This is a genomic window from Paenibacillus sp. J22R232, from assembly GCF_056269165.1.
On the sequence record NZ_JBWDNK010000001.1, the window covers coordinates 1150383 to 1208053 of the forward strand.

Here is a 57671-nt window from a genome sequence, read left to right on the forward strand (position 1 = left end):
TGCGCCAGTTTGACCAGTGATTCCAGTTGCTCCTGTTATTCCAGTTGCCCCCGTTACACCAATTGCACCAGTTTCACCTGTTGCTCCAGCTACGCCAGTTATTCCAACTGCTCCGGTTGCTCCGGTTGCGCCAGTTTCGCCAGTAACTCCAGTAACTCCAGTTACCCCTGTTGCGCCAGTTTCGCCAGTGGCTCCTGTTGTCCCTGTTGGTCCGGTTGTTCCAGTTATTCCTGTCACTCCAGTTGCCCCTGTTGCCCCTGTTGCCCCTGTTGCTCCTGTTGCTCCGGCTGTTCCAGTTATTCCAGTTTGACCAGTGACTCCAGTTGCCCCCGTTGCTCCAGTTGCTCCGGTTATTCCTGTTGCTCCGGTTGCTCCGGTTGCTCCTGTTGTTCCTGTAGGCCCGGTTACGCCTGTTGCTCCGCTTGCTCCAGTCTCGCCAGTGACTCCAGTTACTCCTGTTGTTCCCGTTGTTCCCGTTGTTCCTGTTATTCCTGTTACTCCAGTTGCTCCGATTGTCCCTGTTACACCAATTGCACCAGTTGGTCCTGTTGCGCCAGTTTCGCCAGTTACCCCGGTTTCTCCGATTGCGCCAGTTTGACCAGTGATTCCAGTTGCTCCTGTTATTCCAGTTGCCCCTGTTACACCAGTTGCTCCTGTTACTCCTGTTGTTCCGTTTGCTCCTGTTAATCCTGTCGGTCCGATTATTCCGTTTGCTCCTGTTATTCCAGTTACACCATTTGCTCCTGTTGCTCCTGTCGCTCCTGTCGCTCCTGTTGCTCCTGTTGTCCCCGTTACACCAATTGCGCCAGTTTCGCCTGTTGTTCCAGTTGTACCAGCTTCTCCAGTTGCTCCAGTTGCTCCTGTTGCTCCTGTTGCTCCGGTTGTTCCAGTTATTCCTGTCGTTCCGGTTATTCCGTTTGTTCCTGTTGCTCCTGTTATCCCAGTTACTCCAATTGCGCCAGTTTCACCTGTTGCTCCTGTTGTTCCAGTTTCGCCAGTTGCTCCTGTTGTACCCGTTACACCAATTGCGCCAGTTACGCCTGTTGTTCCTGTTGTACCAGCTGCTCCTGTTGTTCCTGTTGTTCCTGTTGTTCCTGTTGTACCTGTTGTACCTGTTGCTCCGGTTGTTCCTGTTGTTCCTGTTGTTCCTGTTGTTCCTGTTGTTCCTGTTGTTCCTGTTGTTCCTGTTGTTCCTGTTGCTCCTGTTGCTCCGGTTGTTCCTGTTACACCAATTGCACCAGTTGGTCCTGTTGCGCCAGTTGCGCCAGTTACCCCGGTTTCTCCGATTGCGCCAGTTTGACCAGTGATTCCAGTTGCTCCTGTTATTCCAGTTGTCCCCGTTACACCAGTTGCTCCTGTTAATCCTGTCGGTCCGATTATTCCGTTTGCTCCTGTTGCTCCTGTTATTCCAGTTACACCATTTGCTCCTGTTGTTCCAGTTTCGCCTGTTGTTCCAGTTGTACCAGCTGGTCCTGTTGCTCCTGTTGCTCCTGTTGTCCCCGTTACACCAATTACGCCAGTTTCACCTGTTACTCCGGTTGTTCCAGTTATTCCTGTTACTCCAGTTTCGCCTGTTGTTCCTGTTGCACCCGTTACACCAATTGCGCCAGTATCACCTGTTGCTCCTGTTGCTCCGGTTACTCCAGTTTCGCCTGTTGCTCCTGTTGCTCCTGTTGTCCCCGTTACACCAATTGCGCCAGTTTCGCCTGTTACGCCTGTTGTCCCTATTGCTCCTGTTGCTCCTGTTGCTCCTGTTGCTCCGGTTGTACCTGTTGTTCCAGTTTCGCCAGTTGCTCCGGTTGTCCCCGTTACACCAATTGCGCCAGTTTCGCCTGTTGTTCCAGTTGTACCAGCTTCTCCAGTTGCTCCTGTTGCTCCTGTTGCTCCGGTTGTTCCTGTTGTTCCAGTTATTCCTGTCGTTCCGGTTATTCCGGTTATTCCGGTTATTCCGTTTGTTCCTGTTGCTCCTGTTGTTCCAGTTTCGCCAGTTGCTCCTGTTGTACCCGTTACACCAATTGCGCCAGTTACGCCTGTTGTTCCTGTTGTTCCTGTTGTACCAGCTGCTCCAGTTGCTCCTGTTGTTCCTGTTGTTCCTGTTGTTCCTGTTGTACCTGTTGCTCCGGTTGTTCCTGTTGTTCCTGTTGTTCCTGTTGCTCCTGTTGTTCCTGTTGTCCCTGTTGTCCCTGTTGTCCCTGTTGTCCCTGTTGTCCCTGTTGTCCCTGTTGTTCCTGTTGTTCCTGTTGTTCCTGTTGTCCCTGTAGTTCCTGTTGTTCCGGTTACGCCAGTTTCGCCAGTTGCTCCGGTTGCTCCGATTACCCCTGTTGCTCCAGTTTCGCCAGTGGCACCTGTTGTCCCCGTTACACCAATTGCACCTGTTACGCCTGTTACGCCTGTTACGCCTGTTGCTCCTGTTGCTCCTGTTGCTCCTGTTGCTCCGGTTGTTCCTGTTGTTCCTGTAACCCCTGTTTCTCCTGTTACTCCTGTTGCTCCAGTGACTCCAGTTGCCCCCGTTAAACCAATTGCGCCAGTTTCACCTGTTGTCCCTGTTGTCCCTGTTGTTCCTGTTACGCCAGTTTCGCCAGTTTCGCCAGTTACTCCAGTTGCCCCCGTTACACCAATTGCGCCAGTTTCACCTGATGTCCCTGTTGTTCCTGTTGTTCCTGTTGCTCCTGTTGCGCCAGTTTCGCCAGTTACCCCGGTTTCTCCGATTGCTCCCGTTTGACCAGTGACTCCAGTTGCTCCAGTTGCCCCCGTTACACCAATTGCGCCAGTTTCACCTGATGTCCCTGTTGTTCCTGTTGCTCCTGTTGCGCCAGTTTCGCCAGTTACCCCGGTTTCTCCGATTGCTCCCGTTTGACCAGTGACTCCAGTTGCTCCAGTTTCTCCAGTTGCTCCAGTTGCTCCAGTTGCTCCAGTTGCTCCAGTTGCTCCGATTGTCCCTGTTACACCAATTGCACCAGTTGCGCCAGTGACTCCATTTACCCCGGTTTCTCCATTTGCTCCCGTTTGACCAGTGACTCCAGTTGTTCCGGTTGCTCCAGTTACACCAGTTATTCCTGTTACACCAATTGTGCCAGTTTCGCCAGTGGCTCCTGTTGTACCTGTTGCTCCTGTTGCTCCTGTTATTCCAGTTGCCCCCGTTACACCAATTGCACCAGTTGCTCCGATTACCCCTGTTGCTCCAGTCTCGCCAGTGACTCCAGTGACTCCAGTGACTCCAGTTACTCCTGTTATTCCTGTTACTCCAGTTGCTCCGATTGTCCCTGTTACACCAATTGCACCAGTTGCTCCTGTTGCTCCTGTTGTTCCTGTTGTTCCTGTTGTTCCTGTTGTTCCTGTTGTTCCTGTTATTCCGGTTACGCCAGTTTCGCCAGTTACCCCGGTTTCTCCGGTTGCTCCAGTTGCTCCAGTTGCTCCTGTTATTCCAGTTGCTCCGGTTGCTCCTGTTATTCCAGTTGCCCCCGTTACACCAATTGCACCAGTTTCTCCTGTTGCCCCTGTTGCTCCGGCTGTTCCAGTTATTCCAGTTTGACCAGTGACTCCAGTTCCCCCCGTTGCTCCCGTTGCTCCTGCTGCTCCTGTTGTCCCCGTTATACCAATTGCGCCAGTTTCACCTGTTACTCCTGTTACGCCAGTATTTCCAGTGGCTCCCGTTACACCAGTTGCTCCGATTACCCCTGTTGCTCCAGTTTCGCCAGTGGCTCCTGCTGCACCTGTTGTCCCTGTCGGTCCGGTTACGCCTGTTGCTCCGCTTGCACCTGTCGGTCCAGTTATTCCTGTTGCCCCGGTTGTTCCAGTTATTCCTGTTACTCCAGTTGCCCCCGTTACACCATTTGCACCATTTGCACCAGTTGCTCCTGTTACTCCTGTTGAACCTGTTTCTCCTGTTACGCCAGTAATTCCAGTTGCTCCCGTTACACCAATTGCGCCAGTTGCGCCAGTTTCACCTGTTACTCCTGTTGTTCCTGTTGTTCCTGTTGTTCCAGTTGCACCAGTTACTCCGTTCGCGCCTGTCTCACCTGTTACTCCTGTTACCCCAGTAGCTCCCGTAATACCACTCTTACGAGAAATGCCATCGCAGCTTAAAGAACCTGACCCCTTACATGCGGTGCATGAACACTCTAAGCCGTATTTGTTCGATCTAGAGCTTCTGCCATCCAGCAATGGTCCCTCTCCTCTACACATTGACTTTGACGATCAACTCATCTATTTGAAACGTAATCCGCTATATTCTTTAATTCATTTGCAATCTAAAAACTGCTTCATACTATTAAATGAATGTTTAGATGAAATTGATTGTACTAAAGCCTCTCAGATAAATATTGCAAACAGCAAAAAAACCCTTGCTGCATGAGCAAGGGGTTACGGAAGTAGTCACATTATTTCATTGTAAAAACATGTAAAATGCTTTCAATTCATGACAATGGCCTTCTAGTCAAATCCATCTTCCTTGGCATTTAAAATACTCATCTAACTTGCTCAATATTAATCCAAATTCAGTAGTTTTATTTATCATTTCAAATTCAATTCAACCTCATTCCACATTTCAGACCAAGGCCTCCCCCATTTAGACCAAGAGGCTGGAATATGACGATTATCTTTCGTATAAACCGCGACCAAGTGCTTTGAAATCGAAGAAGCCTGGTTTTCTACCAAAACCTCTTTGATCTCTGAAGGTTTAACTGGAACAAGTGGGCTCCTATTTCTTTTAAAAAGCTGCAATGGCAAAAACATGTTCGGACTTTTCCTATATAAACATTTTTGTGGATATCTCGGCGAGCTTCCCGAATCGTATTTCGTAATTTTTATATCCGAATAATGTTCCTGTAGAAATGCATGAGCATCAAATTCAAGTACGGCAAAATCCTCGTTTTTTTCTCTTTTTGCGTACGTTTCAACCATCTTTCGGCAATCTCTAATTGTCGGCCAAAAAAACACATGAGCATTCAAACAAGCGCGAAACTGCTCCTGTGTGAAAGATGTATCAATCATCTGGTCTGGAATTCGGAGATGAGCGTTCACAATCACGCTTTGATTCCGAAAACCCACCTCTATCGGTGTTATTCGTCGTTCCGCATTTGACTGTGGATATAACAATTGGCTTGAGTACAACGAATCAAGTTGTGAAATCACGCTTAAGTTTTTTACTCTTGTGAAATGGTATAACCTTTTTCTCCCCTTGGTTCTAGTCACATCCGCAATGATCTCATCCTTCGACATCCTGCACCTGCTTAATCTGTTTTCTTATCAGGATACCATTGATTGGATTAAGTTCAAACTCCGCGAATGTCACGGTTCTTTTGCCACCGGAACAAACACCCAATCATATAAGAAACGAATGGCATACATTACTGAGTACTCAACATGCAAGGAGGTGCTGTATACTATGTCCGGTCTTGTAGGTGGTGCTTTCAATAACACTGGAACGATCCTTGTGCTTTTCATCCTATTGGTGATTATCGCTTGTAGCTGTGGTGTATTTGGCGGAGGCTACTAATAGCAAAAACTTGGCCCTCATAATCTGAGGGCCATTTTCATGCTTGTATGCCGATATCAAACACTCTCCATTCGCGCAGCTTTTTAAATTGTTAAATTTTTCTCACTGATGTTTCAACCTGATAAAAATTGGGTAAATACTGTTTTGGCTAATTGAAATCCTATTTGGAGGAACGGAGAATGGTTGAAGAGGAGAATTTTTATTGCATGATTTGCGAAGAGGTTCATGTACGTGCCGAAGTTAGTTTCCTATATAAAACGGCCTTTAAAACAACCAGATCCAATCATTTGTCTGTTGGGATTTGCATGAAGTACGGTAAATGCTTAGAATCAAGTCAACAGGGTCTCAATTGCGAGAAATACGGGTTAAGTAAAACCCTGGACTAGAATATGAGGACAAGCCATTACATAAAAAACGTGAAGGAGTCTTGAACATGTCACTTGAGATTTATTTGAATTTTAATGGAAATTGCCGTGAAGCTACATCGTTTTATGCCGAAGTATTCGGATCAGAAGTCACGCACCTCGCAACATTTGGTGATATGCCGTCAAACCCTGAATATACGCTGCCTGACGAAGCAAAGTCATTAATCATGCACGCAAGAGTCAACATAATGGGAAAGATCGTCATGTTCTCAGATGTGTTTCCGGGCTCGCCCTTTAAAGTAGGGAATCATATCAATTTAACCATTGTTAGCCAAGATGAGCAGCAAACGAGAAGTCTTTTCGAAAAGCTTTCAGATGGCGGGAAAGTTACAATGGAGCTTCAACCGACTTTCTGGAGCACATGTTATGGTCAACTCACCGATAAATTTGGAATTTATTGGCAAGTAAGCGTGGATAGCGAAACAGTTGAAGTTTAGTTTATTGCTTTTGTTTTAGTGGAGAGGCATTCTCTATCGTTTCAGTTAGTGCCTCTCTCTCTCTTCAATTTTGACGTTCCCTCCGTTTATATATGTTAGTAACAATCATCTCCCACCTTTTGATTCGAATGGCCATCGCCAATTTCCGTCAAACAATCCTAAATTCCGCTCCTATCGTTTGACATACTTTTTCAGTAAAATCAGATATTCTTGTGTTGTTCTTATGCAAGTCCATAACTAAATATGCCAACCATATTTATACAGAAAGAGGAGATTGCTCATGCTGATTAAAAAGAAAACAGACATTCATTTTATTTTAGACCATTTTCAAGAACTAGCACAATGGGACAACGAAGGCCAAAAATTTTATCTCGTATTTGATGACCGTAAGCGCGGCGGCCAATGGACATTGATGAGTTATGGTGAGGAACGCTTCAGCGTGCATGGGCTTGGACAAGACTATTTGGATAACCAAGAATACTTTTTTGAAGAGCAAGCTGAAATCTTATCCTTCCTATGGCAGAACCGGGCTGCTTTCAATGCAGCGTTGAAACCAACGACAATGTGCAGCTAAAAAGACTGGATGGCAACCTTTCATGATTGGTATACTCATTTATAAATAACAAAAAACACACCCACTATTGCGTGTGTTTTTTGAATGTTTCATCTTTAAAAAAAGGTTTCCAACTATGTCCTACTATTCAATCTTTGCTGCAGCATAGATGCAAGATCCGCCGTATTCTCCCACATCAACGGACGAATCGGATGCGAGCGAACAGAAAGCTCTGCATGCTCGCTGCTTCTCATCGTCCAAATGACGGGTATATTTTTTCCGAGCCCATATCCGGCAGCAAAATACACCTCCGGTGAGTGCTCTGTTATATCGGCGATCATAAGCTTGCTTTCTGAGTATTCAAGTAATGACTTTGTCTCGATTTGTTCCGGGTCCGCTTGCTGAAGCAGCCTTGGCAGAAATCCGCATTGCTCTATTTTCGGAAAAATGTCTACCAGCCACGTACTGCGCGTATCCTCATCTTCCGGCAGCAATACACAGCATGATTTGAGCTTTCTTCCCCCAGCGCTTGCCGCTGCCGCGTTCCAGCCTTTTTCCGTCAGCTTGAAGCTCAGACCTTCCCTGATCAGCAGCTGTGCTTCTTTGAGCTTCTCGATAATGTAAACCAGCTCTTGCAAATTCGGAGAGTACGTCAAATTGAAATGATTGCTTAACGGTTGTATGAGGATAGAATCCTCAGGACCTTCCGCGTTGCGATAAATATACTGAAGCAGCCGGTTCTCCTTATCCTCGATTGTTACCGGAATTGTCGCTACATCCTCGATTGTTTCTATTTCTTCCATGCCAAGCCATACTTTTTCTCCGCAGTCTGTCTTCTCCCTTATATATCCCGAAATGAGTGAAAACCGTTTATTCTTAACCGTATATGGCAACGAGTGAATCGTTAGATAATCGTCGCTTATCAAGCCATAGAAGCTATTCGGCGCACAGTGGCATCCAATAAAATGGACATGCTCTCCCTTTTGCTCTACAGGTACAAACTCCGAACAAAATAAGCATCTTTTTTTCTCCATGCAAATCATCCCCTTTATTCCTAAGCTTTCGCACATCTTAGCTGATATGAGGGGGATTATGGGATTAATATTTTTTAATATGCCAATTTCATCCTTCAAAATAAGGGATATATAAATTGATTGACTAATCAATCAATAATCATAAAAAAAAGAAAAGCGGCTAATCATCGATCTTGTTGCACGCGATAATCATACGATAAAGCTCTTCTGTTTCACCGTTTTGATCGATCATTTCGCGGTATATATCACTTAATGGAGGTGGCGGTGCATATTCCCTCGTCATGCTCATACTGCGTTCATCATAATCGTCATCCTTCTGGATATATCTACCATAATCATGTCTTCTTGACTCAAGCGAACGTTGACTCAGATTAAGCCTGAGCACTAGAAAAAGAACGGATGCTGTCAGGAGCATCATTGCTCCTGATTTCATATCCTCCGTCAGACCGATCACAAGAATGGATAAGAGTATCGCCGGAATCGCAAACAAGAATACAGCTATATATATCAGCAGCTTCGCAACAACGTTTCCTAAATGGCTCATGGCATACTCATCTCCTAGCACCACGCTTTGTATAACGTATGTAGCAATAGGTTATCCCTATTACCATTCAACACCCCAAGCTGATTCATATCCTTTATTAGCGGATTGTCCAGATAACGCAGGCATATATGCATGCTTAATGGCAGAGTCCGTACCCATATAGTTAGCAAAATGCTTGCTTTCCTGCCTGCGAATGCGGCGCGCCTCCTTCCGCTCAGGTGCTGTATCGAATAGCAGTCTTTCTTCATCAGATATTGCGTTTACACCTGGTACTTCTACCGGTTTGCCATCATCGCCTAGCGCGACAAACGTTAAGAATGAGGTAGCGCACACTTTGCGTTTTCCGGACAGCAAATCCTCCGTCACGACACGAACGAACACCTCCATAGAGGTTTTATGCGACCAAGCGACGAACGCCGACAAGCTTACTGCATCTCCTTTTTTTACAGGATAGAGAAAATCCACGGAATCCGTAGACGCTGTCACAACGGGACGGCGTGAATGCTTAGTTGCAGCAATCGTAGCCACATCGTCAATGTAGGCCATCAGCTTGCCGCCAAATATCGTGCCATGATGATTCGTATCCGGCGGAAGTACGATCGACTCTTTTATGGTAAGCGACTCTGAAGCGGGACGGGATGCATGGGGTATGGCAACTTTGCTTAATAGGTTCATGGTAACACCTTTTCCTTCAATAATTTTGTTAGGGCTAAGTTTACACCCCACAAACATATAGGTAAAATATATATATTGAATAGTTATCATTCCTTTTAACTATAGTAGAATATATATTTTACGCAAAGGAGGAACCTTTATGGACCTTAAGCAATTGACTTATTTTGTTGCGGTCGCTGAAGCGGGAAGCTTCACGCAAGCAGCCCGAATGCTGCATCTCAGCCAACCCTCACTCTCCAAAATGATAAGGCTCCTTGAAGAGGAGCTAGGCGTACAACTGATTGATCGGTCTGCCAAGAAAATCATTTTAACAGACGCAGGCATGTCCATCTTGCGATCGGCTAAACCTATTATTCAATCGTTCGAGGATTTGTCGAGTGAGCTGGAGGAGGTTGTTTCCCTAAAGAAAGGGACGCTTCGCCTAGGCATACCGCCTATGGTCGGCAGCTATTTTTTGCCTTCTGTCATTGAGAAATTTCTAACCCATTATCCGCAAATCAAGCTGCAGATCATTGAACAAGGCGGTAAAAGTCTTGAGCATGATATTCTTCAAGGCGAATTGGATTTCAGCATGGTCATCCTCCCGATTAGAGATATGGAAAGATACCATGTATTGCCGTGCATTAACGAAAACCTAAGATTGGTTGTCCACCTTGAGCACCCGTTAGCACTTATGAACAACGTTCAGCTCTCGCAGCTGGAGCGGGAATCCTTCATCATGTTCCGCAGCGATTTCACGATCCAGCAGGTCATTAAGGAGCATTGTGAAGCAGCCGGCTTCGAGCCGAGAATTGTGTTCGAGAGCTCTCAGTGGGATTTCATGACGGAGATGGTCGCCGCCAAGTATGGCATTACCCTGCTGCCTGAAGGGATTTGCCTTCAATTGGACAGCAATCGGTTTCACACGGTATTCGTCGAGAAGCCGGCCATTCCTTGGCAATTGTCTATGATCTGGCGGAAAGACAAATATTTATCCTTCGCATCGAAGGAATGGATTCGGTTTGTTGAAGCTGAGCTCGGTGAACATAGCCCAAAGCAATAAAAGAGCTATACGCTTTTTCAAGTGGCGGATAGCTCTTTGCTCAAAGTGTTCCCCGTACAATGGAAAATAATAAACGAGCCAGTTCCTCAACCATAGAGGAACTGGCTCTTATTCAACTTGGCCTAGAGTACCTTTGCCTTGATTCTCACCGAATAATACGTTTCTCTTTCGCAGCCTTCAGCCAGCTCGGAAATTCATTCAGCAATTGATCGTACAGCACCTCGTCAGTAACTGCCGCGATATCGTCCAGATGAAAGAAGTTCGCATTATCGACGACGCGTCCCTCCATCGTATCCAGCTGCCTGAGCACTTCAAAATCGGAATGGCCAATGCCTACGAACTGCCAGAAGATCGGATGTACGGATGCAGCAGTAATCACCTTCTTGATTGGCTTGACGACTCCGCCGTCGTTAATGAAAATAATAAATACAGGCGTTCCGTCATCTTCCTCGTCCGTATATTTCTTGATTACGTCCTCCATGACAGGAGGCTCGTTGTTACGTCCGAATTTATGAATGGCATTGTTATTCAAAATGTTATTTTGAACATAATGTCCGAAATCTTGTTCCGTCACAGACGGCAATCGGCTGAAATGCGTATCATACACCCATACATCCATAGTGCCGTTGTCATCGAATTTGCTTGCGACTGCCAATATGCGCTCAACGACCTCCTGCACGGTGCCGTTTTTGTACAAGGTTTGCATGGAGCCGGTAATATCGAGCACGATTCCCACTCTTGCAACCACATGTGTGAGCTGTTTTTTCTCCAATGTTATTTGAACCAGCTTCTTACGCAAATCAATTGGCGAACGTACAAGCTCCTCTACCGCAGCCGCAGCCTCTGTAGACCCGCTTTCGATTTCGAGACCAAAGTTGGTGCACAACGCTTCAAGACCGCCATAGAAACCTCCGCCTATCGCATTGAACTTCCACTCGCCTTGATGTCTATACAACTCGCCAACGACTACTGCCGTTTCCTTCGTGAACTCATCCCCGTACTCAAAGCGGAAGAGCTCCTCGTTACTGCTTTCATCGATGATTCGCAAATATAAGCCAGATACGTCCTGCATGTAATGGCCTTGCTTTTCTCCCTCATGGATCGTAACGGTCAAAGCGATTTTTGCTGTTTGCTCATCCATTCGCTGCAGATTAATCGTAATTGATTCTTGATCGTTCGCATTGGACAGCACGGTATGGGCAGTTGATCCGTTTCGAGCAGCGGGATTTCCGTAAAATATAAAATCCTCATCTCGTTCGCAGCGACTTCGTTCCGATAATAGAAACGCGGCTGCATCAATGCTAATGGCGCTGTCCTTTGTTTTCCATCCAAACAATAGCTTTATCGAAACAAGCTTTCTTCCCTTTGTGACATCTATTTTTTGACCTTTTGACAACAGCATGTTTTCATCTCCGTTTCGTAAGCTTATCATCTGGGTGCAGCACAGAACCCGCTATGGTCTTGAGTATAATGACGTGCTATTACCAGTATAACTATATTTAAGCTTACATGTTATGGGAAATTAAACGCTGCCATCGATTCCTATGATCCCTATGATCCGACTATACGATAAGCTGACCTTTTTTTGCCGAGATACCGATTGTTGCCTCAACTCCTGAATGAAAGGCTAGAAAATCGCTTTCGAAGCCATCGCTGAAAATGATGCCGTCTTCAGGCATTTGCGATGTAATGCGCAGCGGCTGGCGCTCATGAATCTGTCCGAAGACAAGCTCTGCAGCCGTTGTTTTACTCGGGAAGGGCTCTCTGACCGTAAAATACAAATACTTCGAATCCCATGAAAACCGATTTTCTTCGGAGCCCCATTCTCCTTCATCCAGCCTCACTTTTTGTTTCGATGCTCCGCTAACGATGCCTGCAGCACCAGCAAGGACGCTTTTAAACCAGCCCGTTGCTCCAAGCCCTGTTGAAATGATAATCCCGCTGGAGGATTGCTGCTCAATCTGATTGCCATGCTCGAGTTGATAGCGTGCCGATACATGCGTCCTTCGTCCGATAAACAAGTCGTTGACGCCGTACAGCATTTGCCCATCATTCAATTGTGCCTGAGCTAACGTTACTTCCTTGGTCTGTCGCCTTTTTTGAAGAACATCAGGCACAATCACTCTTAAATCCTTTACGGTGAAGGGAAGCAGGAGACCATCCCAGCGCATAGGATCCGGATTAACGCCAAGCAAAGGCTGCCCGTTCAAATATTTCATGGTATTGGCGATAAGCCCATCCTGGCCGACGGCAACTACAATATCATGCTTGCCGAATATAAACTGCGATACATGCTCCCTGTCGATAACCTGTACCCTACCGTACGATTTCAACTCCGTCTCCGTGTGGACAACGGATTTCCGGTAAAGTGAATCCTCTTTCAAATAATCACTGAAATCAGCACCTAGTCTCTCTATATAGAACTGTGCCTGCTGAATCGTATTATAGCGAACGATTAATTCCTCGAGACGAGTCTTTCTTTTGATTAAAATAAACTTTTGACTGAGGGCATCCTCGCTCATCTTGTTTGACCTCCTTTGTTGGCTGCTGAAGTGGCGTTTGGACTGGACATCATGCTCTGCAAGAGATCAGGCGTAATCGTAAGCTGGCCTATTTTCTCTGCTTTTTCCGCAATATCTTGGAACGCAATGGCGATAAGCTTGTTCGGATCCATTCCCATATTCGTCATTGCCTGCAGAACGTAAGGCTCGATTCCACTCATTGCCTTCATGACAGCTGCAAGCTCATACGCTTTAGCATCCGCTTGCGCGTTTTTATTCGTTATCGCAAGCTCAATCAAGCTGCTCTTCTTTTCTTCCAAGGCTGTATCGAAGTATAATTGCTCTTCCTTCATTTCGTTCTGCTTCTGTTTCACGAGACGCTCTGCATCCAGCTGCGTTTCTCTAATTTGTTTTTTCTTCGTTTCAACTGCAATTTCAGTACTGAGCTCGTTTTCCTTCACTTTTCTTTCTTGGTCAATCGAAGCGTTTCTTCGTTCATAAAGCGCATCATCCGCATTCCGAAGAATTTCCTCCCGAGCTTTGGCTTCGAGTGCTCGCATCGTTTCCTTGTTCGGCAGAATAGCCAAGACTGACAGCCCCATGAGTTCTATGCCCAGATTGTCGATTTCTTCACTCCCTTTCACCTCGCTAACGATGCGCTGAACAAGCTGCTCACTGGATTGTATCGCTTCTTTAAGCGGAAGCTGCGCCAGCTGCTTCTTAACCTGTACTTTCACAATATGAATGACTCTTTGTGCCAATTTGCTCGGATCATCCGAAATATACGTTTTTTTCTTCAGATTGTACGTGTAATTCAGAAGCTGTATCGTTTTCTTGTAATCGATAATACGGTATGTCAATTGGCCCTGCACAGTCACCGTCTGATAATCATGGGTGATTTCCTCAAACATGAACGGCACGTCGATCGAAGAGATGGGAACGACTACGACGGACGTTGTAGGTTCATAGTAATGGAAGGACAAACCTATGCCTTCCTGTATAACCTTGCCGTTCTTCACCTTAATGACATAATCGCTTGGTTGAAACTTGACGAATCGGAATCCAAACATAACGAAAACCTCGCTTTCGCTTTTTATAATTTCACAATGACATTATCAAAACGATACCAAAACATTTCGATATTGTCAATTTGATTTTATCAAAAAGCTAATATGTCTCCATGACCTTGGACCTCCTCCAAACTATCCATTATTTTGCAAAAAGCTCGTTTACAAATTAGTCTTTTTAATATAGAATTCTTTATAACGAACATTATGTTCGCAATTGATGCTTTGGCGGGGGAGGTGGTACTGTCATGTCCAAACTCAAAAAAATCATTAGTCTTACGCTGCTTCTAAGTCTTTGTATATTCCCCGCGACTGCGTTCGCTTCATCAGGCAAAGCTACTTCCGATAATAAAAAAGGGTTCTTGTCCAGCATTTTTTCGGTATTTTCGGTTACGAAAAGCAATAACAACAATAACGGCAATAACAATCATTCGAATTCCAACTCTTCCAATAATCACAATTCGGATAAGGATTGGGACAAAAAAGGCTGGTTCGATTGGTTGGACGATGATGATTGGTGGGATGAAATTTGCTGGTGGGACAAGAATAAGGACGATTCCTTTAAAATTTGGGAACGTTATTATTGCTATTAGTTCTACAAACAAAGAGAACCGTAGGGCAAATAGCCCAACGGTTCTCTTTTCTATCTATTAGCCTGGTCACATTTTCGCACATGCTTGGTTCTAAACATTATTATTCGTTTTGGATGAATCAAAAAAATACAAGCGGATTAAAACCTTTACACGGTTTGTTCTTTCCCGAACGTTCCCGTTTTTATTTTCTTAACATCGTACATGGAGACAGATGAGCCAATAATAAATGAAGGCTTCTCCTCGTCTTTCCTATTTCGGTGACCTGCAAGATGAACAGGATCCTTTTCCCAATTTTTCCATGCATCCTCCGATTCCCAACGCACCATAATCACAACTTCTTCGGAGTCCTTTGCTTTACGATTCACCATAATATTAATGTCAATTAAACCTTCCATCCCGTCAATATGGCTCTTTTGCCCAAAATCGTCCACGATCTGCTGCGAATGCCCTTTTTCAACCTCGATTGTTCTTACTTGTATGAACATCATAATCACTCCTATTATCGCTAATTCATTCATTCCTAAATAAAATATAACGATAACGATTATCATTGTCAAATAATTCTAGTTTACTCTATATGTCTTGCATTGCAGCCTAACCGCTACAACAGCAATCCAATCATCGAAAGCACGCATCACGCGGCCGGTTCTCTTTTCGTTCTTCAAGCTCCGGTAGTCTTTCAACAAAGGGACAAGCCAGCTGCTGAGCGGAGATGCCGCATTTCCGATCGAATATCGAACCTGGCAGCCTTTGGCATGCGGCTTCAGCTCGTAATCGTTGCGGTACCACCAGCCGCCAAATATGGTGAAATGTCCATTCGCAGAATCTATATCCACATATGCCACTCGAATAGCAGAAGCTTCCTCTCCTGTATACACCGTATATAATTGCGGTCCGCCTTTGACGTGAAGGGAACCTTCGCTTCCGGATGCTCCCGATAGAAGCAGCGGCAAATGATTCGCGGTTATGCTTCCGGTAGGCATCGTCGACATATAATGAACAACTTCCTGATATGGCTTCTCTATGATACCCGAATATGTAATGATCTCTTTCATCGCCTAACCCCCATCCGAATGTATGTCTTTACATTCTGACAGATCTTAAAGCGCATAAACTCACGCCTTGGTTGGATTCCTTCTCCGTCTTCAGGCTGAGTTGAGCTAATGACAAAGAAAAAGCCGCCTGGGAACAAGCCCGGACGGCGATGATTGGCGATTAATGTTTTCTTTTGTAGTAGGTAATGCCCAGTGCAAGCGCTAGTACAGAGCCTTTAACGATATCCATCGCGTAATACGGAATCGATAGCATAATTAATCCGTTGGATAGAATTCCGATTAGAACCGCACCTGCAAATGTGCCGAATGCATTCGGTTTGCCTGCGCCGAATACGGAATATCCGATAAATGCGGCAGCTACGGCATCCATTAAATAAGGCCCGCCTGCATTTACTTCAGCATTCATGACACGAGCTCCAAGCACGATCCCGCCTATTGCGGCGAATAATGCAGAGATCAGATAGGCAAACAGCCGGTATCTGCTCACGGCGATCCCAGATAGCTTAGCGGCCTCTTGGTTTCCGCCGATCATATACATGTAGCGACCATGCTTCGTATACGTTAGAAACAGATGGACCGCTGCTACGATAACCAGCATAATAACTATAATCCACGGCACTTGGCCCAGCTTGCCGAACAGCTTCGGAATCTGTCCCGTTGCGAAATCCCCGCTCGGCATAACCATATTTTGCGAAATCGTTGCTCCTCGGGTATAAGTGAGCGCCACACCCTGGAACACGAACATCGTAGCAAGCGTCATAAGCATATCTTGTATTTTGAAGTTAATGACCAGCAATGCATTGATTACGCCTACGACGAGACAGAACACAATCGTTACCGCGATTCCAAGACCAAAGCTCTGACCATGCCATACGTACATGGATATGACAAGAGCATTCGCTAAAGAAGCGACAGAGCCTACAGACAGATCAAATCCGCCAACTGAAAGCGAAACGGTAAGGCCAATGGCTATAATGGTTACGATAGAGATCGAACGCAATATATTAATGATGTTGGTCGAGCTTAAGAAATTATCGGTTACCGTACCGAAAAAGACGACTAGCAGCAAAATAGTGATTAGCGTTCCGTACTTATATAAAAAATCAACGATCTGAAAATTTTTCTTCTCCCGAGCGGTATCGGCAGCCATCATGTTAACAAGCCTCCTGTACTATGTAGCAAAATCTCTTCTTCACTCGTATGCTGCGTCTCCAGCTCTTTCACCACTTGCCCGTCATACATGACATAGATCCGATCCGTTATGCCGATCATCTCCGACATCTCGCTCGATGCATAAATGATGCATTTCCCTCTGCCTGCGAGCTCTGCGACAAGCTCATAAATATCGCGCTTGGCGCCTACGTCCACCCCTTTGGTAGGCTCATCGAAAATGTATACGTCCGCATCGACCAGCAGCCATTTGCCAATCGCTACCTTTTGCTGATTGCCGCCTGATAGATTGCTGACTTTAGCATTTGCACTAGGTGTCTTTACGCCTAAGCTTTGTATGATTTCTACTGCGGCTTTTTTCTCTTTTGACTTGCTTAGCCAGGGTCCCCATTTCGTAAATCGCGATAGGATGGCAGCAGTCAAATTCACGCTCACGGATTCTTCAACGAATATCCCTTCGCGCCTTCGTTCTTCGGGCACTAATGCGATGCCATTCTTGACTGCTTGGTATGGAGACCGAATACGAAGCTCGCGCTTGTCCATAAATAATTGTCCAGACACAAGGGGTGCTGCACCGAACAAGGCACGGCAAAGCTCTGTTTTGCCTGCTCCGACTAAGCCTGCCAACCCGATGATTTCGCCTTTGCATACATGCAGGTTTACCCCGTTTACTTTTTCGCCGTCACGGATGCCTATGGCTTCAAACCGCTTCTTGCCGATCTCTTTTTTCGCAAGAGGGAATTGCCCGTCCATTCTGGCTCCGAGCATATGCTCCACCACTTTGTGCTGGTCGATACTGGCAAGCTCTTCCCTTATGACCAGCTTCCCGTCACGCATAATCGTAATATCCTCACAAATTTCATAGAGCTCAGGCAGTCGATGCGAGATGAAAATAATGCCAACGCCTTCGTCTTTCAACAAACGGATGAGACGAAACAGCTGATCGGTCTCGCTATGGCTTAGAGGTGCCGTAGGCTCGTCCAACACTAGAAACCGGCATTGCCTAGACACGGAACGTGCAATAAGCACCATTTGCTTTTCGGCTAGCGTAAGCTCCTGTACAAGCTTCTTTGTAGGTACTTTAATGTTCATTCGATCCAGTATAGCCTGTGCAGAACGATGAAGCTCCGTCCATTGGATCAGATGCTTCCCTTTCATGTTATGTACCATTTGTTCCAGCATAATATTCTCGCCAACCGATAGATTAGGGATTAATGCCGTATCGACCTCTTGATATACAACCTGTATACCATTGTCCTTCGCATCCTTAGGCGTACGGATGCGCACTTCCTTGCCATCAATGGATATGCTTCCGGTGTAATGGTCATGGGCACCCGCGAGCACCTTCATTAAGGTAGATTTACCCGCCCCGTTGGCCCCGATTAAAGCATGTGCCCTGCCGGTAGCTGTCTGAAAATCTACATTCGTCAATGCCTGCACGCCTGGAAAGGCGATTGATATCCGCTTCATGACCAGCTCGCTTGCCTTTGAGTCTAACAACAGACCCACCTTCCTCCCCAAACAGGATAGAGCGCCCTTATCCATATGGATAAGGGCGCCATTTTTATAGCTATTATATCATCATTTGACGGTTATTTGCCGTTTGCTGCTTTCAAAGATTTCATCCAATCTTCTTCGAACGCATCAGTCGTACCCCAGCCTGGCAAAATATCAGCAAGGTTAACCATATTTACAGGCTCGCTTGATTTCTTGAGGCCTTCTTGATCGATAAGCGCTGCTTCCAAGTTATAAGTTGAAGGCGTCTCTTCGCCTGCGATTTTTTTGGCAAGCAATCTAACATTTACTGCGCCGATCATTTTCGGATCAACAGCTGCCGTTGCTACCCATGGACTGTTCTCTTCCTGCATGATTTGTAAATCCGCATTCGAGAGATCGATTCCGTAGATTTTGATTTCGGTACGGCCTGCTTCTACAATCGCTCTAGCAGCACCGCTGGCAAATGCGTCCCAAGTCGCAAAAATCGCGTCAATCTCGCCTTTTGGATGCTTCGTCAACATAGCGGCAACCGCGTTTTGCGTGTCAACCGACGTGTTGTCATTCGCAACGCCAAAACGCTCCACTTCTTTGATTCCCGGGTATTTGGCCAATGTATCTTGATAGATCTTGTTGCGGCGGACCATTGGAGGGAAACCGTCTACCCATAGGTATACGATCTTCGCTTCTTCTCCTTGCTCCTTAACAAGCTGATCAAGTGAATATTGAGCAAGCGCCTCGTCGTCTTGCGAAGTCAATGTAACGCCTTCGATGGCCGTAAGCTCGTTCACGGAGTCAAACGCAACAACAGGGATGCCTTTGTCCTTCAGCTTCTGTACGTCTGCAACTGTAGCCTCGTCATCGCCATGCGAGATAATAACGCCATCGTAGCCGCCGTCCGTTGCTTGCGCGATTGCATCATGGAATTTAGCCGTATCGCCATTCGCTGAGAACGTATCTACTTTAAAACCAAGTGCTTCTCCTTCTTGCTTTGCACCTGCTAGAAATTGAGCTGTATGATCGTCACCGCCGATTTTGCGAATGACCATCAGTTTAATTTCATCCTTGGCTGCAATTGCCGCTGGAAGATTTTCAATCGTTTTCGTTCCTTCATTGGCTGCTTCGCCATTCGAGTTCCCGTTTTTCGCTTGTCCGCAGCCTGATGCCACAATTGCAATTGCGATAACCAAGCCGAACACCGCGCGTGCTTTCTTCTTAATCATTCTGATTTCTCTCCCTAGGTATAATATGTCTGATAATATAAGTAATCCTATAGGATATTAGAACTAGCGTCAATAGCTATAGACAAATTTTGCTCTTTTTTGCTTATTAGATACAGGTTAGCCGCATTCAGCTCAAAAAAGTGATAAAATAATAGGAAAGCGTAAACGCTTGAAGCCGTACTCTGTCGGCAAAGCATACGTTTCGCGTAGAAATATAGAGAAAGTAACGTGAAATACTATACATTCCTATATTTCAAGGAGAAACGGCTTCGCCGTCCTATGGCAGCGAGGCGCTCTTCATTCCGAGAAATGTAGAGATTGTATGGCCTAAGGACATACTTTCCTATAGTTGAACAAACCGAAAGGCGGAGAAAAGCATGGTACATTCTTTTATAATTGAACCACTAACGTATACGGAATTCGAAAACGATGCAGAGCAAATAGAGAAATGCAAGGAATGGGGCTTGCTCTCTGAGAAGGCAGCCAAGATAAAAACGTTTACTTATAAAGGCCGCGGAAGCCAGCTTTCATGCAGCATCATTGGATTCGCGGACAAAATGACTGCTGTCATCGCATTCGATAACGGTCAGAAGCACTGCATTCACCCTTCCTTTCTCAAGGAAATGCAAGCTGCGAATTATGGCACGAAAGCTGCCGTCCTTACTGAAGAAGCTGCCATTCAAGAAGCTGTGGCAGAAGAGCTGCATGCTGCGCCCGAGATAGCTGAACCCGAAGCAGCAGAAGCACAAGCAGCTTCTACTATCATGGTAGAAGAAGCGGAGCCGCAACCGGTTAAGGAAAAAGCTCCGCCGAAAGAAAAAGCAAAAAAGGAAAAGAAGGCTAAGCTTGAGCTTCCGGAACAAAAAGTGAAAATGACTGCTACAGTTAAACAGTTTACGACCGTGCCCAATAACTTTTCCGATACAGAGGATGAGGTTGTCATTTATGAAGCCGTATCCATTGAAGATCCTGCTCTTGCTATTGAAGATGCCTGGTCAAGCCATAGCGCGACACTCAAGAAATTCGAGCTGGAGATTGGAGATATTATTCACTTCGAAGGTAAAATTGTTGCCAAGAAGCTGACGAAGCATCCGATTCCTTACAAAATCAACAATCCTGCAAAAATTCAAAAGAGTAAACCAGAGTAACACGCTTGGCGGAAAGTGAATGAAATCATGCAGTACAAGCGTGCTTGGCTGCTAATCCGTAGCTCTGGCTCGTTTGCAAGGCAAGAGTTTCAACTTCTCGCATCCATAAAAGATAATGAACCGAACAGGCTGCCTCTTCAAACCTTGCTAGGTTTGAAGAGGCAGCCTGTTTCATGAAACAATTAAACCGTTCATTCAATACTGCTCAAATGAACGCATGATGCAAAGGTCATTCCTACGAAGCTGGTTGCGCATTCTGTTTAGATTTGCTCTAATCGATAGGTATAGCCGCAGAAAGAACAGCGAAAAAGAACGCTTTTGTCACCGATTATGAAAGTTAGCCGTTCATCATCTTCAATCTCAATAAATTCCCTACCTTGCTCGTCCCGGTCACCCGTAGCGAACATTGCCGTTTTGTTGCCGCATTCACATTCGAAGTTCATCATTGACTCATTGCTCCTTTTCTTCGAACCATATGGACAATCCTATAACAAAGCTGCTCCATGTATGTAATGGATCCCTTCTAAAGTAGCTTCGAATAAATACCAGCCTTCAATTGCTTAGGATTCATTGCTTCATTGTGTCAGCTTCGATATAATTATCGATGACATTTATTATATTACAAAAACGACGTCAAGGAAGGGTTACGAAAAACATGTACATAGCAGATAAATGGGTAGACTACGAGGTTATAGATACAGGAGACGGGGATAAACTGGAGCGTTGGGGCAACTATACGCTGCGCCGGCCCGATCCGCAAATCATTTGGCCAATTACGAACGAGACGGGCCTATGGAAGAAAGCCGACGGTCATTATCATCGCAGCAATTCAGGCGGCGGTCAATGGTCCATGAATGAAACGTTGCCCGAGCGTTGGACGATTTCGTATGGCGAGCTTAATTTCCATATTAAGCCCACTAATTTCAAGCACACAGGACTATTTCCAGAGCAAGCTGTCAATTGGAGCTGGATGATGGATAAAATCCGCTCTGCTGGCCGGCCTATCCGCGTATTGAACCTGTTTGCATACTCCGGTGGAGCAACCGTTGCAGCAGCTGCAGCCGGCGCCGAAGTATGCCATGTCGATGCAGCAAAGGGCATGGTGCAATGGGCTAAGGATAATGCCCAGCTCTCTGGCCTGGAATCCGCGCCGATTCGTTATATCACGGATGACGTATTCAAATTCGTACAGCGTGAACAGCGCAGAGGCAAGCAGTATGATGCCATTATCATGGACCCGCCATCCTATGGACGCGGCCCAAACGGCGAAACGTGGAAGCTAGAAGAAAATCTATTCCCTTTTCTTCAATCATGTACATCCATTCTATCGGACAATCCATTGTTTCTACTGATTAACTCCTACACCACGGGGCTATCTCCTTCCGTACTGCATAACCTACTCCATATGACGATGAACGCGAAATACGGCGGCGATATCAATTGCGGGGAAATCGGCTTGCCGATAACGAAATCCGGCTTGAATTTGCCTTGCGGCATACTTGGCCGTTGGGAGTCGAAGTAATGCCGATTCACATTTTATTCGAAGATAATCAGATTCTAGCAGTCGTGAAACCGCCAGGAATACTCTCCCAAGAGGATGACACGGGCGATCCCGACATGCTGACACTGTTAAAGCAAGATTTAAAGGAACGCTACAATAAGCCGGGAAATGTATTTCTCGGCCTTGTACACCGGCTTGATCGAATGGTTGGCGGCGTTATGCTATTTGCCAAAACTTCGAAAGCAGCCTCCAGATTATCCGAATCGGTTCGCAACCGTGAGTTCGGTAAAACGTATGTCTGTGTGGTTCAGGGCACGCCAAGCAAATCGCAAGCAAGGTTAACGCATTATATCCGCAAGGATAATAAACAAAATCAGGTTACCGTATTCAATAAGCCGACATTGGAAGCCAAAGAGGCGATACTCGAATATGAAGTGGCGGCCGTTTCCGGTCGCTATTCACTCATTGCCGTGAAACTGCATACGGGAAGACCGCATCAAATTCGCGCACAGCTAGCCCATATCGGATGTCCGCTGGTAGGCGATCTCAAATACGGCGCAAAACCTACGGGCGGTATAAATGAAATTGCTTTATGGTCAACCTCTGTATCGGCCCCCCATCCCGTATCCAAGGAATGGATGAGCTTTCGTTCATTGCCTAGCGGATCAGATGTTTGGACATGGTGGACGAATCCTCAACTTGAGGCTGCCTCTAGCATGCTTAGCCGTGCGTAACAAGGAAGGACGAATACATGATGCGCCGCAAACGGCACCGAAACTTTCAAGCCCTGCTGTTACTATTATGTTTAATTGGCTTGCTCATTATTTTTTTCTTTCCGGCATTAAGAGATTCCATCCCTTCGCCTGATGCTCAGAATCCGGTTACTAGCGCAGAGCCAACGCACAGTGAAGTAGCACAGGCAACGATTGCTCCATCCCCCACCCCGCCGCCTCCAACGGAAAAACCAAAGCCCGTTTATGCTGATGCGGTATGGATGGCCGTAGGCGACGTTATGATGCACACCCCCCAGCTTCCAGGATCTTTTGACAAAAAAACGAACCGGTACAACTTTAATCCGTTTTTTGCTGAAGTCAAGCCTATTCTAGAACAGGGAGACTGGGTCATTGCGAACTTAGAAACGCCAATGGCTGGTGCCGATTTTGGTTATTCCGGCTATCCGCTGTTCAACGCTCCCAAAGAGCTCGGGGAGGCGCTCAAGGCTGCTGGCTTTAACTTAATTACCAATGCCAATAACCATTCCTTGGACCAGGGTGAATCGGGGATTCTCCGCACGCTTGAGAATCTTAAAGCGCTCGATCTTCCGTTCAAGGGAACGGCTTCATCGCAAGAGGAAGCTGACAGTATCTTATTATCCGAGCAGAATGGGATCGTAATGGGATTGCTAGCCTATACGTATGGAACGAACGGCATTCCCATTCCGGAAGGCAAGCCTTACTTGGTTTCACTTATTAACGAAGAGAAAATAAAAGCCGATATCAGCCGTTTGCGTGAAGCTGGCGCGGATTTCATCACCGTTTCGCTCCATTTTGGTACGGAATACCAAACAACACCGAATGATGAGCAGAAACGACTGGCGCGGAGCTTGATCGCTGCTGGAGCAGATATTATCGCGGGCTCGCATCCGCATGTGATACAGCCATATGAAGTAGTAGAAACAATGGATGAGAACGGACATGCAAAAAAAGGACTTATCATATATTCAATGGGGAATTTCATATCTAATCAACGCGGTGATTCGAAGGATTACGGAGTAATATTCAAAGTGAATGTTCGTAAAAATATGACCGATGGTTCCGTAGATTTGACCGACATTGAGTCAATTCCCACTTGGGTTCATCGCTATAAACCAGATCGTTCATTCCGTTATCGCGTGCTACCTGTAGAAGCTACAATTGCAGCGTCCAATGACGCTTTATTGACAGAAGCCGACTACGTGGTGCTTCAGAAAAACTACGACATGCTGCGCAATCGGCTTGATTCTATGAAATAAGCTTTCATAAAGCGCAGGGCTTTACAAATTAGCAACCTTACCGAGCAGATAAACCAACAGCTGCTGATTATGAGAAGAAATGCGGTCCAACGATTGCTCGATCAATTCAGTCCGAATCGTTGTACCGCGATCTGCCTCGGCTTTTCCTTTCTCCGATACGTTCACCCACACGATTCTCCTGTCATTATCATCCCGAGTTCGTTCAATAAGCTCATTTCGCTCCATTCGGTCCAGCAGGGTTGTAATTGCAGCAGGCGTTGTTGCCAAATATTGCAGTAGATCCGACGGCTTCATCGGTTGATGCTGAAGCAGCAGCTCCAGCACGTTAAGCTGGCCTTCCGTTAGCGGCGCAAGCGATTGCTCCAAGTTGGTTTTCCAATCACGTGATAGCTTCGTCCACAATCGAGTAAATTCCACAGACACCATACTCTCACACCTGCTCTCTGTCATTTTCCTTCTATTTGTTATTTATTATAGCAGTCTTCAATGTCGAATAAAAGATTAACCCAATTAATAATTTGCGCTATTAATCGATACAAAGTCGAACATTCTGACAGCGTTAGACATACAATGTGGCGAAGGCCCAGTGTTATGTCTATTTATGCTTGTAAAGCAAGGAGCGTGCAGCCCGTGGAAGAAAGAAAAGCAGTCATTATTCAAAAAATTAAAAATTATGGCATCATAAAAGACCCACAATGGTTGGACCGCCCGGATGAGCTGGTACCATTGTGGGTCATGCTTGAAGCCATATTAGAGGTTATTGAACGATTTGACCCGCCTAATCGACCTTTTGATTAACATCTTGGATGGAGCGTGCTAGCGTATTTGCAATGACATCCGTTTTTTCTACAGGGAACACTAGCTTGCCAATCGATTTGCGCTCTTCAATTGGCGCTTTTTCGGAGCTTGCCATAAGCTTGGCGCCTGTAGAAGTAATCGCTACGATTTCCTTCTCGGATTTGCAGTAATAGGCTGCAACTAACGAAGCTCCATTCGGACGTACTCGCTTGCCTTCTTTGAACTCAAAGGTTTGAACACCTTTGCCTCCTCTGCCCTGAATCGGATAATCCAGAAGCAGTGTCCGTTTAGCGAATCCAATATCGGTTATGACGAGTACTTCGCCTTCATCCTCAGCAACCCATTCCGCCGCGATAAGCTCGTCTCCATCCTTCAGCTGAATGCCTCTGACGCCCGTCGCTACTCTGCCCATCGGATTCACCTCAGTCTCCGCAAATCGAATGCTCATCCCTTGCTTCGTCACGAGCATAATCTGTTTCAATCCCTCGCTTAGCACAACGCGGATAACCTCATCCCCATCGGACACCTTGCATGCCGCTACTGCTGTCGATCTTGTGGTAGCATACTCCTTCAGCTCCGTACGCTTAACTTGCCCTTTCCTCGTCACGAATACGAGAGAAGCTGTCGATGCCAGAATATCTTTGATCGGTATGACGCTGACGATCGAATCATCCTTAGGAATAGGAACGACGTTAACGATGGCTGTTCCGGTTTCTTTCCATTTGAATTCCGGTATCTGGTGAACCGGGAGCAAATAATATTGTCCCTTGCGCGTAAATAACAGCAAATTATCAATCGTATTGACTGCCAATCGCTCTCTTATAATGTCGCCTTCCTTAACGCCGGCATTCTGCAGCTCTCCGCCTGATCTCGTGAATGAGAGCATGCTCGTCCGTTTCACGTAACCATCTTGGCTCAGTGTTACCAATACATCCTCCGGCGTGACCAAAACTTCCAGGTTAACCTTCAGCTCCTCGATTTCGCCGCGGAGATCTGAACGCCGATCAATGCCGTATTTCGTTTGAATTTCAAGCAGTTCGTCTTTAATGACACCAATCAGCTTCTTGTCGCTTGCCAGAATCGATTTCAGGTATGCAATCTTCTTCATCGCTTCCTTTAACTCTTTCTCAAGCGTCGTAATCTCAAGATTCGTCAAGCGATACAGCTGCAAAGTGAGAATCGCGTCTGCTTGCCGAGCGGTAAAGCCGAACTTGGCAACCAAATTATCCTGCGCGTCGGCACGGTTTTTCGAAGCCTTGATCGCAGCGATAACCTCGTCCAATATATTGAGTGCCTTCACTAAGCCTTCGACGACATGAGCGCGGTCTTCTGCTTTCTCAAGATCGTATTTGGTCCGGAAGGTTACGACTTCCTTCTGATGCTCGATATACGCCGATAAAATCTGCTTCAAGCCTAGCTGCATTGGTGTTTTGTTCACGATTGCCACCATGTTGAAGCTATAAGCAACCTGCAGATCCGTTTTCTTGAACAAATAAGCAAGAATCCCCTGCGCGTCAGCATCCTTCTTGAACTCTACGACGATACGGAGCCCGTTGCGCCCGCTTTCATCGCGAACCTCGGCAATGCCTTCGACCTTTTTCTCCAGCCGAATGTTCTCCATCGCCGTTACGAGCCGTGATTTGACGACCTGATACGGAATTTCAGTAATCACAAGCTGCTGCTTGCCACCGCGCATTTCTTCGATTGCCGTTTTTGCGCGTATATAGATGCGTCCCTTCCCGGTCGCATATGCGTCGCTAATCCCTTCCTCGCCCATGATGATGCCTCCGGTAGGAAAGTCCGGCCCTTTGACATACTTCTTTAATTCTTCAAGCGGCAGCTCTGGGTTGCTCATAAGCGCGATACAAGCATCGATAACTTCGCGAAGGTTATGAGGCGGTATCTCCGTCGCAAAGCCGGCAGAGATGCCACTGGTCCCGTTTACGAGCAGATTGGGATACCGCGATGGCAGCACGACCGGCTCCTTCGTCGTATTATCGAAATTATCTTTGAATTGTACGGTCCTTTTCTCGATATCTCGAAGCAGCTCCATCGCGATGGCGGACAAGCGAGCTTCTGTATACCGCATCGCTGCTGCAGGGTCATCATCCTGAGAGCCCCAGTTGCCATGTCCATCAACGAGCGGATGCCCCATTTTCCAAGGCTGGGCCATCCTTACCATACCCTCATAAATGGATGAATCTCCATGAGGATGGTAATTGCCCATGACATCTCCGACCGTTTTGGCAGATTTGCGGTACTGCTTGTCAGGCGTATTGCCAGAATCATACATCGCGTACAAGATACGGCGCTGAACCGGCTTTAGACCGTCTCGAACATCAGGAATAGCGCGGTCCTGTATTATATACTTTGAATAGCGCCCGAAGCGGTCTCCCACAACCTCCTCCAAAAACGCCGGTAAAAACTGTTCCAGCATACTCATCCAGTAATCCCCCTATTCCTCATATTCCGTAAAATCGACGTTCTCGACAATCCAGCGCTTACGAGGGTCAACCTTATCGCCCATAAGCGTAGATACTCTGCGCTCTGCTTTGGCTGCATCCTCGATCTGCACCTGAAGCAGCGTCCGTTTCTCCGGGTCCATCGTCGTTTCCCATAGCTGATCGGGATTCATCTCGCCTAGACCCTTGTACCTCTGCAGCTCGTAATTTTTGCCGTATTCCTTCAAATAGTTCTGGAGCTGCTCATCCGTCCATGCGTATCGAATCGTTTCGAGCTTCCCTGATTTACGTGTAATCTTATATAACGGCGGCTGTGCGATATAAACGCGTCCCAGATCAATCAGCGGCTTCATATACCGGTAGAAAAAAGTGAGCAGCAGAACTTGAATATGCGCGCCGTCCGTATCCGCATCCGTCATGATAATGATTTTATTGTAGTTGCATTCTTCCGCGACGAATTCAGACCCGACACCAGCGCCGATTGCCGAAATAATCGCTTTATACTCGTCGTTTTTCAATATATCGATAAGCTTTGCTTTTTCCGGGTTCATCGGCTTGCCTTTGAGCGGCAGCAACGCTTGATATTTGGAATCCCTGCCCTGCTTAGCCGAGCCGCCTGCGGAATCGCCTTCCACGATAAACAGCTCGGTACGCGTGTAATCTTTGGACTGGGCCGGCGTGAGCTTGCCATTGAGGTTCGAGCTTTCGCTGCGCTTCTTGCCGCTGCGGATTTCCTCGCGCGCCTTGCGGGCAGCTTCGCGCGCTTTCGATGCTTGAAGCGATTTCTTGAGGAGCATCTGCGCAATTTGCGGATTCTCTTCGAGAAAAACCTGCATCTTCTCCGATACGATGGCGTCAACCGCGCTGCGGGCCGATGAACTGCCAAGCTGGTCCTTGGTTTGTCCAACGAATTCGACCTCAGACATCTTAATGTTGATGACAACCATCATGCCTTCGCGCAAATCATTGCCCTCAAGGTTTTTGTCTTTATCCTTGAGCATCGCTGCTTTGCGGGCATAGTCGTTCATAACTCGGGTATATGCGGTTTTAAAACCGGTTTCATGCGTTCCGCCGCCGCGTGTCGGAATCGAGTTGACGAAGGACGCAATCGTCTCGGTATAGCCATCGTTGTACTGAAGGGCTACCTCTACCTCAATTTCATCCCGCTCGCTAGCAAAATGGATGACGTCGTGGAGGACCGTCTTTTCTTCGTTTAGAAATTGGACGAATTGGCGTGCACCGCCTTCGTAATGGAACACATCCTGCTTGCCGCTGCGGTCATCCTTAATCGAAACCTTAAGTCCCGAATTAAGAAACGCGATCTCCTGCAGACGCTCTGCAAGCGTGTCGTAGCTTAGCGTTGTACCGTTCTGAAACACGCGCCCGTCCGGTTTGAAAGTAACCTTCGTGCCTGTCCGGTTTGTCGTTCCGATAATTTCCAGTCCACGTACCGGTTCTCCGACATGCTCCCTGCCGGACTCATCAACCCAATATTCGAAGCGCTGGCGGTGAATCTTCCCATCGCGGTAAATATCGACCTCCAGCCATTCGGATAGCGCGTTCGTAACTGAAGCGCCGACGCCATGCAGGCCGCCAGACTTTTTATATCCCCCGCCGCCAAATTTTCCGCCTGCGTGCAAAATGGTAAATACGACTTGCGGTGTAGGGATACCGGTTTTATGCATGCCGGTTGGTATGCCTCGACCGTTATCGTGAACGGTAACTGCCCCATTCTTATGCAAGGTCACTTCGATAGCCGAACAAAACTTGGCCAAATGCTCATCGACCGCATTATCTACGATTTCCCATACCAGATGATGCAAGCCTGAGCTGCTTGTACTGCCTATGTACATGCCCGGTCTTTTCCTAACTGCCGTCAACCCTTCAAGCACCTGTATATCATCGGCCTCATAATTTCGGTCTGCGGCCGCTGTATTTGCAAAGAGATCTGTTTGCTCTGACATGAGCGTCCCCCAATCTGTAATCACGTTTCCGTATCTTCAAGCTATTTTAATTCAAACTGTCCTGTTTCGTAAAGACATCCAAGTGGAGAAACAACTGCGCGGCGCCAACAATGCAAGCACAGCAAGGGATAAGCCCAATAAGAGATTGTATGAAGCAAGATGAATCCTTCACTGCAATACCTATAAGGATAACACAATATGCTTGCTAAACAGCATTTTCCAGCAAGGTTCTTTTTTAAAGCGGCATTCCCGCGCGGATTTGCACCGGCAAAAATAAAACGATACCATATATTCGCTCTTTGTTCCACAATTCTGAAAGCGCAGCTGCTGCACATGCTAATAAAGATGATGTTAGCATGTTTTGCAGATTAATGGGATTTATGTATGAAAGCCAAAAATTGATGCATGAATGGCGAATGCTTCGCTTTGAAACAGCCTGTTTTCTTATCGGCTTGATTGACAACACTGGCCATCCTCCGTATTATGGGTTACGATTATTATGTAAATCCATTACATGCGCAGAGGTTAAATGATGAATGCGATTGAACGTATCGATTGTATGAAATGCAAATATTATTTTATTACTTGGGACCCCGGAGCGTCCAAGGGCTGCAAAGCATTTGGCTTCAAAACAAACCAATTGCCCAGCATGGTCGTATTCCGATCTTCCGGCAAACCTTGCCTGGAGTTCGAAAGCAAGCAGAAATAGCCCATGACTGACCTGCTCTCGCTTTCCGGAATGGTTGCATTCCGTTGCTTGTAACGCAATGAATCCGGTGGCATGTTTGTTTTCAAACAAAAAAGCACCCTGAGGTGCTTTTGCGCGTTATTTATGCTTAGACCAGTTCGGATCGCTATTGTCGAGCAGGTAAGAGAAGTCATTCTCCAGCCGCTTCTGCTCTGCTTTTTTCTTGGCTTCCTCCTGCTTGCGCAGTTCTTCCTTCTTGTCGGCATCCGCCTGCTTCATCTCGTCAGCCTGCAATTTCAGCTTGCTGAGCACATCGCTGCTTAACAAGTCTTTTAAGGTCATTCCGCTGTCAGACTCCGGCTTTGATGCCTGTCTTGGAGGTAAAGAAGCCGATTTTTTCTGTTTTTTCCCCATTTACGATAACACCTGCCTTTAGTCATTCAGGCAACGCTTCTGCGTTAAAATCAAGCGTGCCAATTATTCAAATGATCGGTACTTATAATAACTTGCTTCTCACTCTCTTGCAAGCACGAACTGGCTCATATCGTCTTGAAGCTGCTGCGACAGCTTTCTCAGCGATTCCGATGACGCTTGGATTTCGTCCATCGATGCGAGCTGCTGCCCGGCAGCAACGGCCATCGTTACCGCCTCTGAAGAGGTTTTTCGCGATACGGCCGCTACGTCTCCAATCGTTGCCGTAACCTCCTCCATACCTGCTGATATTTGCTCTGAAGCTGCGGAAACCTCTTGTACCTGCTCGCTCATCTTCCTGATGTCTGATAAGATTCTGCTCATCGTTGTTTGCGTATCCCCAATCGACTTCAAGCCTGTATCTGTCTCAAGCCGCATCTCATTCATGGCTGCAACCGTCCCGTCAACCTGGGTTCGAACAGCAGACAGCAGCTCCTCAATTGATTTCACGGACAGCGCAGTTTGCTCTGCCAATTTGCCTACCTCCGAGGCTACGACGCTGAAGCCGCGCCCTTGCTCTCCAGCTCTTGCAGCCTCTATATTGGCGTTCAATGCAAGCAGCTGCGTTTGCTTGGCAATGGTCATGACTACCCCAATGATTTGTTCCATTTGTACGGAGTGTCCGTCCAGCTTCGCAACAACCTGTGCGGTTTCAACCTGGGATCTCTTAATATTGGTCATCTGCCGGGCTGTTTCTTCCAATAGCTGATCCCCAAGCTTAACATGTTCGGCGGCATGAAAGGCAGACTCCGCGGCATCTGAAGACGCTTCGGCGATTCTGGCAATGCCGATTGCCATTTCGTTCATCGCGGATGCGGTCTCGCTCGTTGAAAGGCTCTGCAGCTCCGTTCCGTTTGTGACATTTTGAATGGCATCCGCAATAAGCTTCATCGCGGATGCTGATTCAAGCGATATGACGTTTAATTGCGTTGACGATGCCGCAGCATTGTCCGAAACGAGTTGATTTCGCCGCATCAGAACGTTTATGGAGCGTAACATCTCGTTGAAGGCAAGGGCTACGAGCTGCAGCTCATCCCTCGTATCAAGCTGGAGCTCATGTGACAAATCGCCTTGAGCCATTTGCTGTACCCGCGCTTTAAGCGTATTAACCGTTGCCATTACATTGCGGTAGAAACCAACATAGAACAAAGCGACCAACAGGATGATGAGCATCGTAACTGTAAGAATGAGATTTCTGCTGCGGGATAATTCCTCGCTTCTATTCTGCAGCACACGATCAAGATCATGGTTCACGCTGGTGAACAGCTCAGTGAGCACCGCGATCGTGGACGTTCCCTCTGCAAAAAAATCATCGGGCTTCGCTTTTAATTCTGGCGCATCTAAAATATCAGATTTCACCCGCAATTGGAACCGGTCGGCCGCTTCAATGGATCGTTCGCCATGCTTCAGCAAATCTGCATGCATCCCTTCATTCCAGGTTTCAACAATGCCAATTGCTTTGTTCAAATCGTTAAAGGCAGCTTCCATTTTGGCCATTTCAAGCAAAATATGGATATGGGTATCCTCGGGTAAGGTTTTCGATACGAGAACGCCATTTCCTTGCCCTCTGATGACAGCCGTGTTCTCCATTAATATAGGCAGCTGCTGGACGAGCATTGTCATTAAATAAAAGGAATCCATAGCCGTGTCCAGCGAGAGCCCTGACTCATCCGAGTAGCTGACGATAAGCGATTTCACCTGAGCAATCAGCGCCGAGTGTGCCGCAAAGCTCTCTTTTGCTTTCATTTCACTAAATGATCCTTCAAGCTTGTTCCACTCCCCTGTAATGACTTGCCACTGACCAGTAGATTCAGGAAATGCCTCATCTTGGGTCGTTTTATTCATCACAGCAATAAAACGGTCGATTTCCTGCTCTTTTTTGTCCAGCTCCGTTTTTGATTCCGTATTACCGTTCAAAAAACCGTTCGCTAATCCGCGATGCTGCTGAAGCAGCAGCATGAAAGGCATCATTTCATTAATCTCCGATGCTCCCGCCCTTTCATTGGCGATAAAAGCGAGCTCCTGCTGCTGCTCCGACATCCAAACATACAGCAGCATCCCAATCGGTATAACCATCAAAAAACTGATAAAAGCAAACTTTTGACCATAACGGAGTCTGGACATGACCGCAGCAAATGGCCGCAACAATCGAATAAACATAGAATCCCCTACCTTATGTATGTTCTCTAATCTACAACCTATATCGGTAGGGAGCGCGATACTTTTAACATTCATGTCAGGTATAGTGACATATAAGTTCTGAAATACAAAAAGACCGATTCCCAGGCGTTTATTTCCTGGGATCGGTCTTCGCGTTCATGTTAGATCAATCTAATTGCCATAATCGATATATAGAGCTTCAGCAGCTGTACGCGCCATTTCACGCGCCTGCTCAACGGTCGAGGCTGTGCTTAGCGCAACTGCCATGCGTCTTCCCGCCTTCGTCTCCGGTTTACCGAATACGCGTACTTGGGTTTGAGGTACGGATAACGCCTCTTCAATGCCGCCAATACGGAACTCGCCGGCTTCTCTGTCTGCTTTGAGCGTATGGGAAGCGCCAGCCGTCAACAAACGGATGGTAGGAATCGGAAAGCCTAGGATCGCCCTCACATGCAAGGCAAACTCCGATAGATCCTGCGTCGCCATGGTTACCATCCCCGTATCATGCGGGCGCGGCGAAACTTCGCTGAATAGGACTCCATCATTCGTAATAAACAGCTCCACGCCATAAATTCCGTATCCCCCGAGCTCATCCGTTATGCGAAGCGCGATCGCTTCCGCCTGCTCGACCTGCGCTGCCGTCATATCATGCGGCTGCCACGATTCAATATAATCGCCGTCCTTCTGCACATGCCCGATCGGCGGGCAATAGCTAGTCCCCGAAACGGAACGGACGGTGAGCAGTGTAATCTCGGATTCAAAGGTTACAAAGCCCTCTACGATAATGCGCTGCTTTTTGGCGCGGCCGCCTTCCATCGCATAGCTCCAGCAAGCTTCAAGTTCGGCTTCGGAGCGGCATACGCTCTGGCCTTTTCCCGATGAGCTCATGATCGGCTTAATGACACAAGGAAATCCAAGTACCGAAGCGGCTTCACGCAGCTCATCCAGCGAATCAGCAAAACGGTAAGGAGCCGTCGGCAATTCCAATGTCTCTGCAGCGAGGCGCCGAATGCCTTCCCGGTCCATCGTAAGCCACGCGGCACGAGCCGTAGGGATTACGCGATGGCCTTCTTTCTCAAGCTCCAGAAGCGTTTCCGTTGCGATGGCTTCAATTTCAGGTACGATGAAATCCGGCTTTTCCTTCTCTATGATTCGGCGAAGCTCCGTTCCGTTCAGCATATCGGTCGTATAGCTGCGATGTGCGACCTGCATGGCCGGCGCATGCTCATAGCGATCCACTGCAATCGTTTCGATTCCGAGGCGCTGAGCCTCCAGCACGACTTCCTTGCCGAGCTCTCCTGAGCCTAGCAGCAGCATTTTACGAGCATTTGTAGTTAACGGTGATCCATACATAAAGAAAAAGAACCTCCTGGAAGCAAATCGAAGTCGATCCCTAGCGTAAAACTAGGCAAGATGATCGCTTCGGTTCGTTTTTTCTTCCATTGTGGAGGTTCTACCATGAAAAATCAACTATTTTTGCAAAAGCCTTTTACAGATAACGATATTGCGCTTCGATTAGTCCGTTATACACGCCTTGCTTCGCAATCAATGCTTCATGATTGCCTTGTTCCACAATCTGACCATGATCAAGCACGATTATTTCATCGGCATGGCGAATGGTTGATAACCGGTGAGCGATCATAAATGACGTACGACCGGACAGCAATATTTTGAGCGCTTCTTGAATCTTGAGCTCTGTCTCGGTATCGATGCTTGCAGTTGCTTCGTCCAAGATTAGAATTTGCGGATCGGCGAGCAGCGCCCGTGCGAATGATAGAAGCTGGCGCTGCCCCATCGAAAGCACATTCCCGCGCTCCTCAACCTGCGTATCGTAGCCATCCGGGAGATCCATGATGAAATCATGCGCATTCACGGCCTGGGCCGCCTTAACGATCTCCGCGTCCGTCGCATTCAATCGGCCATAACGGATATTATCTCGAATCGAACCCGCGAAAATAAACGTATCCTGCAGCACGATACCCACCTGGGATCGCAAGCTCTCAATCGTTACGTCTCTTATATCGATCCCATCGATCAGCACGCGACCCTCAACCGGATCATAGAAGCGGCATAGCAGGTTGATAATCGTACTTTTACCGGACCCTGTGTGGCCAACCAGCGCAATGGACTGACCTGCTTTCACGTCGATTGTCACATTTTTGAGTGCCGGCCGTCCCTTCTCATACTCGAAGACGATATGGTCGAAGGTTACTGCGCCTTTGATTGGCGGGAGCGGCTTCGCATGCGACAATTCGCCAACTGTCGGCTCCTCGTCGATAAATTCAAAGATCCGCTCCGATGATGCCATCGCAATGAGCAGCTGGGAATACATCTGACCGAGACGGTTAATAGGATCCCAGAAGTTACCGATATAATTGGCGTAACCAACGAGCAATCCAATCGTGATGGCCCCCGTTTGGATAAGATGGGAGCCGTACCAGAACAGAATAAAGGTTCCGATCGCTGACGTTACCTCGATGACCGGTCCGAACGCTTGGTTGAGCGCAGACGCTTTGTTCCAAGATTTCACGTTGACCGAGTTCATATGGTCGAAGAAGCTCATATTGTCCTTCTCTTGCACATATGCCTGAGTAACCTTCATCCCTTGAATACTTTCATTCAGATGAGAGTTGATGCGTGATTGCTTAATCCGCACGTCCTGCCAAGCGAACCGTATTCTCTTGCGGAGCGTCGTTGACACCAGGAACATAAGCGGAACCGTAATCATTACCGCGAGTCCCAGCTTGAAGTTCCACACAAGCAAAATAATGACGATACCGAATAACTGAACGCAGTCCATTAATAGATTGACTACGCCGTTCGTAAAGAGATCCTGCAGCGCGTTGACGTCGTTCGTCACGCGCACGAGCACGGATCCGGCCGGTCTCTTGTCGTAGAAGCGGAAGCTAAGCTTTTGAATATGCTGGAACAAATGATTCCGCAGATCATAAATAACCTTCTGCCCGATAATGTTCGTATATTTAATGCGGTACGTATTGGAAGCCCATTGAATAATATACAAGAATAACATAAGGCCCGCGATGATCAGCAGCTTTGGCACGCTTGTTTGGCCGTTCGCCGGAGCGATCGCTTCATCGATGGCCAGGATAACGAGGGCAGGCACGCCAAGCCGTGTCACCGTACCCAGAATCATCATAATAATAACCGGCATTAGCTCTTTGGAGTAAGGTTTCATATACATAAACAAGCGGCGTAATTGTCCCCAGTTAAAGGGCTTTTCGATCAGCTCATCATCTTGATAGATGAAGCGTTCGTTTTTATTGCTTGCCTTTGCTTTGACACTGCTGTTCATTAGACGGTACTCCCTTTCCGATCATTCGCTTCCTCGGCATCTAATCCGTCAACGAGCGGATGATCAGCGTATTGAATGTTGTAGGTATCTCTGTACGGACCACGCTGCGCGATAAGCTGCGCGTGCGTGCCGCGTTGAACGACATGGCCTTTATCTAATACGATGATTTCGTCTGCATGCCTTAGCGACGAGATCCGATGCGCGATAATGAAGGTTGTGCGTCCAGCCATCAGCTCTTTGAAGCCTGCTTGGATTTCATGTTCCGTTTCCATATCGACTGCGCTGGTTGCGTCATCCAGAATAAGAATCCGCGGGTTTTTGATCAGCGCTCTCGCAATCGCGATCCGCTGCTTCTGTCCGCCGGACAAGCCCATCCCTCTTTCGCCCACGATCGTATCATAGCCAAGCGGCAGCTCCATGATGAAGTCATGTGCATTCGAGAGCTTAGCCGCGTATTCGATTTGCTCTGGGGTAACATCTCGTACGCCATAAGCAATGTTGTCGCGAATCGATGCCGAGAACAAGAACGTTTCTTGGAAGACCGGCGCGATCAAGCGGCGCAGGCTTGCTACGTCAAGATTGCGAATATCAATGCCGTCAAGCGTAATCGTACCCTTTTTAACATTGTAAGCTCTCATGAGCAATTGGATAATCGTTGATTTGCCTGAACCGGTTGCACCTAGCAAGCCGATTACAGAGCCCTCGGGCGCATCAATAACCAGGTCGGTAACAGCAGGTGATTTGTCTGGATAATTAAAGGTGACATGGTCAAAACGGACATGCCCCTTCGACGTCTCGCTGTTAACCTCAATGGCGTTTTCGATATTTTTGACATGCACATGCTCATTCAGCAACCCAAGCACGCGCTCGCCTGAAGCTTTGAACTGCGTGTAGTTGTTAATGTGAAAGCCAAGGCCCCACATCGGTCCGATAATGTACCAGATCAAGCTGAAGAACGCTACGAATTCACCAAGCTGGAGTGATTTGTTGATGACAAGAATACCGCCCGTTACGAGCAGGATAACCGCGCTTAAGTTCGCGACCAGCTCCATGACAGGGAAATATTTGGCCCAAATCTTGGCTGCACCGACTTGGTTCGTCTGGTAAGCTTCGCTCCGTACCGAAAACTTCGATACCTCATGCGATTCGCGGGCAAACGATTTAACGGTTCGCACGCCGGTAATGTTCTCTTGTACCGCAGTCGTCAGATTACTCATCGCTTGGCGCATCTCCCGGAAGGCCGGATGAATGTTCTTCTCGAACCGGACAGCCGTGAAGGCGAGCAGCGGAATGGTCACCAAAGTGATCAAGGTTAGCTGCCAATGAATCGAGAGCATCATGGCTCCGCCAAAGACAATCATAAGCACCATATTCAAAATTTGAGCGAAGCCAAACCCGATAAAGTTGCGGATTGCTTCTAGATCCGCTGTTAGACGCGACATGAGATCGCCAGTTTTCGCTTTGTCATAATACTGAAACGATAACGTTTGCAACTTGTCATATAATCCGTTGCGCATCCTGAATGCAACCTTGTTGCCAAGCCGCCCGCCAAAGAATCCATGCAAAAACTGCATAAAGCCTTTAAACGATACGACTCCGACTACCGTGAACGCAAGTGTCGGCACAAGCTCGAACTTCCTTGGTGTAATCACATCGTCAATCAGGTAACGCAACAAATTCGGATAGACAAGTCCGAGCGCCGTAGCGCACATCAAGCAAAAAATGGAAGAGAACAAAAATTTTCGTTCCGCCCAATAAAATGCTTTCAATTGCCTTAAAACGTCCAAGTAAATCCATCTCCCCGTTGCTATTTTGTAAGTATGAGTGAATATTATCAGCATCCCGAAAAGCGAGCAAACAGTATAACTATGCATATAACTGATTGAATCCGCTTATAGTCGCGATATGTAAATTGGAAACGGTTAATGCTCCCAAATGGTCCTAAATCGTGACAAATATGTGCCAATTACTCACTTTTTGCACAGAAACACACAAAATAAAAAAATGCTTTTGCGGGAACCGACGGTACCCGCAAAAGCATTCAGCTGTTAATGCGATAGGATGATCTATATCCATTGACTATTAGAGATGAATCAATTGTTTGTGAAGCTGGCTCAGCTCAGCGATATCCGCGCTTCCCGCAAGGGAGCTCCGCTTGCCGCTTTCGTATGCAAGCATGTCTTCGGCAAGCTTGGTTCCCGCGAACTCCGCTGCATCGCTCCAAATCTGCTCATACAGTAAGGTCCAAGCGGCTGTCTGCTCGGTCATCCATCCGTTCAAGGAAGGTGCAAGCAGCGTATCCAGCTCTTTGCGAAGGAGCGACTTTCCTTCGCCTTCGAAGAAATGGCGAGGCGTTTTGAAACGGCTCCACAGCAGCTTGGCGTCAACCGACCGCGCTTCCCATGCTGCAGGCTGCTCTGGCGTCGGAAGAGCAGCAGGTGAATAAGGAACTGCGCTATACGCGGCGATCGTTGATTCCAGCCGCTGGGCTGTGCTTGCGAACTGTTTCTGCAGCTGGGTGTGAATGCCTCGTTCCATGCGCAGGGAAGTAGCAAGCATCTCTTGCGAGAGCTCAAGCTGTACAAGTCTCTGAAGCTCCAGCCAAGAGGTCCAGATCGCTTTCTTCAAATCTCGCCCGTCATCCTGCAAGGATGCCGGATTGAAGGCAAAATTGTAAAACTCGCCGAAGCGATATTGAATTCTTTGAACGACATAATAGAGCAGCTCGCTGAGCTCTTGTTTAAGCTGCTCAGGCAATGCCCCCGCTTGCAGGGACGCAATATCCTGTTTCGCCGCTTCCACGGCGTTTTGGAGTGCCTGAAGCTCCGCTTCACGCACGGTAGCATCGCCTTCCGCGCTTTGCAGCCAGCCTGCAACGGTTGCAGCCGCCCGTTTCAAATCCTGTTCGGCCGCTTCGATCGCAAGCCGCCCAAGGTCATTCTGGATAAAGGATAAGAAGGATTGCTCAAATGCTTCGATGCCGGAGCGTTTCACCAGCTCCTCGTTTCCATCCGTCTTGCCGTCAAGCGCCTGCAGGCTTGAAACCGGGAACAAGCGCGGCGATCTTATCGCATGCTGGAGCAGATTCGTTTCAACATGCTTCAGCACGCCAGTCAGCTCCTCCTCGTCTGCAGCAAGATCCGCTGCGTTCACTAGGAAGAACATTTTATCGAGCTCGAATTGATCCTTAACCCGGCCAAGCTGCATCAGAAATTGACGGTCAGCCTGCGAGAAGGCATGGTTATAATAAGTGACGAACAATACGGCATCCGCATTCTTAATATAATTAAAGGCAACGCCGGTATGCCTGGCATTGACGGAGTCCGCGCCAGGCGTATCCACGAGCACGATGCCCTGCGCTGTCAGCTCGCAATCGTAGTGAAGCTCGATTTCGCTTACGAAGCAAGAGCGTGACTCTTCTGCAACGTAGCGCTCATACTCGGCTTGGTCGACGGAGAGCAGCTGTCCGAGCAGCGGCTCATGCCGCTCCCAGCCTGCGCGCGCTGCGCGCAGGAAGCTGAAGTGCGGGCGGCCGCCTGCCCCGATAGAATCGGGAGTTAAGCGGTCAATCGCCCGCATTAGCGCTGCGGCATCAGGCAATTGGTCGATGCCGGCCTTCTCGCCGAGCAGCGCTAAGGAGTAGCGAACGTCGTCTTCGACGGCAGCGCGCGACTTCATGACGATGCGCGCTGTGCCATGGCCGTGCTCCGCCGTCGGGGGCACGATCCGGTTGATCGCCGCCGTCGTCGGATTAGGCGAGACCGGGAGCACCGGCTCGCCGATCAGCGCGTTTGCGAGCGATGATTTGCCGGCGCTGAAAGCGCCGAACAACGCGATGGTGAAGCGGCTGTCCTGCAGCCGCTTCGCCTTGTCGCGCATCGCTTCCGCAGCCGCGGCCAGCGCTGCATGCGGCGCGAGCAGCTCCGCCGCGCCCGCTAAGCGCGCGGCTGCGCCGTGCTGCTGCGCGAGGGCGGCTCCGCCCGCGAGCGAGCTGCGCCTCGCGCCAGCCGCTCGCTGCGCCCCTGCGGCGCCGCGCACCAGCTGCGCTTCGCTCGCAGCTGCAACGGCTTCGGCGGCCTCGCTCGCCGCCTTCGCTGCAGCTCCGGACCCGGCCGCTGCGCGCGGCGCGGGCAATGCCGGCCTAGTCGGCGCATCAGGCAGCGCAGCCGTTAGGCGCGCTTTGTGCTCGCCTGCTCGCTTCGCAATCGCTCCCAGCGCCATAAGTGCACCAGCCTGCGCGCGAAGCGCCGCAAGCTGTGCCTGTGCCTCAGACGCTGCTGCATCTCCAGCCGCAGCAGCATGATCCGCCAGCGCGTCGATCAGCGCAAGCGCCCGCTGGCGATATTCGGCCTTCACGTCCGCTGCTAGATCGCGGCTGAACGTCATCGTGTATTCATTGCTTATGACCGCACCGGGTTTCACCCTTGAAATAAGCCATTCCGCATTAGGCATAAAGGCGAGGCTTTGTGCCATTTGCGCTTCAAGAACAGCTCCGTCAAAACCCGCACGCTCGGCTTCCGTACGGAGCAAATGCTTCACATGCCAATCAATTGACGCGCTGATCAAGCTGTTCAGTTCCTCGCTGAAAGCCGTCAATCTCCGTTCCTGCTCAGCAGCCGTTTTCGCAGCTGCGAACAGCAACCCCGCCTTGAATCCGGGTTTTCTGCTCTCAAGAAACGATTGCGCCAAATCACGCAGACCTGCCGGCGTAATATTCGCGTTATCGAGCAGCGTCTGAAGCTCCTTGCGCAGCTGCGCCCGGTACACTTCTTTTTTGTTCCCGATTTGCTCAATGAGCTGCTTCAAGCGATCCATCTCGAACGATACGCGGGCTGCCGCTTCCTCTCCGCCAGCCGCTTCGATCAACCGCTCACGCTCAGGCTCTGCTTGAAGCTCGCTCCACCTTAGATGACCAGCTGCCAAATGACGCAGCGAAGCATCGACGCTATACATGCAAAGCGGCTCCCGAATCTTCTGCAGACCGTCTAGCAGACCGAGAAAGTTGTCCCATTCCTGATGGGGATGGCTCGGTTCGCGCAACGACAAATAGACGATTCCTGCCGGCTCCAAATGCCAAGCATGAAATGCGTCTTCTACGCTTTGGCGATAGCTTGCGAAGGAAAGCTCGCGCTCGCGATGCTTATCAATCTGATTGACAATAAAGTATAAGGGCTTGCCCCAATCCTTCAACTGCTTGGCGAAGGCAAAATTAATCTCGGATTGCACATGGTTATAATCCATCACATAGAACACCACGTCAGCCAGATGGAGCGCAGATTCTGTAGCCATGCGATGGGCATCATCCGTAGAATCGATGCCAGGCGTATCAAGCAGAACCGTATGGTTGCCGAGCTGCTCGCTCGGATAAATAATCGAAACGGAAGTAAACTGCTCGCCGTCTACGCAATAGCGGTCCAGCTCGTCAATCGGTACCTCCGCTTGCGAACGAATGCCGTCCTTAATCGTTTCTACCTCGGCGTATGCCCGTTCCCCGCCGCGAATCGAGACAACGTTCGCGCTGGTTGGAATCGGGCTTGAGGGCAGTAGCTTCGTACCGCATAGACGATTAATCAAAGTTGATTTCCCTGCCGAAAAATGTCCACAAAAAGCGACAGTAAGCCGACCCTCGGTCAGCTTACTGTTCAGCTCCTGTGCTTGCTTTGCATGTAATGTATCTCCTGCAGCGGCCATCAAGCCCGCTGCCTCGGATATAGCTCCCGCTATGCTTTGCACCGTTATTTCTGTCATTTGCTTCTCCTTAAACGGCTTGTTCTTCTTCAGACGGCAGGCAAATTTCAAATACGTTGCCATGCTGCAAAATCATGATGTTGCGTTCTTTGTCACGCATAACGACAACTTCAGGTTTAACGCGCATGCGCTCGATGTACTGCTCAGGAACATCGCCAGAACCGCTAACGGTAATGCCTTCTACTACGATGTCCTCGTTTTCTTCTGGAGGAGACTCTAGCACTTGCTCATAAATATCGGAAAAAAGCTCAAAGTTTTTTGTGTAAACGGAAATACAGTTCATTTTCATCATCCTTCATTGGCTATTTTAGGTTTTATGCTCTTATTTTTGGTTTTAAAGCCTGGCTTCATACGTAGTTTTCCTTCTTTGCACGAATCAAGCAGCGGACAGATCGGACACTGCGGGCTTTGCGCTTTGCAATGATAGCGGCCAAAAAAGATGAGCCTATGGTGAGTTAACGTCCATTCCTCGCGAGGCACAAGCTTCATGAGCTTCTTCTCGACCTCAAGAACGGAATCATCCGGCTTAGCGAATCCAAGCCGCTTCGACACGCGGTCCACATGCGTATCGACTGCGATAGCAGGCACGCCAAACGCGTTGGACATAACGACATTCGCCGTTTTTCTGCCTACGCCCGGCAGCTCCGTCAATCCTTCATGGCTCCTTGGCACTTCACCGTCATATTTATCGATAACGATTCGGCATAGCTTCTGTATGTTCGAAGCTTTGCTTCGAAACAGTCCGATGCGGCGAATATCCTGCTCCAGCTCTTCTAGCGGAACGCTCAAATAATCCTCAGGCTGCTTATATTTCTCGAATAAGCCTACCGTAACCTTATTGACCGTCTCATCCGTGCATTGCGCTGACAGCAGCACGGCTATCGTAAGCTCGAACGGATTGCTATGGTTAAGCTCGCAGTGTGCATCTGGAAACATTTCCGCAATGATATCCAGTACATGACGCATTTTCTGTTTCGTGCTCATCGTCCTCTCCCCTAATCAAACACTATCGTTCAAAGTGTAGCGAAAATTGTCACGCTTCGCAACCGTAATCAAGCACATTCTATAAAAAAACTGCCCTTAAGGGCAGTTTTTTCACAAAATATAAATATCTAAGCCTAAAAATGGGCTTATTTCACTTCATTTGCTATTTGACCACTGCGATCGCATAGTTTCTGAATCCGTAAATCGTAATGGCTTCGCCTGCTTTGAAAGCCGTTGCGGCAGTCACGTTTCCATTATAGAAATATTTCGTATTGCTGTTTACGTTGAAATAATTTCGATTGTCGGCATCCGAAACCTTCTCCGTCCAAATTTGCGCGCTAGCTATGTAATAGCTTGTAAAAATCCGGCTTTCGCCAATTGCTACTGAGATTTGCGTCTTATTGCCGTCATACTTTTGCACTTCTACGTAGTCACCAACCGCGATTAAGTTAGAAGCGTTGTTCTGCGTGGTTCCTTTGATTGCAACGAACCCCGCGTCAACGTTATATACCGTCGTCTGGCCGGCAAGATCCACAATCGTCACGCTGCTGGCTGATACGGCTTGTACTTTGCCGAACGTGGCTGCAACCGTGCGAGCTGTGACCGCTTGCTTTCCGATATAGCTCACGTTGATCAAGCTGCCTGGCGTAACCTGTTCTACCGTGAGCTTAGCGCCAGCTTCATTCGTGATGTCCGTGCTGAGCACTGACAATTCAAATACAGGCGTCATTGCGTTTTTCACACGAAGCTTCTTAGCCGAAGCATCGACGGAAACCACTTCATATTGGGCATTCCCATGTACTTTTATCGTAGCTACACGGTCTTGCGTGTTGTTTAATTCCAATGTAAGCAAATCGCCTGTCTTTAAGTCGCTTAACGCAGCACTTGCAATTGCCGGATGCTCCACATAAGCCGTGTTATAAGGCAAAGCTACCGTAGAACCGTTATCCAGCTTAACCGTCATCAAATTCGATGCCGAATTCATAGACACGAGATTTCCTGTGTATTTGGTTACGAATTGAAGGGAAACAATCGAGTTCCCTGTATAAGTAATAACGATTTTGCGATTCTGTGTCAACAAGCTCGTTGCCGAGGCCAACGTAATAAGATTGCCGCTATACTCGATTTTCGTTTTATCCGTAAAATATAAGGCCTGAGCATTGCCGCCAGAAGCGTCTACGACGGTCAACAGTTTTTTGTCATACACGAAACTAGCAATTTGCGCGCCTGCTACTGTTTTTACGTTTCGGTTGGCAACCTTGATTTTCGTAACCTGGTCCGCTTCGTTAAGCGTAAGCTCAACTTCATCTGCCTCTTTAATCAAGTCGCCAATAGTCGCGCCAGTCAATCCCGCAATTTCCAGAGTTACGGTATCTGCCATAAACTTGGAAACAAGCGTGGTGCCCTGCATGACCGTAATCAATTCTCCATCCGTGCCATAAAAAGTCCCTTTCACGCTTGTGGTTGACGCTTGCGGCGCAGCAACGATTTTGACTGCGATTGGCGTTTCGCGGAACGAATCCTGTACGATAGTGATCGCACTGTCTCTCTTGATCGCCGTCAACGCTAACGCTTTCCCGTCGCTATCGACAACGGAAAGCTGTTCATTATAAAAAATCTCAACCGGCTTGTCATTCACCCAGACATATATTTTCTTGTCACTCGCAATAACCCGATCAAGCGTACCTGCAATTGTTGTCGTATGTGCTTTGTCACCCTTCACCTCGACGTACAGTGCTTTGCCGTCTTTGGCAATTACGGTTACATCCCCATATTCCAGCAATTGCTGCTTCGTAATAGGCGTTTCCGTTTTGTAAGTATAATAAAGCGTATCCGCATTGATTGAATAGCTCGTTTCTTTCTTATTGCTGTAGACCGTAAGAGCGTTATCCGTAATTCGTGATACGATTCCGTCGACCTGCCCTTCGTATGCAACAGGGTATTGGCTCTCAGCACGGCTGAACATGGTTGCAAGGCTGGCGCGTGTTACATTCGCCTTTGGATCGAATTTCACGGATGTTATGCCTTTCACCAGCTCCAGCTTAGCCGCTAGATTGACGTAACCTTTATAGATCGAACTAATCTGGGAAGCATCAGAGAAAGAAGAAGCTGTGTTTTGTAAGTTCAGCGCCTCTTGCTTCTGGCCGATAGCTCTAACCATAAGCTTCGTGACCCATTCGCGGGTAGCTGGCTTTGTTCCCCAAGCGTTTTTCGTATCTTTGGACGCCAAATCGAACTCCTCCGCTTGGTCCAGCAGTCCTTCCTCAAAAGCTAGCGTAACGTATGCTTTGAAAAATGCGCTTACCGAAAACGAATTCGGAAAACCGATGATGGCTCCTTGATCCGCTTTCTTGTCTAAGCCCGCAAAACGCAGCGCCATGAGCACGGCTTCCTGCTGACTTACGTTTTCGCTTGGACGGAATACGAACGCGCCGCTCGTAGTCGTATTTCCTTCGATAATTTTTTGAAGAGCCAGCTTAGCGATATGTTTCTCAGCCCAGTGTCCGCTAGACACGTCCTTGAAAGGTGTCGTTAACACTGCGGCGGCAACGTAACTTTGGTTCGTTGGAATGATCACTCCGCTGCCCGCCACCAATGAAAAAGCGAGTGCTCCGATCAATAGCTTTCTACCTGCAAATGGCATGGTCATAAACGATTATTCCTCCTGATTGTCTTGTGTAATTACGCAGAACGGCTCCGCCGCTCTTTTCAAAGAGCGGAGCGAAGCCATTTGATATACGTCTATTATTCCTTCAACATCGGATGCTCAAGTTCCACATGCCCCATCAGCGTCTCGATCTCTGCGCCGTCAACCAACAACGCAATCGACTTAACGAAATCGAATTGGAAGAGTGTTTGCTTGAGCGTCTCGATGACGAACATCTCGCCTGGCGCTCCAAGGCGAGCTTCGTCAGGCAAGTGGATATCGATTGTAACAAGCCCGTCTTCGAGTACTACGGTTTTGACCTCGATTGGTTTCCACAATGACAAGGCATTATCGCCAGCATCCTTCTGTAAGGCTTCGATTGCCGCTGAAACCAAATCGGAATCCGTCTCGTATGAGAGTTTTACCGGATTCTCCACTGTTTCAGTCAGCTCCGCATCGGTTAAGTAAATAGTAGCTTCGATCTCGTTCAATTGTGGTGTCGGTCCAATGGAAGGAGCTGCCGTTTCTGTTGGAGCGCTGCCTTGATTATTGCTTGGCTTGTCTTGGACACCGCAGCCTGCTATCGCAGCGGAGACAACCATGACAGCAAGCAGTCCGCGTGCTTTGAATCGTTTCATAACACTGAACACCTGCTTTCTACTTCACTTTTAAATATTCCTTGATGCCAGCTACAAGCTCAGTTGCGATACGTGTCTGAGCAGCATCGTCAAACAACATTTTTGCATCGTTGGAATTAGACAAGAAACCGGCTTCGATAAGGACTGCAGGCATCGTCGTTTGCTTGATGACCTTGTATGCTTCCTTCTTAACGCCGCGGTCCTTGATTTTGGTAGCCGCAATCAAGCGTTTATGAATGACGGCAGCCAAAGCTTTGCTATTCTCGCGGTAATAATAAGTTTCAGCGCCAGAAGCCGAGGCAGCACCGCTATTCGCATGAATGGACATAAATAAATCGGCTTTTAAATTCTCAGCAAATTTAACCCGATCGTCCAGAGAAGGGTATGTATCTCCCGTTCTCGTAAAGTGAGCTTTGATTTTGGGTTCCTTATCGAGCAGAGCCTTCATCTTAAGCGCGACGCTTAAGTTAAACTCCTTTTCCCATCTGTTCAATACGCTTTTGGCACCGGGATCCGAACCTCCATGCCCGGGATCTATCACGACGTCGAACACGTCATTGGACGCTGGTGGCTCCTGCGGGTCGATTACGATCGGAGGATCAACAGGAAGGGTCGGGTCAACGGGTACATCTGCTAGTGGCATGAACGTTAACTGGAATTTACCCAAATCTTCAGTCAGTACATAACCTGTATCCTCGCTGATCTCAATGACCAAACGAACGGTTGGCGGAGCATTAGAGAATAAAGAATAACGGATTTTTTGCAAATAAGTGCTGTCTGTAACATCGATAACTGCTTGTCCGTTTAAAAAGTGGTTTAGTCCCGTATTTGGAAAGTCAAACACAATTCGTTTCGGGCCGTCTAACACCAACGGCTTGTTTGCCTTCGAAACACCTTCATAGCTTACGGTCAGCGTGCTTTCTCCGTTGTAAGCTACCTGTGTAATAACGCCTGCCGGCACAGTTGGATCCGTTGGAATAACGGGCTCGGTAGGTTCGGTTGAATGCTCATACATATGTACTTCTTTCTCGGTCGCCTTCCACTCGAAATCCAATCCGAACTGCTCGCCGATAAAACGAAGCGGAACTAATGTCGTGCCTTTAATAATGGATGCCGCAGTATCCATTTGAACCTTTTGATCATTCACAAGCGCAACTTTGTCATTCAGTTTGAGCTTGATGACATTGCTGCCATGAGTGACCGTCGCTGATTTGGCCGTATTATCCCAAACGATTTGATAACCAAGGCCTTCTGTTACAGTCCGAACCGGCACGACTGTCGCATTGTTAATAATTTGCGGGTTTACGGCTGACGTTAACAGATTACCATTCAAAAACAGCTTTGGGACGACCTCTGCAGCTTGTCCTACAGTGGCGAACATCGTGAAAAACAACGACATAAACAACAACATGGACACAAATCTTTTCATTTCCCACCTCGATGACTGAAATTGCCCGCATCGAATGAGTGCATTCGACTTTTACAGACGCAAATATAGACGCAGCTTGTCAGAAAAAGTTGCGTTAAAAGGAAAAAAGAGGACAAAACGCTCTAACGAGCTGATTTGTCCTCTTCGCTTCATTTCTTAAACCAAAGTAGCAATGTGCTTTTGCTCATATGCTGTAATTTTGTCTTCATGCTGAAGCGTTAAGCCGATATCATCCAACCCTTGCAAAAGGAATTGACGACGGTGCTCATCGAGGTCGAAATCGATAGTCAGACCATAAGCATCAGACAGCTGTTTGTTTTCTAGGTCTACCTTCAGTGTATATCCTTCATGCTTAGCTGTGCGTTGGAAAATCTCTTCTACTTGCTCTTCACTCAGCTTAATTGGCAGAATGCCGTTTTTGAAGCAGTTGTTATAAAAAATATCCGCGTATGAAGGAGCGATAATTACTTTGTAGCCATAGTCTAGAATCGCCCAAGGCGCATGCTCACGTGAAGATCCGCAGCCAAAGTTGGCGCGGGACAGAAGCACCGATGCACCCTCATAACGTGGTTTGTTCGGTTCGAATTCAGCGTTTACTTCGCCACTTTCATGAAAGCGCCATTCGAAGAAAAGGAATTGGCCGAAGCCGCTGCGCTCAATGCGCTTCAAAAATTGCTTAGGTATGATTGCATCGGTGTCGACATTGACCCGGTCGACCGGGGCGACGATGCCTGTAAGTTGTTTAAACGGTTCCATATCGGTTATACCCCTCTCTCGCGTTCAGTTAGTTCAACACTTCGGATTTAATTTCCCAGTCGCGTACATCGTGGAAATGGCCTTTAACCGCAGCCGCAACAGCCATTGCCGGCGATACAAGATGCGTACGTCCTCCGCGGCCTTGACGACCCTCGAAGTTACGGTTGGAAGTTGATGCACAGCGCTCGCCTGGTTTCAATACATCCGGGTTCATCGCTAGGCACATGGAGCAGCCGGCATCGCGCCATTCAAAGCCCGCTTCCGTAAAGATTTTGTCTAGGCCTTCTTTTTCCGCTTGAATTTTTACGCGGCCAGATCCTGGTACGACAATTGCCGTTACGCGGTCGCTAACCTTGTAGCCTCTAGCGATCTCGGCAGCCGCACGCAAATCTTCGATCCGTCCGTTCGTGCATGATCCGATAAATACATAATCAATGGCTATTTCGTTCATTGGCGTACCTGGCTTGAGATCCATGTAATCAAGCGCTGCTTCAGCAGCTTTGCGCTCGTTTTCTGTTGGTAGGTCAGCAGGGAATGGAACTTTTGCCGTAATGTTTGTACCCATGCCAGGGCTAGTTCCCCAAGTTACTTGCGGGATAAGAGCATCTACGTCGAAGTGGACAACCGTATCGTACTCTGCACCTTCGTCAGTCGTCAGTTGCTTCCAAGCTTCTACAGCAGCGTCAAAGTTAGCTGGCGCATATTGACGTCCGCGCAGATAATTGAAAGTCGTTTCGTCAGGAGCAATAAGACCAGCGCGAGCGCCTGCTTCAATTGACATGTTGCAGACCGTCATGCGCTCTTCCATCGTCAAGCTCGTAATCGCTTCGCCCGTAAACTCGATAACATAGCCAGTTGCGAAATCCGTACCGTACTGAGCAATAACGCCCAGAATCAAATCCTTCGCCGTAACGCCGGGTTTTCTGGTGCCGTTAAAACGAACCTCTAGCGTTTTTGCTTTCGATTGCTGCAAGCACTGGGTTGCCATAACGTGCTCAACCTCACTTGTACCGATACCAAAAGCCAATGCGCCAAATGCGCCGTGCGTGGAAGTATGGCTATCTCCGCAAACGATCGTTTTGCCCGGATGCGTAAGGCCAAGCTCAGGTCCCATTACGTGAACAACGCCTTGGTCAATACTGTCAAGATCAAACAGCGTTACGCCAAAGTCTTTGCAGTTTTGCGTAAGCGTATCGATTTGCTGCTTCGAGATCGGATCCGTAATGTTGAAACGGTCCTTTGTCGGTACGTTATGATCCATCGTAGCGAATGTAAGATCCGGGCGGCGTACTTTGCGTCCGGATAGACGCAAGCCTTCAAAAGCTTGCGGTGACGTTACTTCGTGAACAAGCTGCAAGTCGATATAAATAACGCTTGGCTTGCCTTCTTCTTGATGAATGACGTGATTGTCCCAAATCTTCTCAAACATTGTCTTTTTCGTCATTATATTCACCCCATCGTTTCATTAAATCTTCTGCGTTTCTTAACTGAACCTACTATAGCATTTCTTTCTTCATTGATCCAAGATATAATATCTATAACGTCTATAGGTAATAACTATAATGGAAGTTTTCCTTCTTAAATAAAACAAATAGCGGAGATGATACGGATGGAACTCAGACAGCTAAATTACGTGATCCAAATTGCTTCGGAGAAGAATTTCTCGCGCGCCGCGGAGAAGCTGCACATTGCTCAGCCTTCTCTCAGCCAGCAGCTCTCCAAGCTGGAACAAGAAATAGGCGTCCTTTTATTTCGCCGCACGACCAACTCGGTTGAGCTCACGCAAGCCGGCCAGGTTTTTGTAAGCAAATCACAAGCGATCCTTGACGCGGTCGAGCAGCTTAAACAGGAAATGGATGATATGGCTCAGATGCGCCGCGGGCGTCTTGTCGTAGGCACGCTGCCTATTACCGGCTCCCATATCCTGCCTATGGTTTTACCCGTATTCGGAGAGCAATATCCGCAAATAGAGGTTGTGCTGGTTGAAGATACGACAGCCAAGCTGGAGCAGCTAACCGCTAGCGGCGGGACGGATCTCAGCCTGCTCTCCCTGCCTTTGATCGATAATTCCTTGTCATGGGAGCCCTTTCTCGAAGAGGAGATCTGCCTTGCCGTTCCCCCGAACCACCACTTGACCAAAAGAATGGAGCCTGTTGATATTTCGGAGCTTGAAGAAGAACCGTTCATAGGTTTAAAAAGAGGGCAAGGCTTCCGGCAAATTACGGTGGACCTCTGTGAGCAGGCCGGATTTTCACCGCGAATCGTATTCGAAAGCAGCAATATCGAGACCATCCAGTCGCTCGTTGCCGGCGGCATGGGAATAGCCTTCGTCCCGCAAATGCTTACGCGGGTCAAAGGCACGCAATTCGCGCCTATTTACCTCTCGTTAGCGCAGAAGCCGACAAGGACGCTGGTCATTGCCAGCCGCAAAGGACGCTATTTATCGAAGGCATCAGAAGCTTTTATTCGTACGTTGAACAAAACGATAAGCAATTATCCATGATCAAGCTTCATATAGGCTTGGCCTGCGGTCTTCAAATACCGGTATTTTGGACCGAACCGAATCGACAAGCGCCAAATCGATATCCGCATACAATATGGTTTCTTCTTCTCCTGCCTCGGCAACGGTCTCTCCCCATGGATCAAGAATAAGCGAGTGCCCGAAAAATTGCGTATCTCCGCTCGTACCCATGCGGTTGCAAGCCACGACAAACATCTGATTCTCGATTGCGCGCGCGGTTAGCAGCGTTTTCCAGTGGTGCAGGCGCGGATGCGGCCATTCTGCAGGAACGAATAGCAGTTTGGCTCCTTCCAGCGCGAGCTTCCTGGCGAGCTCCGGGAAACGAATATCATAACAGATCATCATCCCTGCTCCCGATCCTTCCAGCTCGAGCCGGCCCGGCTTCTCGCCTGCTGCCAGATACTTCTCCTCATCCATAAGCCGGAATAGATGGATTTTGGAATAATCCGCAATTTGTTCGCCGCCGCGGTCGAACGCGTATATCGTGTTGTATACGTTATCCCCCTTCAGCTCTGCAATGGATCCTCCAATAATATGGACCTGATGCTTTTTGCTGAAGTCCGACAGGAAAGCTTTGGTTCGAGCTCCGTCTTTGTCGGCAATCTTTTTGATTTCCGTGAGCGCATATCCTGTATTCCACATTTCAGGAAACATGATGACATCCGGCTTAACCGACTGGCTGACCGCTTCCTCTAGCATGGCTGCCAGCTTCGTGAAATTGACTTCCGGATTACCGGCTTCTATGTTCATTTGCAGCAGTGCTATCCGCAATTGTTGACTCATTGTTGGTTCCTCCCGTTATTGCTTTTTTTCCCTAATGATACCTTGTCATGGATTTGTGTCAAGATGGGAACCGTAACAAGAAGGAATAACAACTTTGCTTCAAAAAAAGGAGAATGTCGATTATGAATCCAAAACGAATAGCCGCCATGCTGCTGGCATGCTGCTCGCTCTTTCTGTTCGCACAGCTTGCTTCCGCCTATCCCGCTCACCGCGCACACACCGCTCCGGCCACGGAAACAGGCCTGAAACCCGTGCAAGTGTTCGACGTTGCTGCCGGCAAGGTCATCAAAACGATCCCGAATGATGCACAGTATCAATCCCTTGCCTCTTCATGGGTCAATTCGATTAGCGGATTGGCGCCGCAGGTAACGAATGACGAAAGCTGCAGCTACGTGTACCGCGTGCCTTTAGCGAAAGCCGTTACGATCAAATCCAATGACGTGTCGGTAACCAGCGACGATTTGTTTCTTTTTTACTGCAAGGACAAACCGCCGATTCTGCTCGTATTTGATGAGAAGCGCAGACCATTTTTATTCCTGTTCAAGGCTGATATTAAGCCCTTTCTTCAAAAGGTAGGCGTCCCTGCTTCTTAGGCAATAGCTTCTCATCTCCCTGCATTCATGCTACATTAAAGCTATTGCTTAACTTAGATAGCGATTTTGCCATGTGGAGTGTGAGGGAATGGAAACACAAATCGGTCAACACCTTATTCAACCCGCGACTCGGATGAATGGTCTTCCGACGCAATTTTTTGCCAAGCTGGTCGCCAAAGCGAATGCGCAAGTGGCCAAAGGACGCGATGTTATCAATCTGGGACAAGGCAATCCGGACCAGCCGACCCCTCCCCATATTGTAGCCAAGCTTCAGGAAGCAGCTGCTAACCCGTTGTATCATAAGTATCCTCCTTTCAGCGGCTACCCCTTTCTAAAGGAAGCCGTTGCAAAGAGGTACAAAGAGGATTACAACGTCGATGTCGATCCGACGACTGAAGTCGCCATCCTATTCGGAGGGAAAACTGGTTTAGTCGAGATCAGCCAGTGCCTGCTAAACCCGGGAGACGTATGCCTCGTACCAGACCCCGGATATCCGGATTACTGGTCTGGCGTTGCGTTAGCCGGTGCCGAGATGACATTCATGCCTTTAACCGAGCAAAACAGCTACTTGCCTGATTATGACGCGATTAGCCCGGAGCTGGCGGCACGAGCCAAGCTCATGTTCATGAATTACCCAAACAACCCGACAGGTGCTGTAGCTAGCGCGGAATTCTACGAGCAAACCGTGAAATATGCCGAGAAGCACGGCATCGTTGTTGCCAGCGACTTCGCCTACGGTGCGATAGGCTTTGACGGGCACAAACCAATCAGCTTTCTTCAAACGCCTGGTGCCAAGGAGGTTGGCGTCGAGTTTTATACGCTGTCCAAAACCTACAACATGGCCGGCTGGCGCGTGGGATTCGCGATCGGCAATGCGCAGATCGTTAAACTGATCAATTTGATTCAAGACCATTACTATTGCAGCCTTTTTGGCGGGATTCAAGAAGCGGCCGCGCTTGCATTAACAGGTCCCCAAGAATGCGTGGATGAGCTGCGCGCCATGTATGAGCGGCGCCGCGAAGCGCTGTTCACGGCTCTTGATCGAATCGGCTGGAAGGCCGCTCGCCCCGGCGGGTCATTCTTCTGCTGGCTTCCCGTTCCGGCAGGCTTTACTTCGGAGGCATTCGCGGATTTGTTATTGCAGGAAGCAGACGTTGTGGTAGCGCCGGGAGTAGGCTTCGGAACACATGGCGAGGGCTTCGTCAGACTGGGCCTGCTCACGAGCGAAGAGCGCCTGCAAGAAGCGGTTGAACGCATTGGCAAGCTGAATCTGTTTAACTAAATCGGGGCAATGCCTTGCTTTACAGCAGCATTGGATCGTGATATGCTTGTAGGAATTGAACATGAACGTGATGACGGGACAAGTAAGCAAGAAGGGTCGCGATCAGAGAGTAAATTCCATGGGCTGCGAGAATTTACCGAAGGCCGCTTGCTGAACCTACCTCCGAGCGGCCGGCCATGAACCGGACAGCGCCTTCTGTTATAGGCTTAAGCTGGATAACCCTTTTAATAATCGGGTTGTCAACAAAGGTGGTACCGCGGAAGCTAAGACTTTCGTCCTTTATGGACGAAGGTCTTTTTTGTCGTCATGAAACAAGCATAGGATGGGATAAAGATGACGGAACGCATAGTCGTTAAAATTGGCAGCAGCTCCCTTACCTCCGATGAAGGCGGCTTGAATCGGGAGCGCATTCAGTATTTCACATCAGAGCTCGCTTCTTTGCATAAGAAAGGCAACAGCGTCATGCTTGTTACCTCTGGCGCAGTCGCTGCTGGCTTCCGCCAGATCGGATATGCATCAAAGCCGAAGATCGTACACGAGAAGCAAGCTGCGGCAGCCGTTGGGCAAGCGCTTCTTATGCAAGCCTACCAAGAAGCTTTCAATAGCTATGGCATTGTTGCGGCCCAGATATTACTTACGCGAGCAGACTTCTCCAATAGGCGGCGCATACAAAACGCGCTGATGACGATCGAGGAGCTGCTGCGGCTTGGCATTATTCCGATTATTAACGAGAACGATACTGTCGCAACGGATGAGCTGGTTCCAAAATTCGGAGACAATGACAGCTTGTCCGCGCTCGTAGCTGCCATGACCAAGGCGGCAAAACTTGTCATCATAACGGATATGGACGGCTTGTACACAGAGGATCCTCGTAAAAATCCGCAAGCGGTCAAAATCGAGCGCGTCGATCAAATTTCCGAGGATATTATGAAAGTGGCAGGCGGAGCAGGCTCTTCGGTCGGTACTGGCGGCATGCGTTCCAAAATTGAGGCGGCCAGAATCGCGATGCGCGGCGGCGTTCATGCCTTTATCGGCAAGGTGCAGCAAGAAGGCGATTTGTCTTTGGCCGTTGAGGGCAATGGCCGCGGTACATATTTCGACACCAAGCTCAACAGCCTGCCGATGAAAAAGCAATGGCTAGGTTTTCACTCCATTCCGCTAGGCCGCGCAACGGTAGATGAAGGTGCTGCACTTGCCATGCTCGAAGGCGGGAAAAGCTTGCTTCCGGCCGGCGTCCTTGAAGTCTTCGGCGAATTTTTGCCAGGCGACGTCATTGAAGTAGCCAACCAGCAAGGCGAAATTATCGGACGCGGGGTTGTCAACTACGCAGCTTGGCAGATTCAAGCCGTTGCCGGACTTACTACCGAGGAAGTCAAACGAAGAATCGATGTTTCCCGTATCGAGTTTATTCACCGTGACGAGTGGATTTCATTAAATTAATAAGGGGGCTTGCTATCATGACAAGCGAAGTACGGACAAAAGCAGCATTGGCGCAAGAAGCTTCTACGGTAATGAATCGATTAACTACGGAACAAAAAAATACAGCCCTATTGCGCATGGCTGATGCCCTTCTCTCCGAGCAGGAAGCAATCATCGCGGCCAACGCGCTTGATTTGCACAATGGACGCGAGAATGGAACCACTCCATCCATGCTTGACCGTTTAGCTCTGAATCCTGACCGCATTGCCGCAATTGCCGAAGGCCTTAAGCAGATCGTGGAACTTCCTGATCCAGTCGGCGAGCTTATGGAGCATTTTGATCGGCCTAACGGATTGAAAGTAAATAAGATCCGTGTACCGCTCGGCGTAATCGGAATGATTTACGAGGCAAGGCCTAACGTCACGGTTGACGCTGCCGGCTTATGCTTGAAAACGGGCAACAGCGTCGTGCTTCGCGGGGGCTCGGCTGCGATTGAATCCAACCGGAAAATCGTTGAGGTTCTCAAAAAAGCGCTCCGGTCTACGGAAATGCCGGCTGACGCCATCCAGCTTATTGAGGATTCGGACCGAGCCTCCGTTAATGAAATGCTTAAATTAAATGGCCTGCTGGACGTAGTCATTCCCCGCGGCGGTGCGTCTTTAATTCGCAATGTCGTCGAGAATGCAACTGTACCGGTTATTGAAACAGGTGCCGGTATTTGTCATACCTATGTAGATGCCGGAGCGGATTACAATATGGCAGCCGAGATCGCTTTCAACGCAAAGGTGCAGCGGCCATCGGTTTGTAATTCAATGGAGACGCTGCTGATCCATGAACAATTTGCCGAGCTGTATCTATTGACTCTCGCTGATCGATTTATCCAAGCTGGCGTTGAGTTACGTGGCTGCGAACAGGCGGCTGCTCTTATTCCTGGCATGAAAATCGCATCAGATGAGGATTTTAGCACAGAATATAGTGATTATATATTGAATCTTCGCGTCGTTCCTGATTTGGATACCGCTCTCGCGCATATCCGCCGATACAGCACGAAGCATTCCGAATGCATCGTGACGGAAAACAAAGAGCATGCGGATCGCTTCATTCAGGAGGTGGATGCGGCAGCTGTATACCATAACGCCTCTACTCGGTTCACAGACGGCTTTGAATTCGGATTCGGAGCCGAGATCGGTATCAGCACTCAGAAGCTCCACGCTCGCGGACCAATGGGCTTGCCGGCACTCACTTCAACTAAATATCAGATTTATGGGAACGGTCAAATCAGAGGCTAATCATTTGGTTCATCGCTTATTCATGAACCGATATATCGGAGGAATGTACGAATGTCACAATTAACGCAAACGAGTATCGCCAGCCTGCAGATCTGCTTTTACGGCGCTGGTTCCATGGCAGAAGCCATTGCAAGAGGCATCATTAACAAAGAGTTGATAAAAGCGAACCGCATCTCGATGCTTAACCGCCAGAATGCTGATCGCTTGACTGAACTGAACGAGCGATACGGCGTTCAAACAATATTGCAAGGGAAAGAAAATGAATCCTATCTGCGGGAAGCCGATATCATTTTCCTAGCTATGAAGCCAAAGGATGCCGCCGAGGCGATTGCAGCTATTAAAGACATAATCTCGCCAAATCAACTCATCATTTCCATTATTGCCGGCTTATCCATACAATCCATCGATAAGCTGCTTGGCGGTCACGCAGCAGTCGTTCGGGCGATGCCCAACACCTCAAGCACAATAGGCTTAGGCGCAACAGGCATCAGTTATTCCGATCGTGTATCTGCACAGCAAACGCTGCTCACGGAAACCATTTTCAGTTCCGTCGGCATTAATGCCGTAGTGGATGAATCGCTTCAACAAGCCGTTACGGGCGTTTCGGGCAGCGGTCCGGCATATGTCTATTACTTCATGGAATCCATGATCGAATCGGCTATTAAGCTAGGCTTCTCTGAAGCAGCAGCGAAAGAACTTGTTGTTCAAACCGTTCTAGGCGCGGCGGAAATGGTTCGTCATACGGGCGAGGAGCCTGCCGAGCTCAGGCGCAAAGTCACCTCCCCGAACGGCACGACGCAGGCTGCAATCGAGCTCATGCAAGCGAATGATTTCGCGGGTACCATTCAAAAAGGCGTCAGCCGCTCTGCCGAACGGGCGGGGGAACTTGGCGCTGCCATCGAAAGGAGCATTTCTGAATGAACGGATATTGCATTGCTACCTACCGGTCTTACGATGACAAAGCAGATTTCAATAAAAAAGCAACGTCCATTGCGGTTGGCTTGACAGTCGGCAGCTGGACAGAGCTTCCCGAAGCCCAAAAGGCGAATATGGAAAAGCATCTAGGAAAGGTACTTAGCATTTCGGTCCATGAACCTGCGGATGCCGCACCTGGCGAGCGGTATGCTGATATTCGGATCGCTTATCCGGATATCAACTTCAGCCGGGATCTTCCTGCCCTGCTCGTTACGGTATTCGGCAAGCTCTCGATGGACGGTAAAATCAAGCTGCTTGACTTGGACGTATCCGAAGCTTTCGCTTCCGCTTTCCCGGGTCCCAAATTCGGACTAGACGGCGTTCGGCAGCTGCTTGGCGTTCATGACCGTCCTTTGCTAATGAGTATTTTTAAATCCGTTGTCGGATATGATCTTGCTAACCTGCAGGATCAGTTCTACAAACAAGCGCTTGGCGGCGTTGATTTGATCAAGGACGATGAGATCTTATTCGAGAATCCACTGACTCCGCTTGAGAAGCGCGTCGAAGCATGTATGGATGCGGCACGCAGGGCAGAAGCTGAAACCGGTCAGAAGCTGCTGTATGCCGTGAATTTGACAGGACCGACGTCTCAGCTTGCTGCGAACGCACGCAAAGCAATTGACGCTGGCGCCAATGCTCTTCTGTTCAACGTTCTCGCCTATGGCTATGATGTGCTGCACGAGTTAAGCAGCGATTCATCGATCAGCGTACCAATAGCAGCGCATCCGGCTATGGCAGGAGCAATGTACCCGTCGCCGCATTATGGCATAAGCGCAGCGCT

49 protein-coding genes and 1 pseudogene (2 of these 50 cut by a window edge) are annotated in these 57671 nt (G+C 48.3%); 16 read left to right on the forward strand and 34 right to left on the reverse strand.

Translation table 11 applies throughout. The annotated features are described in order from the left end of the window. Both AC0YN3_RS05310 and AC0YN3_RS05315 read right to left on the reverse strand, forming a co-directional pair. A protein-coding gene (locus tag AC0YN3_RS05310; protein WP_475774029.1) for a beta strand repeat-containing protein crosses the window boundary here: on the reverse strand, positions 1-4164 show its 5' portion. The gene continues 1263 nt to the left of window position 1, outside the view; the window shows 4164 of its 5427 coding nt (coding positions 1-4164); the start codon lies at positions 4162-4164; its stop codon lies beyond the left edge, outside the window. Positions 4165-4512: 348 nt separating this feature from the next. Further along, on the reverse strand, positions 4513-5220 hold the full coding sequence (locus AC0YN3_RS05315; protein ID WP_475774030.1) for a DUF7002 family protein: 708 nt from the start codon (positions 5218-5220) through the stop codon (positions 4513-4515). A 710-nt stretch (positions 5221-5930) separates the two neighbouring features. Here AC0YN3_RS05315 and AC0YN3_RS05320 point away from each other — a divergent pair. After that, a complete protein-coding gene (locus AC0YN3_RS05320; RefSeq protein WP_475774031.1) occupies positions 5931-6359 on the forward strand; it encodes a VOC family protein in 429 nt (142 codons plus the stop codon). Between the two features lie 280 nt (positions 6360-6639). Then, a complete protein-coding gene (locus AC0YN3_RS05325) occupies positions 6640-6933 on the forward strand; it encodes a hypothetical protein (protein ID WP_475774032.1) in 294 nt (97 codons plus the stop codon). A gap of 113 nt (positions 6934-7046) precedes the next feature. Here the strand turns inward: AC0YN3_RS05325 and AC0YN3_RS05330 are convergent, their stop codons facing one another. From AC0YN3_RS05330 to AC0YN3_RS05340, 3 genes are all read right to left on the reverse strand, one after another. Then, the gene (locus AC0YN3_RS05330; RefSeq protein WP_475774033.1) at positions 7047-7946 is read right to left on the reverse strand and encodes a hypothetical protein; all 900 of its coding nucleotides are present in this window, start codon (positions 7944-7946) and stop codon (positions 7047-7049) included. Positions 7947-8106: 160 nt separating this feature from the next. Next, positions 8107-8490 (reverse strand): hypothetical protein, encoded by a 384-nt coding sequence (locus AC0YN3_RS05335; RefSeq protein ID WP_475774034.1) that lies wholly within the window; start codon positions 8488-8490, stop codon positions 8107-8109. 60 nt (positions 8491-8550) lie between these two features. Continuing rightward, the gene (locus tag AC0YN3_RS05340; protein ID WP_475774035.1) at positions 8551-9165 is read right to left on the reverse strand and encodes an acyl-CoA thioesterase; all 615 of its coding nucleotides are present in this window, start codon (positions 9163-9165) and stop codon (positions 8551-8553) included. Positions 9166-9304: 139 nt separating this feature from the next. On the opposite strand from AC0YN3_RS05340, the gene AC0YN3_RS05345 reads away from it, so the two are divergent. Then, a complete protein-coding gene (locus AC0YN3_RS05345) occupies positions 9305-10207 on the forward strand; it encodes a LysR substrate-binding domain-containing protein (protein WP_475774036.1) in 903 nt (300 codons plus the stop codon). Positions 10208-10352: 145 nt separating this feature from the next. Here AC0YN3_RS05345 and AC0YN3_RS05350 read toward each other — a convergent pair whose 3' ends face one another. The 4 genes and pseudogenes from AC0YN3_RS05350 to AC0YN3_RS05365 all read right to left on the reverse strand — a co-directional run bounded on the left by AC0YN3_RS05350 (position 10353) and on the right by AC0YN3_RS05365 (position 13778). Beyond that, positions 10353-11069 (reverse strand): vWA domain-containing protein, encoded by a 717-nt coding sequence (locus tag AC0YN3_RS05350; RefSeq protein ID WP_475774301.1) that lies wholly within the window; start codon positions 11067-11069, stop codon positions 10353-10355. 21 nt (positions 11070-11090) lie between these two features. After that, positions 11091-11639 (reverse strand): annotated as a pseudogene (locus AC0YN3_RS05355) (TerD family protein); the annotation flags it as partial. Positions 11640-11769: 130 nt separating this feature from the next. Continuing rightward, positions 11770-12729 carry a diacylglycerol kinase catalytic domain-containing protein gene (locus AC0YN3_RS05360; protein ID WP_475774037.1) on the reverse strand — a complete coding sequence of 320 codons (960 nt, stop codon included), beginning with the start codon at positions 12727-12729 and terminating at the stop codon, positions 11770-11772. Next, the gene (locus AC0YN3_RS05365; RefSeq protein ID WP_475774038.1) at positions 12726-13778 is read right to left on the reverse strand and encodes an SPFH domain-containing protein; all 1053 of its coding nucleotides are present in this window, start codon (positions 13776-13778) and stop codon (positions 12726-12728) included. The genes AC0YN3_RS05360 and AC0YN3_RS05365 overlap by 4 nt, the downstream gene beginning before the upstream one ends. Positions 13779-14023: 245 nt before the next feature. Between AC0YN3_RS05365 and AC0YN3_RS05370 the strand changes: the two genes are divergently transcribed. Then, a complete protein-coding gene (locus tag AC0YN3_RS05370; protein WP_475774039.1) occupies positions 14024-14368 on the forward strand; it encodes a hypothetical protein in 345 nt (114 codons plus the stop codon). 146 nt (positions 14369-14514) lie between these two features. Here the strand turns inward: AC0YN3_RS05370 and AC0YN3_RS05375 are convergent, their stop codons facing one another. The 5 genes from AC0YN3_RS05375 to AC0YN3_RS05395 all read right to left on the reverse strand — a co-directional run bounded on the left by AC0YN3_RS05375 (position 14515) and on the right by AC0YN3_RS05395 (position 19310). Next, positions 14515-14856: an antibiotic biosynthesis monooxygenase gene (locus AC0YN3_RS05375; protein WP_475774040.1), complete on the reverse strand. Its 342-nt coding sequence runs from the start codon at positions 14854-14856 to the stop codon at positions 14515-14517. A gap of 75 nt (positions 14857-14931) precedes the next feature. Next, positions 14932-15423, reverse strand: a complete 492-nt coding sequence (locus tag AC0YN3_RS05380; protein WP_475774041.1) for a hypothetical protein — start codon at positions 15421-15423, stop codon at positions 14932-14934. A gap of 160 nt (positions 15424-15583) precedes the next feature. After that, positions 15584-16576 (reverse strand): ABC transporter permease, encoded by a 993-nt coding sequence (locus tag AC0YN3_RS05385; RefSeq protein ID WP_475774042.1) that lies wholly within the window; start codon positions 16574-16576, stop codon positions 15584-15586. Beyond that, positions 16573-18063: a sugar ABC transporter ATP-binding protein gene (locus tag AC0YN3_RS05390; RefSeq protein WP_475774302.1), complete on the reverse strand. Its 1491-nt coding sequence runs from the start codon at positions 18061-18063 to the stop codon at positions 16573-16575. Before AC0YN3_RS05390 ends, AC0YN3_RS05385 begins: the two co-directional genes overlap by 4 nt. 122 nt (positions 18064-18185) lie before the next feature. Beyond that, positions 18186-19310 carry a sugar ABC transporter substrate-binding protein gene (locus tag AC0YN3_RS05395; protein WP_475774043.1) on the reverse strand — a complete coding sequence of 375 codons (1125 nt, stop codon included), beginning with the start codon at positions 19308-19310 and terminating at the stop codon, positions 18186-18188. A gap of 377 nt (positions 19311-19687) precedes the next feature. Here AC0YN3_RS05395 and AC0YN3_RS05400 point away from each other — a divergent pair, with 377 nt between their 5' ends. Beyond that, entirely contained in the window at positions 19688-20458 is a 771-nt protein-coding gene (locus AC0YN3_RS05400) for a hypothetical protein (protein ID WP_475774044.1), read from the forward strand. Positions 20459-20718: 260 nt separating this feature from the next. Here AC0YN3_RS05400 and AC0YN3_RS05405 read toward each other — a convergent pair whose 3' ends face one another. Beyond that, positions 20719-20904, reverse strand: a complete 186-nt coding sequence (locus AC0YN3_RS05405; RefSeq protein ID WP_183561000.1) for a hypothetical protein — start codon at positions 20902-20904, stop codon at positions 20719-20721. A 209-nt stretch (positions 20905-21113) separates the two neighbouring features. Here AC0YN3_RS05405 and AC0YN3_RS05410 point away from each other — a divergent pair, with 209 nt between their 5' ends. Genes AC0YN3_RS05410 through AC0YN3_RS05420 form a run of 3 tightly spaced genes read left to right on the forward strand, consistent with a single transcriptional unit; the run spans position 21114 to position 23970 of the window. Next, entirely contained in the window at positions 21114-21980 is an 867-nt protein-coding gene (locus AC0YN3_RS05410; protein ID WP_475774045.1) for a class I SAM-dependent methyltransferase, read from the forward strand. After that, complete coding sequence (locus AC0YN3_RS05415; RefSeq protein ID WP_475774046.1) at positions 21980-22693, forward strand: RluA family pseudouridine synthase; 714 nt, start codon at positions 21980-21982, stop codon at positions 22691-22693. Before AC0YN3_RS05410 ends, AC0YN3_RS05415 begins: the two co-directional genes overlap by 1 nt. Before the next feature lie 17 nt (positions 22694-22710). Further along, positions 22711-23970, forward strand: a complete 1260-nt coding sequence (locus tag AC0YN3_RS05420) for a CapA family protein (protein WP_475774047.1) — start codon at positions 22711-22713, stop codon at positions 23968-23970. Positions 23971-23991: 21 nt separating this feature from the next. Here the strand turns inward: AC0YN3_RS05420 and AC0YN3_RS05425 are convergent, their stop codons facing one another. Next, the gene (locus tag AC0YN3_RS05425; protein WP_475774048.1) at positions 23992-24396 is read right to left on the reverse strand and encodes a MarR family winged helix-turn-helix transcriptional regulator; all 405 of its coding nucleotides are present in this window, start codon (positions 24394-24396) and stop codon (positions 23992-23994) included. A gap of 204 nt (positions 24397-24600) precedes the next feature. On the opposite strand from AC0YN3_RS05425, the gene AC0YN3_RS05430 reads away from it, so the two are divergent. Further along, the gene (locus tag AC0YN3_RS05430) at positions 24601-24768 is read left to right on the forward strand and encodes a hypothetical protein (protein WP_179089723.1); all 168 of its coding nucleotides are present in this window, start codon (positions 24601-24603) and stop codon (positions 24766-24768) included. On the opposite strand, the gene gyrA is transcribed toward AC0YN3_RS05430, so the two are convergent. The 17 genes from gyrA to leuC all read right to left on the reverse strand — a co-directional run bounded on the left by gyrA (position 24749) and on the right by leuC (position 49472). Further along, positions 24749-27211, reverse strand: coding sequence for a DNA gyrase subunit A (gene gyrA, locus AC0YN3_RS05435; RefSeq protein ID WP_475774049.1), 2463 nt, complete (start codon positions 27209-27211; stop codon positions 24749-24751). The two genes, AC0YN3_RS05430 and gyrA, sit on opposite strands and share 20 nt — an antisense overlap. 12 nt (positions 27212-27223) lie before the next feature. Beyond that, positions 27224-29194 (reverse strand): DNA topoisomerase IV subunit B, encoded by a 1971-nt coding sequence (parE, locus tag AC0YN3_RS05440; RefSeq protein ID WP_475774050.1) that lies wholly within the window; start codon positions 29192-29194, stop codon positions 27224-27226. Between the two features lie 235 nt (positions 29195-29429). Further along, complete coding sequence (locus AC0YN3_RS05445) at positions 29430-29657, reverse strand: hypothetical protein (RefSeq protein WP_475774051.1); 228 nt, start codon at positions 29655-29657, stop codon at positions 29430-29432. Between the two features lie 18 nt (positions 29658-29675). Continuing rightward, positions 29676-29993, reverse strand: coding sequence for a hypothetical protein (locus tag AC0YN3_RS05450; RefSeq protein ID WP_475774052.1), 318 nt, complete (start codon positions 29991-29993; stop codon positions 29676-29678). Positions 29994-30020: 27 nt separating this feature from the next. Beyond that, positions 30021-30296: a YqkE family protein gene (locus AC0YN3_RS05455; RefSeq protein ID WP_475774053.1), complete on the reverse strand. Its 276-nt coding sequence runs from the start codon at positions 30294-30296 to the stop codon at positions 30021-30023. A 99-nt stretch (positions 30297-30395) separates the two neighbouring features. Then, entirely contained in the window at positions 30396-32513 is a 2118-nt protein-coding gene (locus AC0YN3_RS05460) for a methyl-accepting chemotaxis protein (RefSeq protein ID WP_475774054.1), read from the reverse strand. Positions 32514-32684: 171 nt separating this feature from the next. Next, positions 32685-33866 (reverse strand): formate-dependent phosphoribosylglycinamide formyltransferase, encoded by a 1182-nt coding sequence (gene purT / locus AC0YN3_RS05465; RefSeq protein ID WP_475774055.1) that lies wholly within the window; start codon positions 33864-33866, stop codon positions 32685-32687. Positions 33867-34002: 136 nt separating this feature from the next. Beyond that, complete coding sequence (locus AC0YN3_RS05470; protein ID WP_475774056.1) at positions 34003-35826, reverse strand: ABC transporter ATP-binding protein; 1824 nt, start codon at positions 35824-35826, stop codon at positions 34003-34005. Beyond that, the gene (locus AC0YN3_RS05475; protein WP_475774057.1) at positions 35826-37613 is read right to left on the reverse strand and encodes an ABC transporter ATP-binding protein; all 1788 of its coding nucleotides are present in this window, start codon (positions 37611-37613) and stop codon (positions 35826-35828) included. The genes AC0YN3_RS05470 and AC0YN3_RS05475 overlap by 1 nt, the downstream gene beginning before the upstream one ends. 295 nt (positions 37614-37908) lie before the next feature. Then, positions 37909-41574, reverse strand: a complete 3666-nt coding sequence (locus AC0YN3_RS05480; RefSeq protein ID WP_475774058.1) for a dynamin family protein — start codon at positions 41572-41574, stop codon at positions 37909-37911. A 10-nt stretch (positions 41575-41584) separates the two neighbouring features. Beyond that, positions 41585-41857, reverse strand: coding sequence for an NAD/NADP transhydrogenase alpha subunit (locus AC0YN3_RS05485; protein WP_183561027.1), 273 nt, complete (start codon positions 41855-41857; stop codon positions 41585-41587). 5 nt (positions 41858-41862) lie between these two features. Next, on the reverse strand, positions 41863-42558 hold the full coding sequence (nth, locus tag AC0YN3_RS05490; protein ID WP_183561029.1) for an endonuclease III: 696 nt from the start codon (positions 42556-42558) through the stop codon (positions 41863-41865). Between the two features lie 163 nt (positions 42559-42721). Beyond that, positions 42722-45208 (reverse strand): S-layer homology domain-containing protein, encoded by a 2487-nt coding sequence (locus tag AC0YN3_RS05495; protein WP_475774059.1) that lies wholly within the window; start codon positions 45206-45208, stop codon positions 42722-42724. 95 nt (positions 45209-45303) lie between these two features. Continuing rightward, the gene (locus AC0YN3_RS05500) at positions 45304-45843 is read right to left on the reverse strand and encodes a GerMN domain-containing protein (RefSeq protein ID WP_475774060.1); all 540 of its coding nucleotides are present in this window, start codon (positions 45841-45843) and stop codon (positions 45304-45306) included. A 19-nt stretch (positions 45844-45862) separates the two neighbouring features. Further along, a complete protein-coding gene (locus tag AC0YN3_RS05505; RefSeq protein ID WP_475774061.1) occupies positions 45863-47272 on the reverse strand; it encodes an N-acetylmuramoyl-L-alanine amidase in 1410 nt (469 codons plus the stop codon). Between the two features lie 156 nt (positions 47273-47428). Next, positions 47429-48028, reverse strand: coding sequence for a 3-isopropylmalate dehydratase small subunit (gene leuD / locus AC0YN3_RS05510; protein ID WP_475774062.1), 600 nt, complete (start codon positions 48026-48028; stop codon positions 47429-47431). 28 nt (positions 48029-48056) lie between these two features. Further along, entirely contained in the window at positions 48057-49472 is a 1416-nt protein-coding gene (leuC, locus tag AC0YN3_RS05515) for a 3-isopropylmalate dehydratase large subunit (protein ID WP_475774063.1), read from the reverse strand. 165 nt (positions 49473-49637) lie between these two features. On the opposite strand from leuC, the gene AC0YN3_RS05520 reads away from it, so the two are divergent. Beyond that, positions 49638-50531 (forward strand): LysR family transcriptional regulator, encoded by an 894-nt coding sequence (locus tag AC0YN3_RS05520; protein WP_475774064.1) that lies wholly within the window; start codon positions 49638-49640, stop codon positions 50529-50531. Here the strand turns inward: AC0YN3_RS05520 and AC0YN3_RS05525 are convergent, their stop codons facing one another. Continuing rightward, the gene (locus tag AC0YN3_RS05525; RefSeq protein ID WP_475774065.1) at positions 50532-51332 is read right to left on the reverse strand and encodes a carbon-nitrogen family hydrolase; all 801 of its coding nucleotides are present in this window, start codon (positions 51330-51332) and stop codon (positions 50532-50534) included. A gap of 122 nt (positions 51333-51454) precedes the next feature. On the opposite strand from AC0YN3_RS05525, the gene AC0YN3_RS05530 reads away from it, so the two are divergent. From AC0YN3_RS05530 to AC0YN3_RS05555, 6 genes are all read left to right on the forward strand, one after another. Then, positions 51455-51925, forward strand: coding sequence for a hypothetical protein (locus tag AC0YN3_RS05530; protein ID WP_475774066.1), 471 nt, complete (start codon positions 51455-51457; stop codon positions 51923-51925). An 88-nt stretch (positions 51926-52013) separates the two neighbouring features. Next, positions 52014-53207, forward strand: a complete 1194-nt coding sequence (locus AC0YN3_RS05535; protein ID WP_475774067.1) for an aminotransferase class I/II-fold pyridoxal phosphate-dependent enzyme — start codon at positions 52014-52016, stop codon at positions 53205-53207. A gap of 333 nt (positions 53208-53540) precedes the next feature. After that, positions 53541-54647, forward strand: a complete 1107-nt coding sequence (gene proB, locus AC0YN3_RS05540) for a glutamate 5-kinase (RefSeq protein WP_475774068.1) — start codon at positions 53541-53543, stop codon at positions 54645-54647. Positions 54648-54664: 17 nt separating this feature from the next. Further along, entirely contained in the window at positions 54665-55915 is a 1251-nt protein-coding gene (locus AC0YN3_RS05545) for a glutamate-5-semialdehyde dehydrogenase (protein ID WP_475774069.1), read from the forward strand. A 51-nt stretch (positions 55916-55966) separates the two neighbouring features. After that, complete coding sequence (gene proC, locus AC0YN3_RS05550) at positions 55967-56836, forward strand: pyrroline-5-carboxylate reductase (RefSeq protein WP_475774070.1); 870 nt, start codon at positions 55967-55969, stop codon at positions 56834-56836. Then, on the forward strand, positions 56833-57671 hold the 5' portion of the coding sequence (locus AC0YN3_RS05555; protein ID WP_475774071.1) for a 2,3-diketo-5-methylthiopentyl-1-phosphate enolase. 391 nt of this gene lie beyond the right edge of the window; only the first 839 of its 1230 coding nucleotides appear in the window; the start codon lies at positions 56833-56835; its stop codon lies off the right edge, out of view. Before proC ends, AC0YN3_RS05555 begins: the two co-directional genes overlap by 4 nt.

Excerpts from the sequence above, each read along its gene's own strand:
- AC0YN3_RS05315 (WP_475774030.1), bottom strand. The coding sequence starts at position 5,220 with ATGTCGAAGGATGAGATCATTGCGGATGTGACTAGAACCAAGGGGAGA.
- AC0YN3_RS05320 (WP_475774031.1), top strand. The coding sequence starts at position 5,931 with ATGTCACTTGAGATTTATTTGAATTTTAATGGAAATTGCCGTGAAGCT.
- AC0YN3_RS05325 (WP_475774032.1), top strand. The coding sequence starts at position 6,640 with ATGCTGATTAAAAAGAAAACAGACATTCATTTTATTTTAGACCATTTT.
- AC0YN3_RS05330 (WP_475774033.1), bottom strand. The coding sequence starts at position 7,946 with ATGGAGAAAAAAAGATGCTTATTTTGTTCGGAGTTTGTACCTGTAGAG.
- AC0YN3_RS05335 (WP_475774034.1), bottom strand. The coding sequence starts at position 8,490 with ATGAGCCATTTAGGAAACGTTGTTGCGAAGCTGCTGATATATATAGCT.
- AC0YN3_RS05340 (WP_475774035.1), bottom strand. The coding sequence starts at position 9,165 with ATGAACCTATTAAGCAAAGTTGCCATACCCCATGCATCCCGTCCCGCT.
- AC0YN3_RS05345 (WP_475774036.1), top strand. The coding sequence starts at position 9,305 with ATGGACCTTAAGCAATTGACTTATTTTGTTGCGGTCGCTGAAGCGGGA.
- AC0YN3_RS05360 (WP_475774037.1), bottom strand. The coding sequence starts at position 12,729 with ATGAGCGAGGATGCCCTCAGTCAAAAGTTTATTTTAATCAAAAGAAAG.
- AC0YN3_RS05365 (WP_475774038.1), bottom strand. The coding sequence starts at position 13,778 with ATGTTTGGATTCCGATTCGTCAAGTTTCAACCAAGCGATTATGTCATT.
- AC0YN3_RS05370 (WP_475774039.1), top strand. The coding sequence starts at position 14,024 with ATGTCCAAACTCAAAAAAATCATTAGTCTTACGCTGCTTCTAAGTCTT.
- AC0YN3_RS05375 (WP_475774040.1), bottom strand. The coding sequence starts at position 14,856 with ATGATGTTCATACAAGTAAGAACAATCGAGGTTGAAAAAGGGCATTCG.
- AC0YN3_RS05380 (WP_475774041.1), bottom strand. The coding sequence starts at position 15,423 with ATGAAAGAGATCATTACATATTCGGGTATCATAGAGAAGCCATATCAG.
- AC0YN3_RS05385 (WP_475774042.1), bottom strand. The coding sequence starts at position 16,576 with ATGATGGCTGCCGATACCGCTCGGGAGAAGAAAAATTTTCAGATCGTT.
- AC0YN3_RS05390 (WP_475774302.1), bottom strand. The coding sequence starts at position 18,063 with ATGAAGCGGATATCAATCGCCTTTCCAGGCGTGCAGGCATTGACGAAT.
- AC0YN3_RS05395 (WP_475774043.1), bottom strand. The coding sequence starts at position 19,310 with ATGATTAAGAAGAAAGCACGCGCGGTGTTCGGCTTGGTTATCGCAATT.
- AC0YN3_RS05400 (WP_475774044.1), top strand. The coding sequence starts at position 19,688 with ATGGTACATTCTTTTATAATTGAACCACTAACGTATACGGAATTCGAA.
- AC0YN3_RS05405 (WP_183561000.1), bottom strand. The coding sequence starts at position 20,904 with ATGATGAACTTCGAATGTGAATGCGGCAACAAAACGGCAATGTTCGCT.
- AC0YN3_RS05410 (WP_475774045.1), top strand. The coding sequence starts at position 21,114 with ATGTACATAGCAGATAAATGGGTAGACTACGAGGTTATAGATACAGGA.
- AC0YN3_RS05415 (WP_475774046.1), top strand. The coding sequence starts at position 21,980 with ATGCCGATTCACATTTTATTCGAAGATAATCAGATTCTAGCAGTCGTG.
- AC0YN3_RS05420 (WP_475774047.1), top strand. The coding sequence starts at position 22,711 with ATGATGCGCCGCAAACGGCACCGAAACTTTCAAGCCCTGCTGTTACTA.
- AC0YN3_RS05425 (WP_475774048.1), bottom strand. The coding sequence starts at position 24,396 with ATGGTGTCTGTGGAATTTACTCGATTGTGGACGAAGCTATCACGTGAT.
- gyrA (WP_475774049.1), bottom strand. The coding sequence starts at position 27,211 with ATGAGTATGCTGGAACAGTTTTTACCGGCGTTTTTGGAGGAGGTTGTG.
- parE (WP_475774050.1), bottom strand. The coding sequence starts at position 29,194 with ATGTCAGAGCAAACAGATCTCTTTGCAAATACAGCGGCCGCAGACCGA.
- AC0YN3_RS05455 (WP_475774053.1), bottom strand. The coding sequence starts at position 30,296 with ATGGGGAAAAAACAGAAAAAATCGGCTTCTTTACCTCCAAGACAGGCA.
- AC0YN3_RS05460 (WP_475774054.1), bottom strand. The coding sequence starts at position 32,513 with ATGTTTATTCGATTGTTGCGGCCATTTGCTGCGGTCATGTCCAGACTC.
- purT (WP_475774055.1), bottom strand. The coding sequence starts at position 33,866 with ATGTATGGATCACCGTTAACTACAAATGCTCGTAAAATGCTGCTGCTA.
- AC0YN3_RS05470 (WP_475774056.1), bottom strand. The coding sequence starts at position 35,826 with ATGAACAGCAGTGTCAAAGCAAAGGCAAGCAATAAAAACGAACGCTTC.
- AC0YN3_RS05480 (WP_475774058.1), bottom strand. The coding sequence starts at position 41,574 with ATGACAGAAATAACGGTGCAAAGCATAGCGGGAGCTATATCCGAGGCA.
- AC0YN3_RS05485 (WP_183561027.1), bottom strand. The coding sequence starts at position 41,857 with ATGAACTGTATTTCCGTTTACACAAAAAACTTTGAGCTTTTTTCCGAT.
- nth (WP_183561029.1), bottom strand. The coding sequence starts at position 42,558 with ATGAGCACGAAACAGAAAATGCGTCATGTACTGGATATCATTGCGGAA.
- AC0YN3_RS05495 (WP_475774059.1), bottom strand. The coding sequence starts at position 45,208 with ATGACCATGCCATTTGCAGGTAGAAAGCTATTGATCGGAGCACTCGCT.
- AC0YN3_RS05500 (WP_475774060.1), bottom strand. The coding sequence starts at position 45,843 with ATGAAACGATTCAAAGCACGCGGACTGCTTGCTGTCATGGTTGTCTCC.
- AC0YN3_RS05505 (WP_475774061.1), bottom strand. The coding sequence starts at position 47,272 with ATGAAAAGATTTGTGTCCATGTTGTTGTTTATGTCGTTGTTTTTCACG.
- leuD (WP_475774062.1), bottom strand. The coding sequence starts at position 48,028 with ATGGAACCGTTTAAACAACTTACAGGCATCGTCGCCCCGGTCGACCGG.
- leuC (WP_475774063.1), bottom strand. The coding sequence starts at position 49,472 with ATGACGAAAAAGACAATGTTTGAGAAGATTTGGGACAATCACGTCATT.
- AC0YN3_RS05520 (WP_475774064.1), top strand. The coding sequence starts at position 49,638 with ATGGAACTCAGACAGCTAAATTACGTGATCCAAATTGCTTCGGAGAAG.
- AC0YN3_RS05525 (WP_475774065.1), bottom strand. The coding sequence starts at position 51,332 with ATGAGTCAACAATTGCGGATAGCACTGCTGCAAATGAACATAGAAGCC.
- AC0YN3_RS05530 (WP_475774066.1), top strand. The coding sequence starts at position 51,455 with ATGAATCCAAAACGAATAGCCGCCATGCTGCTGGCATGCTGCTCGCTC.
- AC0YN3_RS05535 (WP_475774067.1), top strand. The coding sequence starts at position 52,014 with ATGGAAACACAAATCGGTCAACACCTTATTCAACCCGCGACTCGGATG.
- proB (WP_475774068.1), top strand. The coding sequence starts at position 53,541 with ATGACGGAACGCATAGTCGTTAAAATTGGCAGCAGCTCCCTTACCTCC.
- AC0YN3_RS05545 (WP_475774069.1), top strand. The coding sequence starts at position 54,665 with ATGACAAGCGAAGTACGGACAAAAGCAGCATTGGCGCAAGAAGCTTCT.
- proC (WP_475774070.1), top strand. The coding sequence starts at position 55,967 with ATGTCACAATTAACGCAAACGAGTATCGCCAGCCTGCAGATCTGCTTT.